This window comes from Pseudomonas sp. S35 (genome assembly GCF_009866765.1).
GTDB lineage: Bacteria > Pseudomonadota > Gammaproteobacteria > Pseudomonadales > Pseudomonadaceae > Aquipseudomonas.
The window spans coordinates 56,775-113,165 of record NZ_CP019431.1 but is presented as its reverse complement, the minus strand read 5'-3'; the positions used below and the strand labels follow the sequence as shown (position 1 = coordinate 113,165).

55 protein-coding genes and 1 pseudogene (2 of these 56 running past the window's edge) are annotated in these 56,391 nt (G+C 60.9%); 30 read left to right on the top strand and 26 right to left on the bottom strand.

The genetic code is table 11. The features are described from left to right. The 16 genes from PspS35_RS00540 to lptE all read left to right on the top strand — a co-directional run. Positions 1-346, top strand: the 3' end of a protein-coding gene (locus PspS35_RS00540) for an NAD(P)(+) transhydrogenase (Re/Si-specific) subunit beta (protein WP_017736001.1). 1,091 nt of this gene lie to the left of the window's left edge; the window shows 346 of its 1,437 coding nt (coding positions 1,092-1,437); the start codon falls outside the window, past its left edge; the stop codon is at positions 344-346. A gap of 179 nt (positions 347-525) precedes the next feature. Continuing rightward, entirely contained in the window at positions 526-2,019 is a 1,494-nt protein-coding gene (locus PspS35_RS00535) for an acetyl-CoA hydrolase/transferase family protein (protein WP_159932321.1), read from the top strand. 318 nt (positions 2,020-2,337) lie between these two features. After that, positions 2,338-2,553, top strand: coding sequence for a DUF1127 domain-containing protein (locus tag PspS35_RS00530; protein ID WP_159932320.1), 216 nt, complete (start codon positions 2,338-2,340; stop codon positions 2,551-2,553). Between the two features lie 285 nt (positions 2,554-2,838). Further along, positions 2,839-3,159 carry a DUF2388 domain-containing protein gene (locus PspS35_RS00525; protein ID WP_159932319.1) on the top strand — a complete coding sequence of 107 codons (321 nt, stop codon included), beginning with the start codon at positions 2,839-2,841 and terminating at the stop codon, positions 3,157-3,159. Between the two features lie 102 nt (positions 3,160-3,261). Continuing rightward, positions 3,262-3,570: a DUF2388 domain-containing protein gene (locus tag PspS35_RS00520; protein WP_159932318.1), complete on the top strand. Its 309-nt coding sequence runs from the start codon at positions 3,262-3,264 to the stop codon at positions 3,568-3,570. Positions 3,571-3,609: 39 nt separating this feature from the next. Beyond that, a complete protein-coding gene (locus PspS35_RS00515; RefSeq protein ID WP_159932317.1) occupies positions 3,610-3,930 on the top strand; it encodes a DUF2388 domain-containing protein in 321 nt (106 codons plus the stop codon). Continuing rightward, positions 3,927-5,888 (top strand): DUF4105 domain-containing protein, encoded by a 1,962-nt coding sequence (locus PspS35_RS00510; protein ID WP_159932316.1) that lies wholly within the window; start codon positions 3,927-3,929, stop codon positions 5,886-5,888. The genes PspS35_RS00515 and PspS35_RS00510 overlap by 4 nt, the downstream gene beginning before the upstream one ends. 378 nt (positions 5,889-6,266) lie before the next feature. Beyond that, positions 6,267-7,574: a CitMHS family transporter gene (locus tag PspS35_RS00505; RefSeq protein WP_159932315.1), complete on the top strand. Its 1,308-nt coding sequence runs from the start codon at positions 6,267-6,269 to the stop codon at positions 7,572-7,574. A gap of 64 nt (positions 7,575-7,638) precedes the next feature. Continuing rightward, positions 7,639-8,406 (top strand): TerC family protein, encoded by a 768-nt coding sequence (locus tag PspS35_RS00500; RefSeq protein ID WP_159932314.1) that lies wholly within the window; start codon positions 7,639-7,641, stop codon positions 8,404-8,406. 212 nt (positions 8,407-8,618) lie between these two features. Continuing rightward, entirely contained in the window at positions 8,619-10,277 is a 1,659-nt protein-coding gene (locus PspS35_RS00495) for a Na/Pi cotransporter family protein (RefSeq protein ID WP_159932313.1), read from the top strand. Between the two features lie 57 nt (positions 10,278-10,334). Further along, positions 10,335-11,717: a pitrilysin family protein gene (locus PspS35_RS00490; RefSeq protein WP_159932312.1), complete on the top strand. Its 1,383-nt coding sequence runs from the start codon at positions 10,335-10,337 to the stop codon at positions 11,715-11,717. Between the two features lie 72 nt (positions 11,718-11,789). Then, positions 11,790-12,821: a DUF5924 family protein gene (locus tag PspS35_RS00485; RefSeq protein WP_159932311.1), complete on the top strand. Its 1,032-nt coding sequence runs from the start codon at positions 11,790-11,792 to the stop codon at positions 12,819-12,821. 55 nt (positions 12,822-12,876) lie between these two features. Then, the gene (locus PspS35_RS00480; protein ID WP_159932310.1) at positions 12,877-14,025 is read left to right on the top strand and encodes an ABC transporter permease; all 1,149 of its coding nucleotides are present in this window, start codon (positions 12,877-12,879) and stop codon (positions 14,023-14,025) included. Then, a complete protein-coding gene (locus PspS35_RS00475) occupies positions 14,022-14,825 on the top strand; it encodes an ATP-binding cassette domain-containing protein (protein WP_159932309.1) in 804 nt (267 codons plus the stop codon). Before PspS35_RS00480 ends, PspS35_RS00475 begins: the two co-directional genes overlap by 4 nt. 1 nt (position 14,826) lies before the next feature. Further along, positions 14,827-15,765, top strand: a complete 939-nt coding sequence (locus tag PspS35_RS00470; protein ID WP_159932308.1) for an MlaD family protein — start codon at positions 14,827-14,829, stop codon at positions 15,763-15,765. After that, positions 15,762-16,373, top strand: coding sequence for an LPS assembly lipoprotein LptE (gene lptE / locus PspS35_RS00465; RefSeq protein WP_159932307.1), 612 nt, complete (start codon positions 15,762-15,764; stop codon positions 16,371-16,373). Before PspS35_RS00470 ends, lptE begins: the two co-directional genes overlap by 4 nt. Before the next feature lie 39 nt (positions 16,374-16,412). Here lptE and PspS35_RS00460 read toward each other — a convergent pair whose 3' ends face one another. The 5 genes from PspS35_RS00460 to PspS35_RS00440 all read right to left on the bottom strand — a co-directional run bounded on the left by PspS35_RS00460 (position 16,413) and on the right by PspS35_RS00440 (position 20,814). Then, positions 16,413-17,642, bottom strand: a complete 1,230-nt coding sequence (locus tag PspS35_RS00460; RefSeq protein ID WP_159932306.1) for a spore maturation protein — start codon at positions 17,640-17,642, stop codon at positions 16,413-16,415. A gap of 97 nt (positions 17,643-17,739) precedes the next feature. Next, positions 17,740-19,071 carry a glutamate/aspartate:proton symporter GltP gene (gene gltP, locus PspS35_RS00455; RefSeq protein WP_159932305.1) on the bottom strand — a complete coding sequence of 444 codons (1,332 nt, stop codon included), beginning with the start codon at positions 19,069-19,071 and terminating at the stop codon, positions 17,740-17,742. Positions 19,072-19,799: 728 nt separating this feature from the next. Continuing rightward, a complete protein-coding gene (locus tag PspS35_RS00450) occupies positions 19,800-20,267 on the bottom strand; it encodes an inhibitor of vertebrate lysozyme family protein (RefSeq protein ID WP_159932304.1) in 468 nt (155 codons plus the stop codon). A gap of 2 nt (positions 20,268-20,269) precedes the next feature. Then, the gene (locus PspS35_RS00445) at positions 20,270-20,434 is read right to left on the bottom strand and encodes a DUF1328 domain-containing protein (protein WP_003170804.1); all 165 of its coding nucleotides are present in this window, start codon (positions 20,432-20,434) and stop codon (positions 20,270-20,272) included. Between the two features lie 80 nt (positions 20,435-20,514). Continuing rightward, positions 20,515-20,814 carry a hypothetical protein gene (locus PspS35_RS00440; protein ID WP_159932303.1) on the bottom strand — a complete coding sequence of 100 codons (300 nt, stop codon included), beginning with the start codon at positions 20,812-20,814 and terminating at the stop codon, positions 20,515-20,517. Between the two features lie 377 nt (positions 20,815-21,191). On the opposite strand from PspS35_RS00440, the gene algB reads away from it, so the two are divergent. Continuing rightward, positions 21,192-22,538, top strand: a complete 1,347-nt coding sequence (gene algB, locus PspS35_RS00435) for a sigma-54-dependent response regulator transcription factor AlgB (protein ID WP_017528756.1) — start codon at positions 21,192-21,194, stop codon at positions 22,536-22,538. A 10-nt stretch (positions 22,539-22,548) separates the two neighbouring features. Continuing rightward, positions 22,549-24,336, top strand: a complete 1,788-nt coding sequence (locus PspS35_RS00430) for a KinB sensor domain-containing domain (protein ID WP_159932302.1) — start codon at positions 22,549-22,551, stop codon at positions 24,334-24,336. A 3-nt stretch (positions 24,337-24,339) separates the two neighbouring features. Here the strand turns inward: PspS35_RS00430 and PspS35_RS00425 are convergent, their stop codons facing one another. From PspS35_RS00425 to PspS35_RS30165, 6 genes and pseudogenes are all read right to left on the bottom strand, one after another. After that, positions 24,340-25,116, bottom strand: a complete 777-nt coding sequence (locus tag PspS35_RS00425) for an N-acetylmuramoyl-L-alanine amidase (RefSeq protein ID WP_159932301.1) — start codon at positions 25,114-25,116, stop codon at positions 24,340-24,342. 88 nt (positions 25,117-25,204) lie between these two features. After that, positions 25,205-27,244, bottom strand: coding sequence for a GGDEF domain-containing protein (locus PspS35_RS00420; protein WP_159932300.1), 2,040 nt, complete (start codon positions 27,242-27,244; stop codon positions 25,205-25,207). After that, positions 27,241-28,119: an endonuclease/exonuclease/phosphatase family protein gene (locus PspS35_RS00415; RefSeq protein ID WP_159932299.1), complete on the bottom strand. Its 879-nt coding sequence runs from the start codon at positions 28,117-28,119 to the stop codon at positions 27,241-27,243. Before PspS35_RS00415 ends, PspS35_RS00420 begins: the two co-directional genes overlap by 4 nt. A 10-nt stretch (positions 28,120-28,129) precedes the next feature. Continuing rightward, the gene (dsbA, locus tag PspS35_RS00410; RefSeq protein ID WP_159932298.1) at positions 28,130-28,765 is read right to left on the bottom strand and encodes a thiol:disulfide interchange protein DsbA; all 636 of its coding nucleotides are present in this window, start codon (positions 28,763-28,765) and stop codon (positions 28,130-28,132) included. A 168-nt stretch (positions 28,766-28,933) separates the two neighbouring features. Continuing rightward, on the bottom strand, positions 28,934-29,560 hold the full coding sequence (locus tag PspS35_RS00405) for a cytochrome c4 (RefSeq protein ID WP_159932297.1): 627 nt from the start codon (positions 29,558-29,560) through the stop codon (positions 28,934-28,936). A gap of 33 nt (positions 29,561-29,593) precedes the next feature. Then, positions 29,594-29,802, bottom strand: a pseudogene (locus PspS35_RS30165) (cytochrome). A 204-nt stretch (positions 29,803-30,006) separates the two neighbouring features. On the opposite strand from PspS35_RS30165, the gene yihA reads away from it, so the two are divergent. Then, on the top strand, positions 30,007-30,648 hold the full coding sequence (yihA, locus tag PspS35_RS00400) for a ribosome biogenesis GTP-binding protein YihA/YsxC (RefSeq protein ID WP_065891259.1): 642 nt from the start codon (positions 30,007-30,009) through the stop codon (positions 30,646-30,648). 269 nt (positions 30,649-30,917) lie between these two features. Here the strand turns inward: yihA and polA are convergent, their stop codons facing one another. Continuing rightward, on the bottom strand, positions 30,918-33,695 hold the full coding sequence (gene polA, locus PspS35_RS00395) for a DNA polymerase I (RefSeq protein WP_159932296.1): 2,778 nt from the start codon (positions 33,693-33,695) through the stop codon (positions 30,918-30,920). Between the two features lie 74 nt (positions 33,696-33,769). Between polA and PspS35_RS00390 the strand changes: the two genes are divergently transcribed. Both PspS35_RS00390 and PspS35_RS00385 read left to right on the top strand, forming a co-directional pair. Next, on the top strand, positions 33,770-34,060 hold the full coding sequence (locus PspS35_RS00390) for a DUF2782 domain-containing protein (RefSeq protein ID WP_159932295.1): 291 nt from the start codon (positions 33,770-33,772) through the stop codon (positions 34,058-34,060). A gap of 56 nt (positions 34,061-34,116) precedes the next feature. After that, positions 34,117-35,070 (top strand): homoserine kinase, encoded by a 954-nt coding sequence (locus tag PspS35_RS00385; RefSeq protein ID WP_159932294.1) that lies wholly within the window; start codon positions 34,117-34,119, stop codon positions 35,068-35,070. Positions 35,071-35,136: 66 nt separating this feature from the next. Here the strand turns inward: PspS35_RS00385 and PspS35_RS00380 are convergent, their stop codons facing one another. Beyond that, positions 35,137-36,066: a zinc ABC transporter substrate-binding protein gene (locus tag PspS35_RS00380; protein ID WP_159932293.1), complete on the bottom strand. Its 930-nt coding sequence runs from the start codon at positions 36,064-36,066 to the stop codon at positions 35,137-35,139. Positions 36,067-36,112: 46 nt separating this feature from the next. On the opposite strand from PspS35_RS00380, the gene PspS35_RS00375 reads away from it, so the two are divergent. The 4 genes from PspS35_RS00375 to PspS35_RS00360 are packed head-to-tail and all read left to right on the top strand — an operon-like array spanning position 36,113 to position 38,930. Beyond that, on the top strand, positions 36,113-36,607 hold the full coding sequence (locus tag PspS35_RS00375; RefSeq protein ID WP_174244849.1) for a Fur family transcriptional regulator: 495 nt from the start codon (positions 36,113-36,115) through the stop codon (positions 36,605-36,607). Then, on the top strand, positions 36,607-37,392 hold the full coding sequence (znuC, locus tag PspS35_RS00370) for a zinc ABC transporter ATP-binding protein ZnuC (RefSeq protein ID WP_159932292.1): 786 nt from the start codon (positions 36,607-36,609) through the stop codon (positions 37,390-37,392). Before PspS35_RS00375 ends, znuC begins: the two co-directional genes overlap by 1 nt. Beyond that, positions 37,385-38,173, top strand: a complete 789-nt coding sequence (znuB, locus tag PspS35_RS00365; RefSeq protein WP_159932290.1) for a zinc ABC transporter permease subunit ZnuB — start codon at positions 37,385-37,387, stop codon at positions 38,171-38,173. Before znuC ends, znuB begins: the two co-directional genes overlap by 8 nt. A 37-nt stretch (positions 38,174-38,210) precedes the next feature. Further along, positions 38,211-38,930 (top strand): PA5502 family lipoprotein, encoded by a 720-nt coding sequence (locus PspS35_RS00360; RefSeq protein ID WP_159932288.1) that lies wholly within the window; start codon positions 38,211-38,213, stop codon positions 38,928-38,930. Between the two features lie 57 nt (positions 38,931-38,987). Here PspS35_RS00360 and katE read toward each other — a convergent pair whose 3' ends face one another. Further along, a complete protein-coding gene (gene katE / locus PspS35_RS00355) occupies positions 38,988-41,129 on the bottom strand; it encodes a catalase HPII (RefSeq protein ID WP_159932286.1) in 2,142 nt (713 codons plus the stop codon). Between the two features lie 265 nt (positions 41,130-41,394). On the opposite strand from katE, the gene PspS35_RS00350 reads away from it, so the two are divergent. The 3 genes from PspS35_RS00350 to PspS35_RS00340 are packed head-to-tail and all read left to right on the top strand — an operon-like array spanning position 41,395 to position 43,898. Then, complete coding sequence (locus PspS35_RS00350; protein WP_099586197.1) at positions 41,395-42,402, top strand: methionine ABC transporter ATP-binding protein; 1,008 nt, start codon at positions 41,395-41,397, stop codon at positions 42,400-42,402. After that, positions 42,402-43,076 (top strand): methionine ABC transporter permease, encoded by a 675-nt coding sequence (locus PspS35_RS00345; protein WP_159932284.1) that lies wholly within the window; start codon positions 42,402-42,404, stop codon positions 43,074-43,076. The genes PspS35_RS00350 and PspS35_RS00345 overlap by 1 nt, the downstream gene beginning before the upstream one ends. 51 nt (positions 43,077-43,127) lie before the next feature. Beyond that, entirely contained in the window at positions 43,128-43,898 is a 771-nt protein-coding gene (locus PspS35_RS00340; protein WP_159932282.1) for a MetQ/NlpA family ABC transporter substrate-binding protein, read from the top strand. A 95-nt stretch (positions 43,899-43,993) separates the two neighbouring features. On the opposite strand, the gene PspS35_RS00335 is transcribed toward PspS35_RS00340, so the two are convergent. From PspS35_RS00335 to PspS35_RS00315, 5 genes are read right to left on the bottom strand one after another with little or no spacing between them, the layout of a single operon-like run. Continuing rightward, entirely contained in the window at positions 43,994-44,629 is a 636-nt protein-coding gene (locus PspS35_RS00335; protein WP_159932280.1) for an SCO family protein, read from the bottom strand. Then, entirely contained in the window at positions 44,626-45,525 is a 900-nt protein-coding gene (cyoE, locus tag PspS35_RS00330) for a heme o synthase (protein ID WP_159932278.1), read from the bottom strand. The genes PspS35_RS00335 and cyoE overlap by 4 nt, the downstream gene beginning before the upstream one ends. Then, positions 45,513-46,592, bottom strand: a complete 1,080-nt coding sequence (locus PspS35_RS00325; protein WP_159932276.1) for a COX15/CtaA family protein — start codon at positions 46,590-46,592, stop codon at positions 45,513-45,515. Before PspS35_RS00325 ends, cyoE begins: the two co-directional genes overlap by 13 nt. 10 nt (positions 46,593-46,602) lie before the next feature. Continuing rightward, a complete protein-coding gene (locus PspS35_RS00320; RefSeq protein ID WP_159932274.1) occupies positions 46,603-47,187 on the bottom strand; it encodes a hypothetical protein in 585 nt (194 codons plus the stop codon). Then, a complete protein-coding gene (locus tag PspS35_RS00315) occupies positions 47,153-47,917 on the bottom strand; it encodes an SURF1 family protein (protein ID WP_159932272.1) in 765 nt (254 codons plus the stop codon). Before PspS35_RS00315 ends, PspS35_RS00320 begins: the two co-directional genes overlap by 35 nt. A gap of 37 nt (positions 47,918-47,954) precedes the next feature. Here PspS35_RS00315 and PspS35_RS00310 point away from each other — a divergent pair, with 37 nt between their 5' ends. Continuing rightward, a complete protein-coding gene (locus tag PspS35_RS00310; protein ID WP_017528731.1) occupies positions 47,955-48,158 on the top strand; it encodes a twin transmembrane helix small protein in 204 nt (67 codons plus the stop codon). Between the two features lie 6 nt (positions 48,159-48,164). Here PspS35_RS00310 and PspS35_RS00305 read toward each other — a convergent pair whose 3' ends face one another. The 4 genes from PspS35_RS00305 to coxB all read right to left on the bottom strand — a co-directional run bounded on the left by PspS35_RS00305 (position 48,165) and on the right by coxB (position 52,562). Continuing rightward, complete coding sequence (locus tag PspS35_RS00305) at positions 48,165-49,052, bottom strand: cytochrome c oxidase subunit 3 (RefSeq protein ID WP_159932270.1); 888 nt, start codon at positions 49,050-49,052, stop codon at positions 48,165-48,167. Between the two features lie 35 nt (positions 49,053-49,087). After that, positions 49,088-49,639, bottom strand: a complete 552-nt coding sequence (locus PspS35_RS00300; protein WP_159932268.1) for a cytochrome c oxidase assembly protein — start codon at positions 49,637-49,639, stop codon at positions 49,088-49,090. Positions 49,640-49,786: 147 nt separating this feature from the next. Next, the gene (gene ctaD / locus PspS35_RS00295) at positions 49,787-51,376 is read right to left on the bottom strand and encodes a cytochrome c oxidase subunit I (RefSeq protein WP_159932266.1); all 1,590 of its coding nucleotides are present in this window, start codon (positions 51,374-51,376) and stop codon (positions 49,787-49,789) included. A gap of 58 nt (positions 51,377-51,434) precedes the next feature. Next, complete coding sequence (coxB, locus tag PspS35_RS00290) at positions 51,435-52,562, bottom strand: cytochrome c oxidase subunit II (protein ID WP_032885077.1); 1,128 nt, start codon at positions 52,560-52,562, stop codon at positions 51,435-51,437. A 367-nt stretch (positions 52,563-52,929) separates the two neighbouring features. On the opposite strand from coxB, the gene PspS35_RS00285 reads away from it, so the two are divergent. After that, positions 52,930-53,577, top strand: a complete 648-nt coding sequence (locus PspS35_RS00285; protein WP_159932264.1) for a hypothetical protein — start codon at positions 52,930-52,932, stop codon at positions 53,575-53,577. 68 nt (positions 53,578-53,645) lie between these two features. Here the strand turns inward: PspS35_RS00285 and PspS35_RS00280 are convergent, their stop codons facing one another. The 3 genes from PspS35_RS00280 to PspS35_RS00270 form a co-directional block, all read right to left on the bottom strand. Next, positions 53,646-55,193, bottom strand: coding sequence for a SulP family inorganic anion transporter (locus PspS35_RS00280; RefSeq protein ID WP_159932262.1), 1,548 nt, complete (start codon positions 55,191-55,193; stop codon positions 53,646-53,648). A gap of 85 nt (positions 55,194-55,278) precedes the next feature. Next, on the bottom strand, positions 55,279-56,010 hold the full coding sequence (locus tag PspS35_RS00275; protein ID WP_159932260.1) for a carbonic anhydrase: 732 nt from the start codon (positions 56,008-56,010) through the stop codon (positions 55,279-55,281). A gap of 227 nt (positions 56,011-56,237) precedes the next feature. Then, positions 56,238-56,391, bottom strand: partial view of a PA0069 family radical SAM protein gene (locus PspS35_RS00270; protein ID WP_159932258.1) — the end only. It continues 905 nt past the right edge of the window; the window shows 154 of its 1,059 coding nt (coding positions 906-1,059); its start codon lies beyond the right edge, outside the window — the gene reads right to left on this strand; it ends in the stop codon at positions 56,238-56,240.

Sequence of the window (56,391 nt, the reverse complement as noted above, 5' to 3'; positions counted from 1 at the left end):
TCGCATGCCCGGCCATATGAACGTCCTCCTGGCCGAGGCAGAAGTGCCTTACGACCAGGTGTTCGAAATGGAAGACATCAACTCCGAATTCGGCCAGGCCGACGTAGTACTGGTGCTCGGCGCCAACGACGTGGTCAACCCGGCCGCCAAGAACGACCCGAACTCGCCGATTGCCGGCATGCCGATCCTCGAAGCGTTCAAGGCCAAGACCATCATCGTCAACAAGCGCTCGATGGCCAGTGGTTATGCCGGCCTGGATAACGAACTGTTCTACCTGGACAAGACCATGATGGTCTTTGGTGACGCCAAGAAGGTCATCGAAGACATGGTCAAAGCCGTCGAGTAACACTGCTTCAACGCAATACTCGAAACCCCGGCCTTTAGTAGGCTGGGGTTTTTTATTACCGCATGAAACCCGACCAAAGGCTCTAAATCGCTACTCGGCATTCGACCATGGTAGCGGGCCGAAACTTTTTGAAATCACTACACTGCCCACCTTGCTTCCGTAGCCTGAGATAACAATTCATGTACCGTGATCGTATCCGCTTGCCTTCGTTGTTGAACAAGGTCATGAGCGCGGCAGATGCCGCCGCACTGATCGAGGACGGCATGACCGTCGGCATGAGCGGCTTCACCCGAGCCGGTGAAGCCAAGGCCGTCCCCCACGCCCTGGCCGAACGCGCCAAGACGTCACCACTGAAAATCACCCTGATGACCGGCGCCAGCCTGGGCAACGACCTGGACAAGCAACTGACCGAAGCCGGCGTACTGTCGCGCCGCATGCCGTTCCAGGTCGACAGCACCCTGCGCAAGGCCATCAATGCCGGCGAGGTGATGTTTATCGACCAGCATCTGTCGGAAACCGTCGAGCAACTGCGCAACAACCAGCTCAAGCTGCCGGACATTGCCGTGATCGAAGCCGTCGCGATCACAGAGCTTGGGCATATCGTGCCCACCACCTCCGTAGGCAACTCGGCCAGTTTCGCAATTTTCGCCAAGCAAGTGATCATCGAGATCAACCTGGCGCACAATCCGAACCTGGAAGGGTTGCACGACATCTATATCCCGACCTACCGGCCAACGCGCACGCCAATTCCGCTGGTGAAGGTCGACGACCGCATCGGCAGCACCGCGATTCCCATTCCGCCGGAAAAAATCGTCGCCATTGTCATCACCAACCAGGCGGACTCGGCATCGACTGTCACGCCGCCCGACAGTGACACCCAAGGGATCGCCAACCACCTGATCCAGTTCCTCAAGCAGGAAGTTGATGCGGGTCGCATGACCAACAAGCTCGGCCCGCTGCAAGCGGGTATCGGCAACATCGCCAACGCGGTGATGTGCGGCTTGATCGACTCGCCGTTCGAAGACCTGACCATGTACTCGGAAGTGCTGCAGGACTCGACCTTCGACCTGATTGATGCCGGCAAGCTGAGCTTCGCTTCGGGTAGTTCGATCACCCTGTCGGAGCGGCGCAATGCCGACGTGTTCGGCAACCTGGAGCATTACAAAGACAAGCTGGTGCTGCGCCCGCAGGAAATTTCCAACCACCCTGAAGTGGTGCGACGCCTGGGCATTATCGGCATCAACACCGCGCTGGAGTTCGATATCTACGGCAACGTCAACTCCACCCACGTCTGCGGCACGCGAATGATGAACGGCATCGGCGGCTCCGGGGATTTCGCGCGTAATGCGCACCTGGCGATCTTTGTCACCAAGTCGATTGCCAAGGCCGGCGCGATTTCCAGCGTGGTGCCGATGGTCAGCCATGTGGACCATACCGAGCATGACGTCGACATCCTTGTCACTGAAGTCGGCCTCGCTGACCTGCGCGGCCTGGCGCCACGGGAACGTGCACGGGTGATCATCGACAACTGTGTGCACCCGGCGTACCGCGATGCGCTGAACAGTTACTTCAACGCGGCCTGTGCCATCGGCGGACACACCCCGCATATCCTGCGCGAAGCACTGAGTTGGCACATTAACCTGGAAGAAACCGGGCACATGCTCAAGGCTTGATTGGTACAGATCCGAGCTGATGCAAACACAGTTTCATCAGCTCGGCGGTACGACCCTCATATCTGGAAAAAACTGTACTGCTGTACCGGTCTTTTCCTACAGAAATAAGCTACTCGCCTGACCAAAAACCGCCAAATCGCACCATTTAAGTGCGCACAGGTACAGTTGCCCCATTTCCGTACAGTACAGCACCTATAAACAGTTAACTGGCCCCTCACAATACAGGTGAACTGTATCTAGAGAGTCTTGCGCCGGAGGAGGATCATTGGCATCAGTTAAACCACTACCTAATCCCGCCATAAGCGGAAGGATGTCATCATGGAACGTACACTCAGTTCCGAACTGTTCTTCGAAGAAAAAGCTGTAAACACCCAGGCTTCCCTGCCTTTGCGCGTTCTCGCCAACCTGATGTTGTGGCAGCGCCGCATGTCCAGCCGCCACCAATTGGCTCGCCTGGATTCGCGTCTGCTGGCTGACGCCGGTATCAGCGAAGCTCAACGCTACGAAGAGCTGAGCAAGCCGTTCTGGCGCTAATTGGCGCCCGCTGGCCCTGACCCACCGGGTCCACTGCCAGCACTGATTTTTCAAGACAAAGCCCGCCCCGGGAGACTGGAGGCGGGCTTTGTTGCTTTCAGGTCTTGCCGCTCACACCGAGGGCCCGACGCAAAACAAGTACAGTTTTAACAATCTCTACAATGACTGGTACAGTTGCTGCCGCGTTACAAAAACTATCCGAACCGATAAGCCGCGGCCTACTATCCAACCGGTACGTGGCAAGCGTCTGCGCCACCTTCATTGTTCATTTACAGGAGTCACCCCATGTCCCGTCTTCGACTGCTCAGCGCTGCCACCTTGCTGGCCTTGGCTGCCAACGCCAACGCAACCAGCTTCATCGTGACCACCGATTCTATCGTCGGCGCCCTGAAGGCCACTTCCGACGCTACCTCCGATGCCACGTCCTCCCTGCGTGACAACAAGGTCGTGCGCGCCGCCCGGGACGACGCCGCCAGCTTTGTCGCCAGTGAAGGCGCCATTCGTGGCGTGAAGCTGGAAAGCGCCCTGGCACAGATCCGTCAACAAGCCCCCCAACTGGACACCGCGACTGACGCACAGCTCGCCCAGGCTATTCTGGCGATCTAAGCCCTGCCGCAAAGGGAGCGCGCGCGCTCCCTCATGCCTTCGCGCTGGCTCTCGCCCGGGCGTTGCGCTAGCCTTGGCGCTCGCTTTCAGTTGTTGAGTCCCATGGCTTTTTCATACCGCTTGTTTATTGTCCCTGTGTGTGTTTTCGCCGGATGGTCACCGCTGGCATCTGCCTTTGACCTGACCATCCAGAGCACCGTCGCGAGCGCCTACGCCACCAGTAAAGTGACCTCGGCACCGTTTGACCGCAAAGTAGTCGCGGCCGCCCAGGATGACGCCGCCGCGTTCATCGCCACTGACGGCCAATGGCGGGGCGCACGGCTGGAGTCGGCACTGGATTACCTGCGCCGTACCCAACCAAAACTTCATGCCAGCGACCTTGAACTGGCGCAGGCAATTCTCGTCCAATAATCATCCCTGTATTTCCATCTTTGTATTCGGAGTTATTCCATGCGTAGCCCGCTGATCGCCGCCACCCTTGGCCTGCTGTTGTTGGCCGACGTTGCCCAGGCGCAAACCCTGGTGGCCACCAGTAACATCATTGTGCGCGCCTCTGGCCGCACCATTGATTTCACTTCGGACACCACCACCTCCATCCGTGACTCCAAAGTCGTGCGCGAAGCCCACGATGATGCGGCCAGTTTCGTCGCCACCCACGGCGAAATTCGTGGTGCACAACTGGAAGCCGCCTTCGATACCCTGCGCACCCGCTTGCCGCAAGCCCGCGACGCCAGCGACCAGACCCTCGCCGAAGCTATTCTCGCTCTGTGAGGCGCCTCGCTGCCTGGCTCCTGGCCGGGACTGTGCTGCTGTGTGCCAGCGCCGCCCAGGCCAGCCTGCAACTGCGGCTCAAGACAGAAGGCCTGAGCCCGGCCGAACAGCAGGCCAGCCAGGCATTGCTCGATGAAGCGATGCGCTCACTGCCGCCGCGCTTTATCGAGCAGCTGGACCGGCGCATCGATGTCGGCTGGACCGACAAGATGCCCGAGAATGCTTACGGCCAGGCGTCGTTGGTGTCCGAGCTGGACCTCAATCGCAACCTGCTCGCGAGCCTCACCGACGGCAGCGCCGCCACCCAGAAAACCAATCGCCCCCACGGCACCGTGCGCCGGGAAATGCTCGCCACCGTGCTGCATGAACTGACCCACATCTATGACCGTGCTCGCCTGTGGTCCAACGACGAGCGCACGCTGATCCAGCGCTGCAGCCGCCAGAACAGCATCACCGGTTTGATCGGCCTGCCTGATCAATGCCGTGGCCAGAATGAACGCCGGTTCACCCTCAGCGATGACCCGCGCCTGCTGGACTTGGCCGGCTGGCCGCAATATGTCGGCCGGCGCGGCGAACGCGAGCAGCACAACCGCCAGGTCGTGCGCAGCCCGGACCTCTACGAAACCAGCAGCCCGCTGGAGTTCGTCGCGGTCAACATGGAATACTTCCTCCTCGACCCAAGCTACGCCTGCCGGCGCCCCGCGCTGTTCCGCTATTACCAGCAACACTTCGGCTGGGCGCCACCTGAACAGGACGCCTGCGCCAAGGCCTACCCGTTCCTCAATGCCGGCAACGACTTCGCCAAAACACCACTGGGCCATGTGGACCCAGAACGCGTGTATGAAATCGACTACCTGCTGGCCGAAGCCAACCAGAACCTAGTCAGCCGCTGGGGCCACAGCATGCTGCGCCTGGTGATCTGCGCACCGGGCCGCCCCCGTGGGCCAGATTGCCGTTTGGACCTGGACCAGCACCTGGTGTTGTCCTATCGCGCCTTTGTCGGCGACGTACAACTGTCGAGCTGGGACGGCCTGGTGGGCAAGTACCCGTCACGCCTGTTCGTGTTGCCGCTGGCCCAGGTGATCGATGAATACACCAAGACCGAGCTGCGCGGCCTGGCCTCGGTGCCGTTGAAGCTGTCACGCCAGGAAATCAACGACACCGTCGAGCACGCCGCAGAAATGCATTGGAGCTACGACGGCAACTACTTCTTCATATCCAATAACTGTGCAGTCGAAAGCCTGAAGCTGTTACGCAGCGGCAGCGCCAACCCGCAACTGACCGGCCTGGACAACATCACCCCCAACGGCCTGCTTGAAGTGCTGCAAGCCCGTGGCCTGGCCGATACCAGCGTGCTGAATGACAAACGTGAGGCCCTGCGCATGGGCTATCACTTCGACTCGTTCCGCGAACGCTACCAAGCGATGTTCGACGTGTTGCGCAAACACCTGCCGATCAAACAGACCCAAGTTGAAGACTGGCTATCGTTGAGTGCCGCCGAACGCCGCCCTTGGTTCGACCGGGCCGACCTGCGTACCAGCGCCGCCCTGTTGTTGCTGGAACAAGCCAGCTTTCGCAAACAGTTGATGCTGGCTCAGGACGAGGTCAAACAACGCTACCTCGGTGCCCGCGAGCTGAAAAACGGCGGTATGGAGAAAGCCAACGCCACGCTGCAACAGATCCTCGCCAACAGCGGCTTCCTCAGCCGGCCAGCGGAATTGCTTGGCAGCGGCGGCTACGGTCTGCCACAACCGTCGGAAGCCAAGCGCCTGGAATCGGAAAGCGCCGAACGCCAAAAACAGCTGCAATCGCTGACCGGCGAACTGGATAAAGAGGTGAGGGCGCTGCTGGACCCTTCCCGCGCCGCCGAGATCGCCGCGTGCGAAGCCAACCTCAAGCAGGTCGGCGAGCACCTGCGCAAACTGCACAAGGCCGCCGGCGGCCTTGAGCTGCCCTGACGTAGCCCAGATCAACACAGCTCAACGGTGGGAGGGGGCTCACCCCCGATAGCAGTGCATCAGTCAGGACATTTGATACTGATACGCCGCCATCGGGGGGCAAGCCCCCTTCCACCGTTGACCGATGTATTCCTGTAGACCGTGCATCCGCCCACCGTCACCTGTTTTGCCAGCGAAAGCTGGCTGAAAGCTTTCACGTCTAGGATCGCCCCCACTGCCGGCAAAAGACCGGCTGTTTACAACAACAATGGTGATTCCCGATGTCCGCCCGTACCCGCCTGTTCGCCCCAACTCCCCCCGTACGCCTCGTGCCTTTCGTTCTGCGCTGACCCCACTCGGTTCGCCATTCCCTAGCCGCGCTACGCCTGGAGTATTCCTATGCTGACTTTCCTTGGCTTTGCCATGGTCATCACGTTCATGTTCCTGATCATGACCAAGCGCCTGTCCGCGCTGATCGCCCTGATCATCGTGCCAATCCTGTTCGCGCTGTTCGGCGGTTTTGCGCCGAAGATCGGCCCGATGATGCTCGAAGGCATCACCAAGCTTGCGCCGACCGGCGTGATGCTGATGTTCGCCATCCTCTACTTTGCCTTGATGATCGACTCCGGCCTGTTCGACCCGGCCGTGCGCAAGATCCTCAAGATGGTCAAGGGCGACCCGCTGAAGGTGTCGGTCGGTACCGCCGTGCTGGCGCTGGTGGTGTCCCTCGACGGTGACGGCGCCACCACCTACATGATCTGCGTGGCCGCCATGCTGCCGCTGTACCAGCGCATCGGCATGAGCCCGCGGATCATGGCCGGCCTGATCATCCTCGCCGGTGGCGTGATGAACATGACCCCTTGGGGTGGCCCCACCGCCCGCGCCGCCAGTGCGCTGCACGTGGACCCTTCGGACATTTTCGTACCGATGATCCCGGCGATGGCCGCCGGTGTGGTGGCGATCCTGGTGATTGCCTACATGTACGGCAAACGTGAACGTGCACGCCTGGGTGAACTGCACCTGCAAGGCGACGAGATCGACCACAGCGAAATCAGCGTGTCGCAATTCCCGGACGCCCGCCGTCCGAAGCTGATCTGGTTCAACGGCGCCCTGACCCTGGCCCTGATGTGCACCCTGATCGCCGGCCTGTTGCCGCTGCCGGTGCTGTTCATGGTGGCGTTCAGTATCGCAATGATCGTCAACTACCCGTGCCTGCAACAGCAGAAAGACCGCGTCGCCGCCCATGCTGGCAGCGTACTGGCGGTGGTGGGGCTGATCTTCGCCGCCGGTATCTTCACCGGGATCCTGTCCGGCACCGGCATGGTCGACGCCATGTCCAAGAGCCTGCTGGCGGTCATTCCTGAAGCGATGGGCCCGTACCTGGCGGTGATCACCGCGCTGGTGAGCATGCCGTTCACCTTCTTCATGTCCAACGACGCGTTCTACTACGGCGTGCTGCCGGTGCTGGCCGAAGCCGCCAGCCACTACGGCATCAGCGCAGTGGAAATGGCCCGCGCCTCCATCGTTGGCCAACCCGTGCACTTGCTCAGCCCGCTGGTACCGTCGACTTACCTGCTGGTAGCCCTGGCCGGTATCGAATTCGGCGATCACCAGCGCTTCACCCTGAAGTGGGCAGTGCTGGTGTGTCTGTGCATAATGTTCGCCGCATTGCTGATGGGGATTTTTCCGCTGTTCAGCACTCTATAATCGTACAACCCAACTGCGCCGGCCCTACGCCGGCGCGGTCTAACACACGCTCAAAGGAATACACATGGAATGGCTGACCAATCCGGAAATCTGGATTGCCTTCTTCACCCTGACGGCTCTTGAGATCGTCCTGGGCATCGATAACATCATCATGATTTCGATCCTGGTCAGCCGCATGCCCAAGCATATGCAGGCGCGCACCCGGATCTTCGGCCTGGCGCTGGCGATGGTCACGCGCATCCTGTTGCTGTTGTCGATCACCTGGGTCATGCAACTCACCGCCGACCTGTTCGTGGTGTTTGGCCAAGGCATTTCCGGTCGCGACCTGATCCTGTTCTTCGGTGGCCTGTTCCTGCTGTGGAAAAGCTCCCAAGAGATGTACCACGCCCTGGAAGGTGAAGACGAAACCCAAGACGAGCCGAAAGGCGCCGGTGGCAAGTTCATCTACACCATCATCCAGATCGCGATCATCGACATCGTGTTCTCCCTGGACTCGGTGATCACTGCTGTCGGCATGGTCTCTCATGTGCCGGTCATGGTGGCCGCGATCGTGGTGGCCGTACTGGTGATGATGCTGGCTGCTGGCACCATCAGCGAGTTCATCGACAAGCATCCGTCGCTGAAAATGCTGGCGCTGTCGTTCCTGTTGGTGGTGGGTACCGTGCTGATCGCCGAATCCTTCGACGTGCATGTGCCAAAAGGCTACGTCTACTTCGCAATGGCGTTCTCGCTGGCGGTGGAAGCGGTGAACATCAAGATGCGCACCGCTATCGCGAAAAAGAGGAAACAGCAGGATCCGGTGAAATTGCGCAAGGACATCCCGGGTCAATAACCCGAGCCAGTCGAAAAAACGGGGCGCTTGCGTCCCGTTTTTTTCATCCGCACACAGCTGACTTCATGACAGTTTTGTTTCAATCCCCACTTTAGCTATGCGATGCTGGCGCGGAGCCCATTCGCCAACTACAGCTTAAGTACAAGACGTAGAGCGGCACGCGGTAACTTTCCTTCGCTCCTGTTGGAGCGCACCTACACGGGGGGCCGAGCATGCTGACCTTGCTCAATCTGCTTTCCGCCGTGACCCTGCTTATCTGGGGCACGCACATCGTCCGTACCGGGATCCTGCGGGTCTACGGTTCCAATTTGCGTCAGGTCATTGGGCATAACATGTCCAAACGCTGGCTGGCGTTTGTTGCGGGCATCCTGGTCACGGCAATGGTGCAGAGCAGCAACGCCACGGCCATGCTGGTGACCTCGTTTGTCGGCCAGGGCCTGATGGGCCTGATGCCCGCCCTGGCGACCATGCTCGGCGCCGACGTCGGCACCGCACTGATGGCCCGCGTGCTGACCTTTGATTTGTCCTGGCTGTCGCCGCTGCTGATCTTTCTCGGCGTTATTTTCTTTCTGTCGCGCAAACAGACGCGGGCGGGGCAGTTGGGGCGGGTGGGCATCGGCCTCGGGCTGATCATCCTTGCACTGCAACTGATCGTCGAAGCCGCCGGGCCGATTACCCACGCCCAGGGCGTCAAGGTCATCTTCGCCTCGCTGACCGGCGACATCTTGCTCGATGCCCTGGTCGGCGCCTTGTTCGCGATGATTTCCTACTCCAGCCTGGCTGCCGTCCTACTGACCGCAACGCTGGCCGGTGCCGGCGTGATCGGCTTGCACGTGGCTATCGGCCTGGTGATCGGCGCCAACATCGGCAGCGGCGTGCTGGCCTTCCTCAGCACCAACATGCAAAACGCCGCCGGGCGCCAGGTGGCCCTGGGCAGCCTGTTGTACAAACTGATCGGCCTGCTGCTGATCATCCCGGTACTCGACCCGCTCGTACGCTGGATGGATGGTTTGGACTACAGCACCCAAGGCATGGTCATCACCTTCCACCTGCTCTACAACGTCAGCCGCTGCCTGATCCTGCTGCCCACCATCGGCCCGATGGCCCGTCTGTGCGCGTGGTTGCTGCCCGAGCGTGAAGAGCTCAATGGCAAGGCCAAACCACGCCATCTGGACCCCACGGCGCTCACCACCCCCAGCCTGGCCCTGGCCAACGCCGCTCGCGAGACCCTGCGCCTGGGCGACCTGATCGACAACATGCTGATGGCGATGCAGGAAGTGCTGCGCGGCAAGCAAACTGCCATCACCCAGGAAATGCGCAGCCTCAGCGACGACGTCGAAGCGCTCTACAGCGCAATCAAACTCTACCTGGCGCAAATGCCCCGCGAAGACCTCAGTGAGCAGGACAGCCGCCGCTGGGCCGAGATCATCGAGTTGTCGATCAACCTCAAGCTCGCCGGCGACCTGATCGAGCGCATGCTGCGCAAAGTCCAGCAGCAGAAAACCTCCCAGCGCCGCCAGTTTTCTGAAGTCGGCCTGGAAGAACTCACCGGGCTCCACGGTCAGTTGATTGCCAACCTGCGCCTCGGGCTGTCGGTCTTCCTCAGCGCCGACCCGGAAAGTGCCCGCCAATTGCTGCGCGAGAAGCGCCGCTTTCGCGCCCAGGAACGCCGCCTGGCACACGCTCATGTGAGCCGGCTGCAACGCAAAGTCGTACAGAGCCTGGAGACCAGTTCCCTGCACCTGGAGCTGATTGCTGACATGAAACGCCTCAATTCGTTGTTTTGCAGCAGTGCGTATGTCGTGTTGGAAACCTCCGACACCGGCGCGCTCTCGGCCGAAGATATTGTCGACATCACGCATTCGCCCTGAACGTACGATGGCCCGTGAAGTCAGTTAAAGCTGACCTCACTCGCCAGGAAGCCAGTTATGCGTCGCCTGTTATTCGCCTGCCTGCTCATGGGTGCTGCCCACGCCTTTGCCTTTGACCGCCTGCAAGTCGAGGGCTACACCTTGCCCAACGGCCTGCAATTGCTGCTCAAGCCGGGCACCGAACGCGGGCACGTGGCGATCCGCCTGGTGGTCGGCGTAGGCCTGGATGACTTCGGTTGCGAGGACAAGGAACTGCCGCACTTGCTCGAACACTTGCTGTTCAGTGGTATCGACGGCGGCGGCGAAGGCGACCTCGAAGAGCGCATGCAAGCCCTGGGCGGCGAGTGGAACGCCTACACCAGCAACGCCGACACCACCTTCGTGATCGAGGCGCCGGCGCACAACCAGCGCAAAGTGCTGGACCTTCTGCTGGCAATCATCACCCGCACCGAACTGACCGACGCCAATATCGACGCAGCCAAAAAAGTCGTCGAGCGCGAAGACGGCGGCCACTATTCGCACCTGCAACGCCTGTTGGACCGTCAGGACCTGGGCCACACCGCCAGCAATCAACTGGCCGTCGAGTTGGGCCTCAAATGCGCCGAACGCGCCGAGGTCGATCACCTGAGCCGTGACCAATTGCAAACACTGCGCAAGAATTGGTACGCGCCCAACAACATGACCCTGATCGTCGTCGGCGACCTCGACAAACTGCTGCCGGCCTACCTGGAACGCACCTATGGCGCACTCGACCCGGTCGACCCCTCCGAGCACAGGCCCCTGCCGGACATCCAGCACACCGCCCTCCATCAACGTGAGCTGATCCACGGTTGGGTCGGCAACAGCGCCAAGCTGCACTGGCTGTTCCCCGAACCGGTGCTGGATGACCAATACGATGAAACCTACGACCTGCTCAAGGACTACCTCGACTGGGCGCTGTACCGCCAACTGCGCCTCAAACACGGTTTGTCCTACGGCCCCTGGAGCGAACGGGAAGTGCTCGGCGGCGTTGGTTTCCTCAGCCTGAATGCCGACCTTGAGCGGGAAAACCTCGCCGAAGCCGAACAGGTGCTGCATGACCTTACCGCGCAATTGCTCAAGGACGGCCTCGACCCAGCCACCTTCGCCCGCCTGCAACAGGCCGCCATCGCGCGGCAAGCCTGGGCCGTGCAGGGCAACAGCGCCCTGGCCGACTACTATTGGGCAGCCGCGGCCGACTACGACAAAGGCCACCTCAGCGACCCGGTCAAACGCATCAAGGCCGTCACCCTGACCCAGGCCAACCAGGCCATGCGCGAGGTGCTCAAGCAGCCAGGCTACTGGCGTATCGAAAAACCGCTGCTGAGCTACGACATGCTGAACTGGATCGGCGCCGGGGTGCTCGGCCTGATCGCCATTGTGTTGATCGGCATGCGGGTTTATCGCAAACGGATCACGTAATCGGGCACCGCACACCGGGCTAAGGCGTTATTCTGTCTCGGATTTTTTCCTACAAAGACTGCGAACCGCCGAATGCAAAACGTGACCCGTTTAATCACCCGCATCCTCGAACTGATGAAGCGCTACCCAGGGGTGATTGCACTCGGCGGCTTTATCTCAGGGGTGTGCAGCTTCATCCTGGTCGACCGCCAGCAGGGCATGGCCAGTTGGATCGCAGTGATCATGCTGGTGAGTTGGCTGTGGTTGATGCTGGAGAACAGCTTCACCCAGCTGTTTACCAAAGTGTTCAAGCGGGAAATCCCCGAACCGCTGCTGCGTTACGCGACCCAGATGATCCACCAGGAAAGTCTGTTCTTCGTGCTGCCGTTCTTTTTCATCACCACCGCCTGGAACAGCGGCCAATCGGTGTTCACCGGCCTGCTCGGCGCGGCGGCGCTGGTGTCGATCATCGACCCGCTGTATTACAAATGGCTGGCGCCCAAGCGCTCGCTGTTCCTGGCGCTGCACACCCTGACGCTGTTCGCCGCGCTGCTGACCGCGCTGCCGATCATCCTGCACCTGACCACCGCCGAGAGCTACAAACTCGCCCTCGGCGTGGCTATGGCGTTGTCGATCCCAAGCCTGGCGGTGAGCATGCCGCTGCGCAGCCTCAAGGGCTGGGCGATGCTGCTGGGCGTAACGGCCGCCATTGGCTGCGCGGGTTGGTTCCTGCGCAGTTGGGTACCGCCAGCCACGCTGTGGATGACCGAAGTGGCCATCAGCACGCAGCTGCAAGACCGCACGCCGGGCGATGACCTCAAGGAAGTCAGCGCCGCCCAACTGCGCAGCAGCGGGCTGTACGCCTATACCGCGATCAACGCGCCACGCGGGCTGAATGAGCGGATCTACCATGTGTGGAAATTCAACGGCAAAGAGGTCGACCGCATCGCCCTGGATATCCACGGCGGGCGCAAGGAAGGCTATCGCGCCTGGACCCACAAGCAGAACTTCCCGGCCGATGCGGTGGGCCGCTGGCAAGTGCGGGTGTTGACCGAAGACGGCCAGGTGATCGGCGTGCTGCGCTTTAAAGTGACTGACGCAGCACAAACGGACAACCCACAGTAGGCTGTATCGTGCTATTACGTAGCAATTGTGGATAGCCAATACAAGCTCGGAGCTTATGACCAGTAGCACCACAGCCGGCGCAGCCCAACTCGATACGTCCACCACCCCTGCGTTACTCAGGATTACCGGGGACTGGACGCTTGCCCACTACGCAAGCCTGAAAAAGCTGTCGGACAAGCTCGACGGCCAATACGACGCCGGCGCCCGCATTGACCTGAACGGCCTCGGCGCCCTGGATACAGCCGGCGCCTCGCTGCTGGTGGAATTGCTGGGGCCCACCCGTATCGAGCAATCCGCCGAGCAGACCGATTGCAGCCTGTCCGCAGCCGACCGCGCACTGCTAAAAACCGTCTACCGCTCACTCAACGACTTCTGCGTACCGGAAAAAGCCCCGGAAGAGGCCACTGGCATCCAGGTGCTTGCGCGCATCGGCCGCGCGGTGGATACGGTGTGGCAGGACAGCAAGCAATTGCTGGGCTTTATCGGCCTGATCCTCGAAACCTTCGCCCGTGGCATCTTGCGCCCCAAACGCTGGCGCATCACGCCGATGGTTGCGCACCTGGAACAGGTCGGCCTCGACGCGGCGCCCATAGTGGCCCTGCTGACATTTCTGGTCGGCGCGGTAGTGGCCTTCCTCGGCGCCACCGTGCTCAAAAGCTTCGGCGCGACGATTTTCACCGTGGACCTGGTGGCGTTCTCATTCCTGCGGGAATTCGGCGTGTTGCTCACCGCGATCCTGATCGCCGGCCGCACCGCCAGTGCGTTCACCGCACAGATCGGCTCGATGAAGGCCAATGAAGAAATCGACGCGATCCGCACCCTGGGCCTGGACCCGATGGAGCTGCTGGTGTTGCCCCGCGTGCTGGCGCTGCTGGTGGCGCTGCCGATGCTGACGTTTTTGGCGATGCTTTCGGGGATTGTCGGCGGCGGCGTGGTGTGCGCCGTGGCCTTGGATATTTCGCCGGCGATGTTTCTCTCGCTGCTGCAATCGGACATTGGCGTGCAACACTTTTTGGTGGGCATGGTGAAAGCGCCGATCTTCGCCTTCCTGATCGCCGCCATCGGCTGTCTGGAAGGTTTCAAGGTCAGCGGCAGTGCCGAATCGGTCGGCGCCCACACCACTTCCAGCGTGGTGCAGTCGATCTTTGTGGTGATCGTGCTGGATGCGGTCGCCGCGCTGTTCTTTATGGAGATGGGCTGGTGAGTCGCTTACACCGTGCGCCCGCTGAGGCGGTGATTGAGGTGCGTGGCCTGTGCAATCGCTTTGGCAGCCAGAGCGTGCACGAAAACCTCGACCTGGATTTGTACAAGGGTGAAATCCTCGCGGTCGTGGGCGGCTCCGGCAGCGGCAAGTCGGTGCTGCTGCGCAGTATCGTCGGCCTGCGTCGGCCCAGCGAAGGCGAGGTGCGGGTGTTCGGCAAAAACCTGCCGACCCTGCCGGAACACGAACGCTCGCTGGTGGAGCGGCGCTTCGGCGTGCTGTTCCAGAAGGGCGCGCTGTTTTCCTCGCTGACCGTGACCGAAAACGTCGCACTGCCGCTGATCGAACACGCCGGCCTCAGCCGCCGTGATGCCGAGCACCTGGCGGCGGTCAAACTGGCCCTGTCCGGGTTGCCGCTGTCGGCGGCCGACAAGTACCCCGCGTCGCTGTCCGGCGGCATGATCAAGCGCGCAGCACTGGCCCGTGCCCTGGCGTTGGACCCGGATATCCTGTTCCTCGACGAACCCACTGCCGGCCTCGACCCGATTGGCGCGGCGCAATTCGACCAACTGATCCTGACCCTGCGCGACGCGCTGGGCCTGAGCGTGTTTTTGGTCACCCATGACCTGGACACGCTGTACACCATCACCGACCGCGTGGCGGTGCTGGCGCAGAAAAAAGTGCTGGTGGCGGACGCCATCGATGTCGTCTCGCAAACCGACGACGCCTGGATTCACGAATATTTCCACGGCCCCCGGGGCCGCGCGGCATTGGATGCCGCTCAACCGCTCAACGAGGTATGACATGGAAACCCGAGCCCATCATGTGATGATCGGTCTGTTCAGCGTGATCGTGGTGGTCGGCGCGATGCTGTTTGGCCTGTGGCTGGCCAAATCCAGCGTCGACAGCGCCTTCCAGGATTACGAAGTGATCTTCAACGAGGCGGTCAGCGGCCTGTCCCAGGGCAGTTCGGTGCAGTACAGCGGGATCAAGGTGGGCGACGTGATCAGCCTGAGCCTGGACCCCAAGGACCCGCGCCGTGTACTCGCGCGCATCCGCCTGGCCGGGCAGACGCCCATCAAGGAAGACACCCAGGCCAAACTGGCGCTGACCGGCATCACCGGCACCTCGATCATCCAGCTCAGCGGCGGTACGCCCCAGAGCGCGGTGCTCAAGGGCAAGGACGGCAACTTGCCGCAGATCATTGCCTCGCCGTCGCCCATTGCCCGTCTGTTGAACAACAGCAACGACCTGATGACCAGCATCAACCTGCTGTTGCACAACGCCAACGGCATGTTCTCGGCAGAAAACGTCGACCGCATCAGTAAAACCCTGGACAACCTGCAGCAGACCACCGGGGCGATTGCCGACCAGCGCGGTGATATCAAGGTAGTGATGCAGCAACTGATGCAAGTGAGCAAACAGGCCAGCGCTGCCCTGGAGCAAACCACGGTGCTGATGCGTAACGCCAACGGCCTGCTCAACGATCAAGGTAAACAGGCCTTCGGCAGTGCCGAGCAGGCGATGAAATCCCTGGAGCAAAGTACCGCCACCATCAACACCTTGCTGAGCGACAACAAGGACTCGGTGAACAGTGGCATGCAGGGCCTCAACGAACTGGCGCCGGCCGTGCGCGAGCTGCGCGAGACCCTCGGTTCGCTTCGTGCCATCTCCCGGCGCCTGGAAGCCAACCCCAGCGGCTACCTGCTGGGCAGCGACAAGAACAAGGAGTTCACGCCATGAAGCGTGCTTATCAAATGATCGCCCCGGTCGCCTTGGCGCTGGTCAGCGCGTGCTCGATCCTGCCTAAGGCCGACCCTTCAAACGTGTACCGCCTGGCCGCCAGCCAGCCCGTCACACAAGGTACGTCGCTGGGCTGGTCGCTGCGCTTGACCAAGCCGCAAACCAGCGAGTTCCTCGACAGCCCGCGCATTGCCGTGGTGCCCAATGGCGACCTGATCAGCAGCTATGCGAATTCACGCTGGAGCGATCCGGCGCCGGTACTGTTGCGCAATCGCCTGCTGGACGGTTTCCAACGCGATGGGCGGGTGACGCTGTTGAGTACCGACGACACCAACCTGCAGGCCGATTACGAGTTGGGCGGGCAATTGCAGGCATTCCAGAGCGAATACCACGGCACGGCCGTGGAAGTGGTAATTCGCCTGGATGCGCGGCTGGTACGTGGGCGGGATCAACGGATTATTGCCAGCCGCCGGTTTGAAGTGCGCCAGCCGGTGAGCGATACCCAGGTGCCGGCGGTGGTGGCCGCGTTTGGGTCGGCGGGGGATCAGTTGAACAGGCAGGTGGTGGAGTGGGTGGTTCAACAGGGCAACGGTGCGGTGAAACGCTGAGGGCCTCATCGGGGCAAGCCCCCGATAGCCCTCTAAGCCTTAACCAAAGAACCAGTAGCACACCGAAATCGCCGCCACTACTCCGGCAAACTCCGCCAGCAACGCACACCCCACCGCATGCCGCGCCCGCTGGATGCCCACCGAACCGAAGTACACCGCCAACACATAAAAGGTGGTTTCCGTGCTGCCCTGGATCGTCGCCGCCACCAAGGCGGGGAAGCTGTCCACACCTTGTGTCTGCATGGTCTCGATCAGCATCGCCCGCGCGGCACTGCCGGAGAACGGCTTGACCATCGCGGTCGGCAACGCATCGACGAAGCGCGTGTCCATGCCGGTCCAGGCCACCACATGGCGAATGCCTTCCAGGCCAAACTCCAAGGCGCCGGAGGCGCGCAACACGCCAACGGCACAGAGCATCGCGACCAAGTAAGGCAGCAGGTTCTTGGCCACGTCGAAGCCTTCTTTGGCCCCTTCGACAAACGCCTCGTACACCTTCACCTTGCGCAACGCGCCGATCACCAGGAACAGCATGATCAGGCCGAATAACGTGAGGTTGCCGAGGATCGACGACAGGCCGGCCAGCGCTGTGGCAGAGAGCGTTGCCAGCAACGCCATAAAGCCGCCCAGTACCAGCGCACCCGGGATCAGGTACGCCAGCACCACCGGATCCCACAACCGCAAGCGCTGCATCACCGCCACCGAGAGCAGGCCCACCAGGGTCGACGCACTGGTGGCCAGCAGGATCGGCAGGAACACCAGCGTCGGGTCGGCGGCGCCTTGCTGGGCGCGGTACATGAAGATGGTCACCGGCAGCAGCGTCAGCGACGAGGCGTTGAGCACCAGGAACAGGATCTGCGCGTTACTGGCGGTATTGGGGATGGGGTTGAGTTCCTGCAACGCCTTCATGGCCTTGAGGCCGATGGGCGTGGCGGCATTGTCCAGGCCCAGGCCGTTGGCGGCGAAGTTGAGGGTGATCAAACCGATGGCGGGGTGGCCGGCCGGCACTTCCGGCATCAGGCGACGAAACAGCGGGCCCAGGGCCTTGGCCAGCCAATCGACAATCCCGGCTTTTTCAGCGATGCGCAAAAAGCCCAGCCATAAGGTCAGGGTACCGAACAACAGCACCATGACCTCCACTGACAACTTGGCCATGGCGAAAATGCTTTCGACCATTGCCGCAAAAATCCCGGCATTGCCGCCCACCAGCCATTGCGCCAGTGCTGACACCATTGCCACGACAAAGAAGCCAAGCCACAGGCCATTGAGCATCAGTTGAATCCCCCGAAAGATGGGGCGAATGATAGCGGGGCTGGCAGAAACGACAAACCCCGGATTTACCGGGGTTTGTGTTCAAGCTGTGCTGCGATCAGCCGCGAGTGGCTTGGGCGGTCGGCAGGGCTTGCTTGGTGCGCCAGTGCGGCAGGGAATTCCAGTAGCGCTCGCCCTTGGCGTCGTCGTACATGCCTTCCCAACGGGAGATGACCAATACCGCCAGGGCATTGCCGATCACGTTGAGGGCGGTACGCGCCATGTCCATGATGCGGTCCACACCGGCGATGAACGCCAGGCCTTCCAGCGGGATACCCACACTGCCCAAGGTCGCCAGCAGTACCACGAAGGACACGCCCGGCACACCGGCGATGCCTTTGGAGGTGACCATCAAGGTCAGCACCAGCATCAATTGCTGGCCGATCGACAGGTCGATGCCATACAGCTGGGCGATAAAGATCGCCGCGATGCTCTGGTACAGGGTCGAACCGTCGAGGTTGAACGAGTAGCCAGTCGGCACCACAAAGCTGCAGATCGCCTTCGGCGCGCCGTAGGCTTCCATCTTCTCGATCACACGCGGCAGCACGGTTTCGGAACTGGCGGTGGAGTAGGCCAGCACCAGCTCATCCTTGAAGATACGGATCAGCTTGAGGATCGAGAAGCCAAACAGGCGAGCGATCAGGCCCAATACTGCAAAAGCGAAGAACAAGATGGCGACATAAACCAGGATCACCAGCTTGGCCAGCGGCAGCAGGGAGGCGAAGCCGAAGTTGGCCACGGTCACCGCGATCAGTGCGAATACGCCGATCGGGGCGTACTTCATGATCATGTGGGTGACCTTGAACATGCTCTCGGACACGCCCTGGAACATGGTCACCAGCGGCTCGCGCAGCTCAGGCTTGAGGCTCGACAAGCCCAAGCCAAACAGCACCGAGAAGAAGATGATCGGCAGCATCTCGCCACGGGCAACAGCGGCGAAGATGTTCGACGGGATCAGGTTGAGGATGGTCTGGATGAACGCATGCTCATGCTGCACCTCGGCGGCGGTCGCCTGGTACTTGGAGATATCCACCGTACCCAGGGTGCTCATGTCGATGCCTGCGCCAGGGTGGAACAGGTTGGCCAACAACAGGCCGACCACGATGGCGATGGTGGTGACGATTTCGAAGTAAAGGATGGTTTTGACGCCGATGCGACCGAGCTTTTTCGCGTCACCGACACCGGCAATACCGACGATCAGCGAGGAAATCACAATCGGGATCACGATCATCTTGATCAGGCGGATAAAGATATCGCCCGCTGGCTGCAGTACGTTGCTGATCCACCAGGCCTTTTCAGCACTGAAATGGTTAAGCACTGCACCGATTGCAATCCCCAGCACCAAACCGATGAGGATCTGCCAGGCGAGGCTTAGCTTTGCCTTCTTCATGTCATTACCCTTACTTCAAGTGAACTTAAGGCAAATGCGCCAGCTGGACCGCTCGAAAGCGAAAAAGTGTGTGCATCTGCCTCCATGAAAGGTCACCGCAGCGTGGCCGAAATGGCTTACTGGCAGGCGAAAAAAGGCGCAACTATTCCGATGCAAGGGGACTACGTCTAATGCCGTAAACGCCTACCCTATGCCGAATCGGCATGACTTTTTTTCATAATAACTGTCCGAACGGTCAGTTCAAATGCGACATTTTGTCAGGTGAATATGCCGTGAACCGGCCAATTCAGGCTCGCGCAGAGATTCTGCACGTGTTTGGTGCATTGGCGGAAATACCTGGGGATTCGGCGGTAGCGCGTCAGAAATGTCCTATAGCCACGACAAAACTTTCTCGATAGATGGTCGTCCCGACATACCAAGTAATGGTTGGGAACAGGCAAAACAAAAATTTGCGACTACGGGCGGCATAGAAGCCGAGGATGAGAGTCACAAGCCCGCCGCAAGTTCAGCAAGTCATGGACTTGTGAACCTGCGTCGCAGCTTTTCACCTGACCCGGCCCTTGCGCAGGCACTCCCTGTACCCGTAGGTCACGCCGATCCCATTTGATCAGAGCAACCCGGCCCCTTGGTCATGCACCGCCCTTGGCGAGCGGTGCAGACAGAAAGAAGCGAGCAGGCTTCTTTCTATGGACGCCGGCCCCGCAGACGACAAACGCGTCAGACAGAACCTAGTACCAATTCGGATCTTTCTTCAGCTGCTCCATGAGCAGTTTCTGCATGCCTTCATCCGGCTTACCGATAAAGCGGTAATCGGCGTGCCGTGTGGGGGACTTGTCCGCCGGCAGGCCAGCCGGGACTTCGACCAGCATGGCGTAGGCATCTTCTTTGTCGAGGCTGAAGGCGACGATCAGGCGCTTGTTCAGGCACGTGTCTGCGGTTTCGCAGAGTGGCCCGACCAGGTACTTGTCACCATCCTCTTCAACGGCATTCATTTGCTCGGCCGTACCCGACAGGTTCATCACCCATTCCGGCAGGCGTTCTTCTTTCTTCACCACACCTTGCCAGGTCTCGCGGTACTGAGGGTCCGCACTGAGCAACTGGTTGGCCCGGGATTGGCCATCATTGGCAGCCATTGCCAGGCCGCTGCCACCCAGAATCAGGGCGGCAGCCATGGCTTTAAAGGACAGGGAGGTCATATTCAGCCTCGGCCGCGACGACCAAAGAAGAACGACGCAATGAACATCACCAGGAAGACCACAAACAGAATCTTGGCGATACCCGTGGCGGTGCCCGCGATACCACCGAAGCCCAGGACTGCAGCCACAATGGCGATGATCAGAAATGTGATTGCCCAACTCAACATGGTGATTCTCCTTACGCTTCTATAGAGGTAACTGCGGTAGTGCCGTACGGGCGCTCAACACAAGCGACCGTATGTCTTGCCTAAAACACCCAACGTTCTTGGGTAGGCAGCTCACCCAGGGCGGAATCCTGGTCAGCCACTCTCAATTGCGGGGCGGTCGCATCAGCAGGCGCGCTACCGACGGTACGGCTGCCAATGGAACTGAAATGGGTCTGGGTCATCGCCGGACGTTCGAACTGCGGGGTCTGCTGCTGACTCTGCTGCCAATGCTGCATCTGCTGGCCCGCAATCAGCGTGACCATCACAGCCAAGCTGGCAAACATGCCTTGCTGCAAGCGCAGTGGCGATACACGCAATTGGCTGAGGGTTTGGCGAGTCATGCTGATGTTCTCCCGCATTTTGATTATTCGTTGGGAGAGGTATTGCAGAGCGCATGCCAGCTTTTTTACAAAATAAAAACCAATAAAATCAGCATGTTATGAATTAAACGCTGGGCACCTACGCAGCATCCTGCACGATCGCCCCCTGCGGGCCGTGCGAAATGCACGATGGTCAGCGGTCGGATCAAAGGATCGAAAGCGACGGATGGGTTGCCGAAGTGGCAAGACGACATGAAAACGCCAGTAGACGGGGCTTTGTAGGAAGAGATGCAGATACCTGCACGGCAATGCCTTTTATCAATCAGAATAAACCATGCAACTTGCCCGATTATTCCGGGACTAAACACCATCATTCATAGTTAAGGAGCGCGGGACAGATGGAATCAGCCAAGGAACTTCAAGGCCGCATTCTTTTAGTGGATGACGAATCCGCGATCCTCCGCACCTTCCGTTATTGCCTGGAAGATGAAGGCTATACCGTCGCCACCGCCAACAGCGCGGCCCAGGCGGACGCCTTGATGCAACGCCAGGTGTTCGACCTGTGCTTCCTCGACCTGCGCCTGGGCGAAGACAACGGCCTGGACGTGCTGGCCCAGATGCGTATCCAGGCGCCGTGGATGCGGGTGGTGATCGTCACCGCCCACTCCGCCGTCGATACCGCCGTGGACGCGATCCAGGCCGGTGCCGCCGATTACCTGGTCAAACCTTGCAGCCCCGATCAATTGCGCCTGGCCACCGCCAAGCAGTTGGAAGTGCGCCAACTCTCCGCGCGCCTGGAGGCATTGGAAGGTGCCGTGCGCCAACCCAAGGACGGCCTCGACTCCCACAGCCCGTCGATGATGGTGGTGCTGGAAACCGCACGCCAGGTGGCCGGCACCGATGCCAACATCCTGATCCTCGGCGAATCCGGTACCGGTAAAGGTGAACTGGCCCGCGCCATTCACGGCTGGAGCAAGCGTGCGAAGAAATCCTGCGTGACCATCAACTGCCCGTCGCTGACGGCCGAGCTGATGGAAAGCGAACTGTTCGGCCATAGCCGCGGCGCCTTTACCGGCGCCAGCGAGAGCACCTTGGGCCGAGTCAACCAGGCGGACGGCGGCACGCTGTTTCTCGACGAAATCGGCGACTTTCCCCTCACGTTGCAACCCAAGTTACTGCGTTTTATCCAGGACAAGGAATACGAGCGCGTGGGCGACCCTGTCACCCGGCGCGCCGATGTGCGCATCCTCGCGGCCACCAACCTGAACCTGGAAGACATGGTGCGCGACGGGCGCTTCCGTGAGGACTTGCTGTACCGCCTCAACGTCATCACCCTGCATCTGCCGCCGCTGCGTGAACGCAGTGAAGACATCCTGACCCTGGCCGACCGCTTCCTGGCGCGCTTCGTCAAGGAATACGCACGCCCGGCGCGGGGCTTCAGCGATCAAGCCCGTGAGGCGCTGCTCAACTATCGCTGGCCGGGCAATATCCGTGAGCTGCGTAACGTGGTGGAGCGTGCGAGCATCATTTGCCCTCAGGAGAAGGTCGAAATCAGCCATCTGGGCATGGCCGAGCAACCGACCAACAATGCCCCGCGTATTGGCGCGGCACTGAGCCTGGATGAGCTGGAGAAAGCCCATATCGGTGCAGTGCTGGCCACCAGCGACACCCTGGACCAGGCTGCGCGCACCCTCGGCATCGACGCGTCGACCCTGTACCGCAAACGCAAACAGTACAACCTGTGAGCTGTACCCTATGAAGTTAGCGATGAAACTGCGCACTCGGCTATTCCTGAGCATCTCAGCGCTGATCACCGTCGCCCTGCTGGGATTGATCCTCGGGCTGGTCAGCGTCATGCAGATGGCCAAGACCCAGGAGTCGTTGATTCGCAGTAACTTCGTCACCCTGGATCTGGGCCTCAAGCTGCGCCAGAGCCTGGGCGACCAGTTGATCATGATGCTCGAGCAACGCCCCGACCCCGCGGCGCTGCAAGCCTCCAAAAAACGGTACTTCGACTTGCTCGACCAAGGTATCGCCCATGAACGGCGCGATAGCCATGGCAACGGTTTCAGCCAGGCGCGGGCCCAATACCAGGACCTGCTCGATGCATTCGACCAATCCCAACAAGCGTCACCGCCCCCCGCCAGCAAGGAAAAACTCACCGAGACCTTCAATGTGCTGCGCAACGGGCTGATTGCCGAGCATAAGCAGGCCCTGGAAAACATCAGCGCCAGCGAGCACAAGTCCCGCGAGCGCGCCTTGTTGATCGCCGGCCTGCTCGGGCTGGTGGGGCTTGCGGTGCTGATCATCGGCTTTGTCACCGCTCATGGCATCGCCCGGCGCTTTGGCGGGCCGATCGAGGCACTGGCCAACGCGGCGGACAAGATCGGCCAGGGTGATTTCGAGGTGACGCTGCCGATCTCCTCGGCAGCGGAAATGAACCTGTTGACCCGCCGCTTCGGCCTCATGGCCGAGGCGGTGCGCCAGCATCAGGCGACCAATGTCGACGAACTGCTGGCCGGCCAGCAGCGCCTGCAAGCCGTGCTCGACAGCATCGACGATGGCCTGCTGATGATCGACCGCCAAGGCCGCCTGGAGCATCTCAACCCCGTGGCACAGCGCCAGTTGGGCTGGGACGAGGAACGCCTCGGCCAAGGCCTTGGCGAAGCGCTGATGCGCCCTGAATTGGATGAACAGCTGCAACTGGTGCTGCGCGGCGGCAACCTGGAACGGGCGCCGGACGATCTGGAAGTGGAAGTCGAGGGCGAGTTGCGCCTGTTGACCTACAGCCTCACGCCTGTCAGCCATACCGAGGGGCATATTCTCGGCGCGGTGATGGTGCTGCACGATGTAACCGAACAGCGTGCCTTCGAACGGGTACGCAGCGAATTCGTCCTGCGTGCCTCCCATGAACTGCGCACACCGGTGACGGGCATGCACATGGCGTTCGGCCTGTTCCGCGAACGTGCGAAGTTCCCGGCCGAGTCCCGCGAAGCGGACCTGCTGGATACGGTCAATGAAGAAATGCAGCGCCTGATGCAGTTGATCAACGACCTGCTCAACTTCTCGCGCTACCAGAACGGCCTGCAGAAACTCACCTTGGGGCCGTGCGACGTGACCGATTTGCTTGAACATGCGCGTGCGCGCTTTGTTGAGCCCGCCCATGCGCAGCGCATCGAGCTGCTGGTAGAGGTCCAATCCGACCTGCCACGACTGTATGCCGACCAGGCGCAGTTGGAACGCGTGCTCGACAACCTGCTCGGCAACGCCCTGCGTCACACCGCCGACGGCGGGCAGATCCACCTGCAGGCGCGCCGTCATGGTGAGCGGGTGATCGTCAGTGTCGAGGACAACGGCGAAGGTATCGCCTATGGCCAACAAGGGCGTATTTTCGAACCCTTCGTCCAAGTGGGTCGCAAGAAAGGCGGCGCCGGCCTGGGGCTGGCGCTGTGCAAGGAGATCGTGCAATTGCACGGCGGCCGCATGGGCGTGTATTCGCGGCCGGGGCAGGGCACGCAGTTCTACATGGCGTTGCCGCTTTAAAGCTTAGTGCCGGTTGAGGACACGCAGGATGGCAGCACTTTCGGCATCCGGCTCGCCTACGAACAAGGCAGGCCGAAAGCGCATCTGGAACGCCGCGATCACATGGCGCGTGGCGACATCCAACTCGCCAGTCTGGGGCGTCGGGTAACCGAGCAACGCCAGCTCCTCCTGGAACCAGGCAATGCTCGGCAACTCAGCCGCATATTGCACCTGGAAACGCGCGACGGCCTGGGCATCCGGCCATATACCCAGGCCTTCGTCGGCCAGGCGCTTCCAAGGGAACAGCGGCCCCGGATCGAGCTTGCGCAGTGGCGCGATATCGCTGTGGCCGATGATGTTCTTGGGGTCGATGCCATTGCGCTTGCTGATGTCCTTGAGCAACACCACCAGCGATTTCACCTGGGCCTCGGAGTACGGGTACCACAGGCGGCCTGTGGGCGTGTCCTTATAGCCAGGGTTCACAATTTCGATGCCGATGGAGCTGGAGTTGAGCCAGGTACGCCCCATCCACTCGCTTTCCCCCGCATGCCAGGCGCGCTGGCTTTCATCCACCAGCTTGTAGATGGTGGCGCTGGCGTCGTCGCCAATCAGGTAATGCGCACTGACCTCGCCATGGGTCAACAGGGCCAGGGATCGCTCAAGGTTGGTGGAGGTGTAGTGGACGACCACGAACTGCACGCGGTTGTCGTGATTTACCGATGGGTGACGAGTGTCCAGGCGGGGACCACTGGCGCAGCCGGCGAGCAGAAGAAGCACAAAGGCGAAGTACAAGGATTTCATGGCGGAGGACGGTACGCTGAAGACGATAATGCAACAGTGTAACGTACCGTCTACAGCCCGGCGGTCAAATTACAAAATGGAACATCTTTTACGCCGCCTGCACCTGATTGCGCCCCGCCGCCTTGGCTCGATACAACGCCTCATCCGCTCGCTTGAGCGCCAAGTCACTGCGCTCACCCGGCTGGAATTGCGCCACGCCCATGGATACGGTGATCGTCACCGGCTCGCCCTTGAAGTGGAATGGGCAGGCCTCGATCGCAGCACGCAGCACTTCACCTACGCCGAGGGCGTCCGGCAGAGATGAGTTGGGCATCAGCAACACAAACTCTTCACCGCCAAACCGCGCGATAAAGTCGCTCGGGCGCAGGCGCTTGCGCAGCACGTTGGCGATGATCTTCAACACCTTGTCACCGGCCAGGTGGCCGTAGCCGTCGTTGATGCGCTTGAAGTGGTCCAGGTCCAGCATCGCCAGCGACAGGCTGTTGCCGTGCTGGTGCCAGGCGTTGACCTCATGATCGAGGCGCTCGCTCCAGGCAGCCCGGTTGGGCAAGCCGGTGAGTGGATCGATCAAGGCCTTCTGGCGCTGTACCTCCAAGTGCTCGCGATAGCCTTGGGCTTCCTGTTCCATATTGGCGACCCGCTCGGCCAGCCCCTTCAAGCGCGCCGCCACTTCCTGCTCGCGCTGGTCACGTTGCTGCTGGTGCTCGTCCATGGTGCCGAGCAAACCTTCTAGATGGCTTTCCAGCACGTGCTTGAGGCTGTCCAGGTCCGCCGCTTCCTGCACGCTGCTTTGCAGGCCGTCGACCTGTTCGCGAATCTGCGTGTCCAGCTCCCTGGCGGCGGAGCGGCTGTCGGCATGGCCGTCGCTGGCCACTTGCAGATGCCCCTGAAAAGCCTCCAGACGCTCGTTGAGTTGTTTCAGGTAAGCCTCGAACTCGTGCTGACCACTGTCGGTGATCGCCAGCATCAGCACCGCCAGGTCGTCGAGGATCGGCAGCAGTTCGTACCAGTTCAAACCATGGGCAAGGCGCACGCGCATGGCTTCGGCCTGGGGCCGATGGCGCTCGGGCAACGCCAGCCCTTCCAGCAGGCCGAGCAGGGTGTCTTCGATATGCTTGGCCACGGAGCTGTAGGACGGCTCTGGAGAGTCCGGCAAGGAATACGGGCCGTCCGCTTGCAGTTCGTCGGGATCGAGCTCTTCGACTTCCAGCACAGGTGGGAGCGAGAGGCTGCCGATCACCGTCTCATCCGGCGCCTCGAGTGCAACCGGCGGCGTTTCGATAAAGGCGGCGAGGGCGCTTTCGGCTGCAGGCTCATCCACCTGCGGTGCTGGCTCCTCGAGCGCTACAGCTTCGGCGACAGGCGCAGGCTCTGCGACTCTCTGCGCAGGCGCCTCATACACAAACGTTTCGCTGGCGGCCTTGGCGGGCTCAGGTTCCACGGCAGCCGGCTCTGGCGCCTGTGGCGCGAAGGCCTTCAACGCTTGCGCCAATTCATCGGATTGCTCGGGTTCCTGAGGCTCGACGGCGGGCTTGGGCACAGCGGGCTGGGGCGCCGGGTTGGCAAGCGGTTCGCTGGCGACGGCTTCGCTCGCGGCTTCCTTGGCACCAAACAGGCGCTGCAACAAACCCGTTCCAGGGCGTGCAGCCTCAGCGTCCGGCTCCAGGTTGTTCAGCGCCTGCCCTTGCAGGCCGCTCAATTCGCTGAGCAACAGGGGAATCTCACGGGCCTGGCTGATGCGGCCGTCCAACTGCTTGGCAAAGGTCTTCAATGGACGCGCCACTTCGCGGGGCAGCGGCAGCTTTTGCAATTGGGTGACCAGGGAGGTCAACGCGGTGCCGATCTGTTCGACCCGGGTTTCGCGACGCTGCTCCGAATCCAGCACGGCCTTTTCCAGGCGCGGCAGCAAGGCGGCGAGGGCGGCGTCCATGTCGTCGGTGCGCACCACATCGCGCATTTCCTTCATGCATTGGTCAACCGCGCGGTCGGTGCCTTCCGCCGCCAGCGTACTGCGCACCAGCCCACGGCGCAGCAGGTCGAGGCGGGCAGCCCAACGGCGTTCGAGCTTTTCTTGTTGCTCGATGCTTAGCAGGTATTTTTCTTTCCAGCGCTGGGCGTCGTCGCTCATGCAAGGGGTCCGCTGGTGCCTGGGCTCAATGCGGGTAATGCATCAGCCGTGAGCGAACCCGGCAGACGAATCTCGACCGCGACCGGCAGGTGATCGGAAATGGGCTGCGCCAGCACCTGCACACGTTCCAGTGTGAGGCTTGGGCTGAGCAGGATATGGTCAAGACAGCGTTGCGGGCGCCAGCTGGGAAACGTGGCTTCGACTTGCGGCGCCAGTAGCCCGAGGTCGCGCAACGGGGAGTTCAGCAGCAGGTCATTGGCGTGGGTGTTCATGTCCCCCATCAGTACCTGATGCTTGTATTTGCCAATCAACTCGCGCACGTAGGCCAGTTGCAGGTTGCGCGTACGCCCACCGAGCGCCAGGTGCATCATCACCACCACCAAGGCTTCCGGCCCTTCGCCAAAACGCACCAGGATCGCCCCACGACCCTTGGGGCCAGGCAATGGGTGATCTTCGATGGCGGTCGGCTTAAGACGGCTGAGCACGCCATTGCTGTGCTGCGCCAGGCGCCCGAGGTTGCGATTGAGCTGCTGATACCAGTAGGGGAAAGCCCCAAGATGGGCCAGATGCTCCACCTGATTGATGTAGCCGGAGCGCAGGCTGCCGCCGTCGGCTTCCTGCAGGGCGACGAGGTCGAAATCGCTCAACAGGTCGCCGATCTTCTGCAGGTTACCGGCCCGCCCGTTGTGGGGCAGCAAGTGCTGCCAGCCACGGGTGAGGTAGTGCCGGTACTTCTCGGTACTGTTGCCCACCTGGATATTGAAGCTCAGCAGGCGCAGGCGGTTATCTGCCGGCAAACCTGTGGATTCCAGGTGATGTTCATTGACCTGCGGATCATGCAGACCAACGACGCGTTCGGTACCCCAGCGGCGCATGACGGGCCCCTTACTTGGCTGCGCGTTCTTTGGCGATCAACTGGTCAGCAACGTTGAGGGTCGCCTCAGGACCACCGGTAGTGCCCAGGTCGAAACGGTATTTGCCGTTGACGATCATGGTCGGTACGCCTTGTACGCCGTACTTCTGCGCGAGCTCCTTGGCCTGCTTGATCTGGCCCTGGATAGCGAAGGAGTTGAAGGTGGCCAGGAACTTGTCCTTGTCGACACCTTGGGTGGCAACGAAGTCAGCCATTTCGTCTGGCTTGGTCAGGCGCTTGCCTTCTTTCTGGATCGCATTGAACACGGCGTTGTGGACTTTGTGCTCCACGCCCATGGCTTCCAGGGTCAGGAACAGTTGGCCGTGGGCATCCCACGGGCCGCCGAACATGGCTGGGATGCGTTTGAAGTTGACGTCTTTAGGCAGCTTTTCGACCCAAGGGTTGATGACCGGCTCAAAGGCGTAGCAATGCGGGCAGCCGTACCAGAACAGCTCCACCACTTCGACCTTGCCTGGTACCGAAACAGGGACTGGGTTGGCCAGTTCCACGTAGGTTTTACCGGCTTCAAGCGGTACGTCGGCAGCGTGTGCGGTCACGCCGAAGAGGCTGGCAGTGACGAGAGCGGCGCTGAGGATCAGATTACGCATGCTTTACTCCTGGACAAATAAAGTCGCCTCGCGCGACCTTTAGGTGTGACAGGTCTGCGCGGGCATGAGTTCGTTAGTGTAACGGCACCGGCCACAAAAAAGGGCGGCCTGGGCCACCCTTTTTATGCTTGCATCGCGCGATTAATCGAGCGTTAACATTGCAGGCGCTTAGTGCAGGCCCTGGATGTAGCTGGAGAGGGCTGCAATGTCTTCGTCGCTCAGCTTGCGGGCGATGGTACGCATGATCATTGCGTCCCCATCGTTGGCCCGGCCACCTTCTTCCTTGCGAAAATCGGTCAACTGCTTGGCGATGTAGGGCGCGTGCTGGCCGCTCAAGTGAGGAAAGGCCGCGGCCTCGATACCTGCGCCATTCGGTGAATGGCAACCGGTGCAGGCCGGAATCCTTTTTTCCAGGTCTCCGCCACGAAACAGCTTCTCGCCGCGGGCCACCAACTTAGGATCGGCAGCTCCCACACTGCCTTTCTGCTTGGCAAAATACGCGGCGATATCCGCCATGTCCTGATCGCTGGTATTGGCCAACAAGCCGGTCATTTCCAGCACCGTGCGCTTGCCGCTCTTGATATCCTGCATCTGCTTGGTCAGGTAACGCTCACCCTGGCCGGCCAGTTTGGGGAAGTTCGGCGCCGGGCTGTTGCCATCCGGGCCGTGGCAAGCACCACATACGGCGGCTTTCGCTTGACCGGCAGTGGCATCACCCTTGAGGGGGCCCTCTGCAGCGACGGCGGCGCCAGTGATGCCCATGGTCAACAGCAGACTCACGATCAGTTTGTTCATCAGCTAATCCAACTACGGCTAAGGGTTTAAGAGTTATCTACCGGGTTTACTCACCATCAACTCAATGACGGCCTGGTAATCCTCAGTACTGCAGTCCATGCACAAACCACGCGGCGGCATTGCCTTGAAACCCTGGGCCACGTGTTGCACCAGCGTGGCCACGCAAACTCGGTTGTACAGCGCTTCCGATTCCTGTGTAGCCTGAGCGCCGTAAACCGGATCAGGGCACCAAAAGCGAGCAACCATCAGGTCATACATCGACCTTTTCAGGGTTTGAGAGCGTTTTGCGTTCTAATGCGCAATAAAGGTCTTTCGCTCCCGTGTACCTCATCCTTCGCTGGGACAAAGCACACACAAAATCTGCGGCATTATATACTGGCGCTACTGAAACGGAAACGACACCGCTTGCCGCACCCTTTCTCGGCACCGCCCACATCGGAAATCTCATGCAACTCAAGAATCCCATCCTCGGCCTGTGCCAACAGTCCACCTTCATGCTCAGCGCCGCCAAAGTGGACCAATGCCCCGATGACGAGGGCTTTGAAGTCGCCTTTGCCGGCCGTTCCAACGCCGGTAAGTCCAGCGCGCTGAACACCCTGACCCACGCCAGCCTCGCGCGCACCTCGAAAACTCCGGGCCGCACGCAACTGCTCAATTTCTTCAAGCTAGACGATGATCGGCGTCTGGTCGACCTGCCGGGCTACGGTTATGCAAAAGTACCCATCCCGCTGAAGCTGCACTGGCAGCGTCACCTGGAGGCATACCTGGGTGGCCGGGAGAGTTTGAAAGGGTTGATTCTGATGATGGACATCCGTCATCCAATGACCGACTTCGACCTGTTGATGCTCGACTGGGCCGTCGCCAGCGGCATGCCGATGCATATCCTGCTGACCAAAGCCGACAAGCTCACCTACGGCGCGGCCAAGAACACGTTACTCAAAGTGCAGGCCGAAATCCGCAAGGGTTGGGGCGATGCGATCACTATCCAGCTGTTCTCAGCGCCTAAGCGCCTGGGCCTGGAAGACGCCTACACGGTACTGGCGGGCTGGATGGAATTGGCGGACAAGGGCGCGGAAATCGCCGAGTAACTTTTCTGCAGGCAAAAAAAACCCCGGACTTCGTATGGGGAGGGGAAGTTCGGGGTTCAAGTTCCGGACCGCTAGGGCGGGGTCCAGATATCTGCCAACACTTAACACAACATAGGAGCATTGAAGGGCTTCACCACCCATTCAGTAACTCTGAGTAGCGATTCACGGGTTAAGTTCCGGCAGGATCGAAAATCTATTGGAAATAACCGACGGCGGTTTCCGATATAAAGCGCTTTGCCACCCCGCGAAGAGGTGGCAAAGCAGCGAAATCAGTGGGCTTCGTCCCAGTTATCGCCCACGCCTACGTCAACCACCAAGGGCACATCCAACTGTGCCGCCGCGCTCATGTGTTCGCGAACCTTCTCGCTGACTTGCGCGACCAGGTCTTCACGCACCTCCAGCACCAATTCGTCGTGCACCTGCAGGATCACCTTGGCATCCAGGCCCGAGTCGGCCAGCCAGTTATCCACCAACACCATGGCTTTCTTGATGATGTCTGCGGCCGTGCCCTGCATTGGCGCATTGATCGCGGTGCGTTCTGCGGCCGCGCGCTCCTGCGGTTTATTGGAGTTGATATCCGGCAAATACAGCCGGCGACCAAAGAAGGTTTCTACGTAGCCCTGATCGGCAGCCTGGGCGCGAGTGCGCTCCATGTACTCGCGAACCCCTGGGTAGCGGGCGAAATACACATCGATATAGGCCTTGGCCGTCTTGGTATCGACGCCAATGTCCTTGCCGAGCTTCTGCGCACCCATGCCATAGATCAGGCCAAAGTTAATCGCCTTGGCACTGCGCCGCTGGTTGGACGTGACATCAGCCAATTCAACTTTAAACACCTCGGCCGCCGTGGCGGTGTGCACGTCCAGGTCGTCGCGAAAGGCCTTCATCAACCCCTCGTCCTTCGACAAGTGCGCCATGATCCGCAGTTCGATCTGCGAATAGTCCGCCGCCAACAGCTTGTAGCCCTTGGGCGCTACGAATGCCTGACGAATCCGCCGCCCTTCGGCCGTGCGCACGGGAATGTTCTGCAGGTTCGGGTCGCTGGAAGACAAGCGGCCAGTTGCCGCCACTGCCTGATGATAAGACGTGTGGACACGCCCGGTGCGCAGATTGATCTGCTCCGGCAGGCGGTCTGTGTAGGTACTTTTCAGCTTGCTCATGCTGCGGTACTGCATCAGCACCTTGGGCAGCGGATAGTCATCTTCGGCCAGTTTGGCCAGCACTTCTTCGGCGGTAGACGCCTGGCCCTTGCCCGTCTTCTTTAGCACCGGCATGCCCAGCTTTTCGTAGAGAATCGCCCCAAGTTGCTTGGGCGAGCCCAGGTTGAACTCCTCACCGGCGATCTCGAACGCCTGGCGCTCCAACTCAACCATCTTGTTGCCCAGCTCGATGCTCTGAACGCCGAGCAACTTCGCATCCACCAGTGCGCCTTGGCGCTCAATGCGCGCCAGCACCGGCACCAGCGGTATTTCGATGTTGGTCAGCACGCTGGCCAGGCTCGGGATAGCGGCCAGTTGCGCGTGCAGCGCCTGGTGCAAACGCAAGGTCACATCGGCATCTTCAGCTGCGTACGGGCCGGCTTGCTCAAGTGCGATCTGGTCAAACGTCAGCTGCTTGGCGCCTTTGCCGGCGATGTCCTGGAAGCCGACCGTGTCGTAGTCCAGGTACTTCTTGGCGAGGCTGTCCATGTCATGGCGCGTCGCGGTGGAGTTCAGCACGTAGGATTCAAGCATCGTATCGAACGCGATGCCACGCACGGTAATGCCGTTTGCCGGGTCGCCGCCGATGGCGCAGTTGGCCAGGATGTTCATGTCGAACTTGGCGTGCTGGCCGACCTTGAGTTTGCTCGGATCTTCCAGCAGTGGCTTCAAGGCCAGCAATACGGTGTCACGATCCAGTTGTTCCGGCGCGCCAATGTAGGAATGCGTCAGCGGGATGTAGGCCGCTTCATGAGGCTGCACGGCGAAGGATACCCCCACCAATTGCGCCTGTTGAGCGTCGATCCCGGTGGTTTCGGTGTCGAACGCGAACAACTTCGCGTCGTTGAGCTTCTTCAGCCAGAGGTCGAACGTGGCTTGGTCAAGGATCGTGGTGTAGGACGCTTCTACAGGCGCTGCGGGTTCAACGGCTGCCTCAGCAACAGGCGCGGCCTTCAGATCGACCCGCTTGGCATCGCGCTGGATCTCGTCAATCCAGCTCTTGAACTCCAGCACGGTGTAAAGCTCCAGCAGCTTCTCGCGGTCCGGTTCAATCAGGTGCAAATCGTCCAGACCCACATTCAGTGGCACATCAATCTTGATCGTCGCCAATTGGTAGGAAAGGAACGCCATCTCCTTGTGCTCTTCGAGCTTGGCCGGCAGCGTCTTGGCGCCTCGAATCGGCAGGGTCGGCACAATGTCCAACTGCTCATAAAGCTCTTTGAGGCCGCCATTCACGCCCACCAGCAAGCCGGAAGCGGTCTTGGGGCCAATACCCGGAACGCCCGGGATGTTGTCGGACGAATCGCCCATCAACGCCAGATAGTCGATGATCTGCTCCGGAGCGACGCCAAATTTCTCCTTTACGCCGTCCACGTCCATAGCGCTACCGGTCATGGTGTTGACCAAGGTAATGTGCCCGTCGACGAGCTGCGCCATGTCCTTGTCACCGGTGGAGATCACCACCGGGCGGTCAGCGGCCGCACTGCTGCGGGCCAGCGTGCCGATCACGTCATCGGCCTCGACGCCTTCGACACACAGCAGCGGGAAGCCCAGGGCGATCACACTCTGGTGCAGCGGCTCGATCTGCACGCGCATGTCATCGGGCATGCTCGGGCGGTTGGCCTTGTATTCGGCGTACATGTCATCGCGAAAAGTCCCACCCTTGGCGTCGAACACCACCGCGAAGGGGCTGTCCGGGTACTGCTTGCGCAGGCTTTTGAGCATGTTCAACACGCCCTTGACCGCACCGGTCGGCAGGCCTTTGGAAGTGGTCAGCGGTGGCAGCGCGTGGAAGGCGCGGTACAGGTAAGAAGAACCGTCCACCAGGACGAGGGGTGCTTGGCTCATGAGCAGGATCAACCTTTTCGGCGGGTCAGGCGCTAGAATAGCCGGACCAATGAAAACAAAGGGACAAGGTTATCATGCGTACATTCAATCGCCTGCTGTTCACTGGCTTGATTGCACTCGCTCCGATGGCTGCCTTGGCGGCAGACAGCGCCCCTTCGGGCGACCCGGAAGTGACCATTCGCACGGAAGGCGACAAGACCATCCAGGAATACCGCCAAAACGGCTTCCTGTACGCAATCAAGGTCACCCCGAAAGGCGCTCCACCGTATTTCCTGGTACGCGCGGACGGAACCGACGCGAACTTCATCCGCTCTGACCAGCCGGATATGCTGATCCCGTCATGGAAGATCTTCGAATGGAAATGATTTCTTAACTTCAATTGGCGCCGCACCCTGCGGCGCCCGTACTGGCAGTTTTAACCATGTCTGTGTTCACCCCCCTGGCTCGGCCCGAGCTGGAAACCTTTCTCGCCCCTTACGGGCTCGGCCGCCTGCTTGATTTCCAGGGGATTGCTGCCGGTAGCGAAAACACCAATTTCTTTATCAGCCTGGAACAGGGCGAGTTCGTCCTGACCCTGGTTGAGCGCGGCCCGGTCGCCGAGATGCCGTTCTTCATCGAGCTGCTCGACGTGCTCCACGACGCCGACCTGCCCGTACCTTACGCCTTGCGCACCACCGACGGCGTGGCGTTGCGCGAGTTGAAGGGCAAGCCGGCGCTGCTGCAACCGCGCCTGGCCGGCAAGCACATCAAGGAAGCCAACGCCCAGCATTGCGCCCAGGTGGGCGAGTTGCTTGGCCACCTGCACCTGGCCACCCAAGGCGAGAAGGTGCTGGAGCGCAAGACTGATCGCGGGCTGGAGTGGATGCTCAGCGAAGGCGCGCAGTTGATCTCGCACCTGAACCCAGCACAGCAGCGACTGCTGCAGGATGCGCTGGATGAAATCACCGCGCACAAGGCACACATCCTCGCGCTGCCGCGTGCCAACGTCCACGCCGATCTGTTCCGTGACAACGCGATGTTCGAAGGCACGCACCTGACAGGCTTGATCGACTTCTACAACGCCTGCTCGGGCCCGATGCTGTACGACGTGGCCATCGCGCTGAATGACTGGTGCTCGGATGACAATGGTGTGATCGACGGGCAACGCGCCCGTGCATTGTTGGGCGCCTACGCCGGGCTGCGACCGTTTACCGCGAAGGAAGCCGAGCTATGGCCGACCATGTTGCGCGTGGCGTGCGTGCGGTTCTGGCTGTCACGCCTGATCGCCGCTGAGTCGTTTGCCGGCCAGGATGTGTTGATTCACGATCCCGCCGAGTTCGAGCATCGGCTGGTACAACGCCAGCAGATCACAATCCAACTGCCGTTCGCGCTCTGAAGACCTGCCAGGGCAAAAAATGTGGGAGGGGGCTTGGCCCCTCCCACATTTGGCCCCCAGAGCGGCTTAGAGCGACTCCAGGCACCCGGCCAGGTCGTTGCCTAATTTCTCCAGCACCTGCTCATAGCCCTGTGCCGTGGCCGGGGTGTAGCCACCCAACGCATCCAGTTCCGCCAACTTCACCGGCAACCCGGCCACCAGCGTCTCGGCCAAACGCGGACGCAACGGCGGCTCGCTGAACACACAGGTCTTGCCCACTTCCTGCAAACGCGTACGCATGGCTGCCACATGCTGGGCGCCGGGCTGCACTTCGGCGGCCACGCTGAATACGCCGGTGTGCTTGAGCCCGTAGGCATCTTCGAAGTAGTCAAAGGCTTCGTGGAACACGAAGTAAGGTTTGTCGCCGATACTTGCCATGCGCTTTTTCAGGCGCGCATCCAACGCATCCAGGCGGCCGTCGAAGGCTTTCACATTGCTTTGATAACGTTCGGCGTTCTGCGGATCAGCGGCGCTGAGGTCGGCGGCCATGCGCGCGGCGATCACCCGCGCATTCACCGTGGACAGCCACAAGTGCGCATCCACGCTGCCTGGGCGGTGATCGTGATCATGTTCGTCGGCATCATCGGCATGAGAGTGGCTATCTTCGCCGAAACGGCGCAATTTCATGCCTGGCAAATCCTGCACGGCTACCGTCGTCGCTGTACGACCTTTGAGTACGCGAGGCAGGAAAGTCTCCATGTCCGGCCCGATCCAGTACAGCAGGTCCACCGACTGCACGCGCCGTACGTCGGATGGACGCAACGCAAAGTTATGCGGCGACGCACCGGGGGGCAGCAACACCTGCGGAACCGCCACGCCGTCCTGTACCGCGGCGGCAATCAACTGCAGTGGCTTGATGCTGGTCAGCACCTTGACCTCGGCCTGAGCGGCGCCAGCCATGAACAAACTGGCGACAAATACGACAAAAACGGGAAAAAGTCGGGACACGATGACCACTCAATGGCGTAGGAACGGGTAACATAATAACGTCTCTATCAAATATCTGTCGCCGCTCATGCCTAAAACACCGCTTGCCAGCCGTCCCCACGACCACTCTCACTGCGTGCATACCGCGCTGTCGGAGGCCGACACCCTGTGTGCGCAGAAAGGCCTGCGACTGACCGCTTTGCGTCGGCGCGTGCTGGAGCTGGTGTGGCAGAGCCACAAGCCGCTGGGTGCCTACGACATCCTCGGCGTACTCAGCGAGCAGGACGGCCGCCGCGCCGCGCCGCCGACTGTGTACCGCGCGCTGGATTTCCTGTTGGAAAACGGCCTGGTGCACCGTATCGCCTCGCTCAACGCCTTTGTTGGCTGCAACCACCCGGAGCATGCGCATCAGGGCCAGTTCCTGATCTGCCGCGAGTGCCACGCCGCCATCGAGCTTGAGCAAAAAAGCATCAGCGACGCGATCATCAAGAGCTCCGCCGACGTTGGCTTCAAGGTCGAAGGGCAAACGGTCGAAGTGGTCGGCCTGTGCTCGGGCTGCCAGGGGGCTTGATGAGCAACGCGTTAATCCGCCTGGAACAGGTTGGGGTCACGTTCGCCGGGCAACAGGTGCTGGACAACATCGCACTGAGCGTGGAGCCGGGGCAGATCGTTACCTTGATCGGCCCCAACGGCGCCGGCAAGACCACCCTGGTACGCGCCGTGCTCGGCCTGCTCAAGCCCGACAGCGGCAGCGTGTGGCGCAAGCCCAAGCTGCGCGTCGGCTATATGCCGCAAAAGCTGCATGTCGACCCGACCTTGCCGCTCTCCGTGCTGCGCTTCCTGCGCCTGGTGCCGGGGGTGGATCGCGCCCGTGCGCAAGCGGCACTCAAGGAAGTCGGGGCCGAACAGGTGATCGACAGCCCGGTGCAAAGCATCTCCGGCGGTGAAATGCAGCGCGTACTGCTGGCCCGCGCCCTGTTGCGCGAGCCGCAACTGCTGGTGCTCGATGAGCCCGTGCAAGGTGTCGACGTCGCTGGCCAGGCCGAGCTGTACAGCCTGATCACCCGCCTGCGCGACCGTCACGGTTGCGGCGTGCTGATGGTCTCCCACGACTTGCACCTGGTGATGAGCACCACCGACCAAGTGGTGTGCCTCAACCGTCACGTGTGCTGCTCTGGCCACCCGGAACAGGTCAGCGGCGACCCGGCGTTTGTCGAGTTGTTCGGCAAGAACGCCCAGAGCCTGGCGATCTACCACCACCATCACGACCACGCCCATGACCTGCATGGCGCCGTCGTTGACGACCCCGCGGCACCTCATACCCACGTTCATGGAGATAGCTGCAAGCATGGCTGATTTTCTGCTCTACGCCCTGCTGGCAGGCTTGGCTTTGGCGCTGGTAGCGGGCCCATTGGGCTCGTTCGTGGTCTGGCGGCGCATGGCGTACTTTGGTGACACCTTGTCCCATGCGGCGCTGTTGGGCGTGGCCATGGGCTTTTTGCTGGATGTGAGCCCGACCATTGCCGTAACCGTGGGCTGCCTGCTGCTGGCGGTGTTGCTGGTGACCCTGCAACAGCGCCAGCCGCTGGCCTCGGACACCCTGCTGGGCATCCTGGCACCGAGCACGCTGTCCCTGGGCCTGGTGGTGCTGAGCTTCATGCATGAAGTGCGCATCGACCTGATGGCCTATCTGTTCGGCGACCTGCTGGCGATCAGCCCCACCGATCTTGCCTGGATTCTCGGCGGCAGCGCCGCTGTGTTGGCACTGCTGGTAGTGCTGTGGCGCCCGTTGCTGGCAATCACGGTGCATGAAGAGTTGGCGAAGGTCGAAGGCTTGCCCGTATCAGCCCTGCGCATGGCCCTGATGCTGTTGATCGCCGTGGTGATCGCTGTCGCGATGAAGATTGTCGGCGTATTGTTGATCACGTCGCTGTTGATCATTCCCGCAGCCGCCGCCCAACGTCACGCCCGCTCACCGGAGCAGATGGCAATCGGCGCCAGCCTGCTGGGGATGTTCGCAGTCTGCGGGGGCCTGGCGTTGTCGTGGTTCAAGGACACGCCGGCCGGGCCATCGATTGTGGTCGCGGCCGCCGCCCTGTTTCTGCTGAGTTTTGTCCTGCCCCGTCGAGGGGTGTAGACTTGCTCGCTTTTTGCGCAAATAGAGAGTCGCAGGAATGAAGCTGTTCACCTCCCGTTATCTGCTCCTTGCCGCATTTTCCCTGCTGCTGGGCGCCTGCCAAAGTACACCGCCCGCCGCCCCTGAGGCCCCGGACCCGCGTGCTGCGGCCATCGCGCAGCTGGAACAAAACCTGGCCAGCAGCGAGCTGGCCACCGCCGAAGACCAGCTTGCCGCGTTGCAGGCCCAGTCGCCCAACGATGCAACGCTGGAGCCTTACCAGCGCCAATTGGCCGAAGCCTACCTGCAGCGCAGCCAGATCGTGCTGCAAAAGGGTGACGTCAACGCCGCCGCCACCGCCCTGAGCCGCGCCCGTGCGCTGATGCCCAAGGCACCGGCGCTGACCGGCGGCGTCAACAGCGCGATTACCCATGCACGCAAAGCCGAGCTCGATAAAGCCGAAGAGGCCCTCAAAGCCGCCGAAGCCAAGCCTGCGGCCAAGGTCATCGACCCGGCAGCGCCCAGCACCACGGTGGCGCTGAACCTCACGGACATCGAAGAACTGCGCCATCAGTTGGATGCGATCGCCACCGACGTGGTGAACTACCAGTGTGATGTGAGCATCCAGGCGCCGCGCACCGAGGACTACCCGTGGCTGGCCACGCTCCTGACCAAACGGGTGAAACGCATTGATTCGGCGTACGAACTGACGATTCACCGGCAGATCCTGAAGAGGATTCCGGCGCAGGTGGTTTTAATTCCGCGCAAGGCGCAATAAGGCTATCGGGGGCGGTGCGACTTGCCCCCGATAGCAATCTAACAACCAACCAAAAACTTAAGCCGCAATCGCTTTAGCCTTCGGCTCACGATCCCAAACCCGATGCTGAGCAATCGCGGCAAAAAACGCCTTGAACGCTTTCGCATCCGAGCCAACGATCAGCCCCGCATCCGCTTCAAGTTTGAGCTGGTCCAGCAGCGGCTTCACATCACTGGCAACCGCAATCGCCTTGAGGTGCTTGTACGCCTCCAACACGTAATGCAATGCCACGCCGTCACCGCTGAGCGCCTTCACCGACTCTTTCCCGCCAGGGATAAACACCGCGTCAAACGCCACCGACGGCAAACCCTCCATCGACGCATCCACCGCCAAACTCTTGCCATCTGCCGTGGTCACCGGTGCCGACGTCGGCCCCAGCAATTTGGCCTGCGCGCCTACGGCTTCCAGCGCCTTCTTCAAGGCAGCAATCGCGGCACCATCCACACCGTTCGCAGCCAGAATCGCCACCTTGCGCGTCTTGATGTCGCCGGACAACAGGTTGGCCTGGCTCAATGCAGGCGAGCGTGACAACGACGCCTCACGCTGCGCCACTGTGCCTTTCTTCGGCACCGGCAAACCCAGGTTTTGCGCCACGCGCTTGGCCAACTCCAGGTCGATATTGGCCAGGATCTCATTAACCTGGCGCGCACGAATGAACTCACGCTCCACCTTGCCCAACTCGAAGCTGTAGGCCGCGATGATGTGCTCCTGCTCGTGCTTGCTCATGCTGTGGAAAAACAAGCGCGCCTGAGAGAAGTGATCGCCGAACGACTCGCTGCGCTCACGCACTTTATGCGCGTCGATACGCTCGTGATAAGACTCAAAGCCACCGTCCTCGGCCGCGGGCGGGGTTTCTTTCGGCCAACCGCCATCAATCGAGTTCGGCTCGTACGCAGCACGCCCTTTATCCACGGTGATGCGGTGCATGGCATCGCGCTGGCCATTGTGAAACGGCGCCACTGGCCGGTTGATCGGCAGCTCATGAAAGTTCGGGCCACCCAGCCGGCTGATCTGCGTATCGGTGTAGGAAAACAGCCGACCTTGCAGCAACGGGTCATTGGAAAAATCGATCCCCGGCACGATATGACCCGGGCAAAACGCAACCTGCTCGACCTCGGCAAAGAAGTTATCCGGGTTGCGGTTGAGCACCATCTTGCCCAGCGGCGTGATCGGTACCAACTCTTCGGGAATCAGCTTGGTGGGGTCGAGGATGTCGAAGTCGAAGGCATGCTCCTTGTCTTCCGGAATCACCTGCACACCCAGCTCCCACTCTGGATAATCGCCGCCTTCAATGGACTCCCACAGGTCGCGACGGTGGTAGTCAGTGTCTTTACCTGCAAGCTTTTGCGCTTCGTCCCACACCAGGGAGCAGGTACCCACCGTAGGGCGCCAGTGGAATTTGACGAAATTGGACTCACCCTTGGCGTTGATAAAGCGAAAGGTGTGCACCCCAAACCCCTGCATGCTGCGCAGGTTTTTTGGAATCGCACGGTCGGACATGGCCCAGATCACCATATGCGCCGACTCCGGCTGCAGCGAAACAAAATCCCAGAAGGTATCGTGGGCCGAGCCGCCGGTAGGAATCTCGTTGTGCGGCTCGGGTTTGACCGCGTGCACAAAGTCCGGAAACTTGATCGCGTCCTGGATGAAGAACACCGGCATGTTGTTGCCCACCAGGTCGAAGTTGCCTTCGTCGGTGAAGAACTTCACCGCAAAACCGCGCACGTCACGCACCGTATCGCCGGAACCACGCGGGCCCTGCACGGTGGAAAAACGCACGAATACCGGGGTTTTATGCCCTGGGTCGCGTAGGAAACCAGCCTTGGTCAGCGCCGAATGGTTTTCATAGGTTTGGAAGTAACCATGAGCGCCGGTACCGCGGGCGTGGACGATGCGCTCCGGGATGCGCTCATGGTCAAAGTGCGTGATCTTTTCACGCATGATGAAATCTTCCAGCAGCGAAGGCCCGCGCGCGCCGACCTTCAAGCTGTTCTGGTTGTCGGAAATCTTCACGCCCTGGTTGGTGCGCAGGGCTTGGCCCGTGGCGTCTGAGCGAAACTGTTCCAAGCTGTGTAATTTGGCGTTGGTGTTACCACGGTCCAGCGTGTCGGTACCCGCGAGTTCACTCTTCGGCGGGGCAACTGGCTTCTTGGTACTCATCAGTCAAAACTCCTTATTCAAAGTGGCCAGAGCGGTCCCCGGCTCGTTTGAGCAAAACCCCAGGCACGGCACCTGGGAAATCGAGTTGCTTAAGTAGTGACTGATGGTGTTTTGGGCCGTTCCTTTTTTATGACCTTTGATCGCGTTATTGCCAAATCGCAGGTCGGATGCGAAATAAATGCTAAGAAACACTAGACGGACAGGCTAAAATGCGCGCCCGGCTAACCGCTGATCCCTTTTCAATGCGCCCCACAAGGTTCGCTACGTGATCGAGTTTCAAAACGTCCATAAAACCTACCGCGTCGCCGGTAAGGATATCCCCGCCCTGCACCCCACCAGCCTGCGCGTCGAGAACGGCCAGGTGTTTGGCCTGATCGGCCACTCGGGTGCGGGTAAAAGTACCCTGCTGCGCCTGATCAACCGCCTGGAAGAACCCAGCGGCGGCCAGATCACGGTGGACGGCGAAGAAGTCACCGCCCTGGACGCCAATGGCCTGCGCCGTTTCCGTCAGCAGGTCGGGATGATCTTCCAGCACTTCAACCTGCTGGCGTCCAAGACCGTCGCCGATAATGTCGCGCTGCCACTGACCCTGGCCGGCGAGCTGTCGCGCAAGGACATCGACCTGCGCGTGGCTGAACTGCTGGCCCGCGTCGGCCTGTCGGACCACGCCAGGAAATACCCGGCGCAGTTGTCCGGCGGCCAGAAACAGCGCGTCGGTATTGCCCGCGCCCTGGCGACCAAGCCAAAGATCCTGCTGTGCGACGAAGCCACCAGCGCCCTCGACCCGCAGACCACCGCATCGGTGTTGCAATTGCTGGCCGAGATCAACCGCGAGTTGAAGCTGACCATCGTGCTGATCACCCATGAAATGGACGTGATCCGCCGCGTATGCGACCAAGTGGCGGTGATGGACGCCGGCGTGATCGTCGAGCAAGGCTCGGTGGCCGACGTATTCCTGCACCCCAAGCACCCGACCACTAAACGCTTTGTACAAGAAGCCGAGCAGGTCGATGAAGGTGAGCAGCGCGATGACTTCGCCCACGTACCGGGCCGCATCGTGCGCCTGACGTTCCAGGGCGACGCGACCTACGCGCCGCTGCTGGGCACCGTCGCCCGTGAAACGGGGGTGGACTACAGCATCCTTGCCGGTCGTATCGACCGCATCAAAGACATCCCTTATGGGCAACTGACCCTCGCCGTCACCGGCGGTGACATGGAAGCGGCCTTCGCCCGCTTCACCGCCGCAGACGTCCACATGGAGGTGCTGCGCTAATGGAAGTCCTGATGAGTTTCTTCGCCAATATCGACTGGTCGGAAATCTGGCTCGCCACCGGCGATACCATGATCATGCTGTTCGGCTCGCTGTTCTTCACTGTGCTGCTGGGCCTGCCGTTGGGCGTGCTGCTGTTCCTGACCAGTCCGCGCCAGCTGTTCGAGCAAAAAGGCCTGTACGCGCTGCTGTCGCTGATCGTGAACATCCTGCGTTCGCTGCCGTTCATCATCCTGCTCATCGTGATGATCCCGTTCACCGTACTGATCACCGGCACCTCACTGGGTGTGGCAGGCGCGATCCCGCCGCTGGTCGTAGGCGCTACGCCGTTCTTTGCACGATTGGTGGAAACCGCCCTGCGCGAAGTGGACCGCGGCATCATCGAAGCCACCCAGTCAATGGGCGCCACCACCCGGCAGATCATCACCAATGCGCTGCTGCCTGAAGCTCGCCCCGGCATCTTCGCGGCGATTACGGTGACGGCGATTACACTGGTGTCCTACACGGCAATGGCCGGTGTGGTCGGTGCTGGTGGCCTGGGTGACCTGGCGATTCGTTTTGGTTATCAGCGTTTCCAGACCGATGTGATGGTGGTCACCGTGGTGATGCTGTTGATCCTGGTGCAAATTCTGCAAACCGTCGGCGACCGGCTGGTGGTGCACTTTTCTCGAAAATAACGGCCATTGCCGGCCGAAAGCCGGCACATGCCCGAACAAGGAGCTTGTTGGATGAAAAAACTACTGGTTGCTTTCGCCGCCGTTGCTGCGTTTTCCGCTCACGCCGAGACCATTACGGTCGCTGCCTCGCCGGTGCCGCACGCGCAAATTCTGGAATTCGTGAAACCTGTCCTGGCCAAAGAAGGCGTGGACCTGCAGGTCAAAGTCTTCACCGACTACGTGCAGCCCAACGTACAAGTGGCTGAAAAGCGCCTGGACGCCAACTTCTTCCAGCACCAGCCGTACCTGGATGAATTCAACAAAGCCAAGGGCACTCACCTGGTGAGCGTTGGCGCGGTGCACCTCGAACCCCTGGGCGCTTACTCCAGCAAGTACAAGACCCTGGCCGAGCTGCCAAGCGGCGCCAACGTAGTGATCCCGAACGACGCCACCAACGGCGGCCGTGCGCTGTTGCTGCTGGCCAAGAGCGGCCTGATTGCCCTGAAGGACCCGACGAACATCCTGTCGACCATCAAGGACATCACCCAGAACGATAAAAAGCTGAAATTCCGCGAACTGGAAGCCGCCACGCTGCCACGCGTGCTGACCCAGGTCGACCTGGCACTGATCAACACCAACTACGCCCTGGAAGCCAAGCTGGACCCATCCAAGGACGCACTGGTCATCGAAGGCAACGACTCGCCTTACGTGAACATCCTGGTCACCCGCGAAGACAACAAGGATTCGGACGCGGTGAAGAAGCTGGTTGCCGCCCTGCACACGCCTGAAGTGAAGAAATTCATCGAAGAGAAGTACCAAGGCGCGATCAAGCCGGCGTTCTGATCTACCCGATCTCCAATTCACCGGAGATCAAAAAATGTGGGAGGGCGGTGCGACGATTCGACTTGCCCCCCTCCCACATTTGTTTTGCTGTGCATCTACTTGCGCTGCAACAACCCCGGCAACTGCGCCACCAGCTTCTGGTTGTTCAACGGCGCACGAATAAATCCACGCTGCGTCCCATCCGGGCCGATCAGCGCCAGGTTGCCGCTGTGATCAACGGTGTAGTTCGGCTTGCTGGTATCCGCCGGAATAAACGGAATGCTCACTGCATTCGACACCTTCTGCACCTCCTCCACATTCGCGCCAGTCAGGCCCACGAATTGCGGGTCGAAATAGCCCAGGTACTGCTTGAGCTGAGTCGGCGTGTCGCGATGCGGGTCGACGCTGACCAGGATCACTTGCAACTTATCCACAGCGTCCTTGGGCAGTTCACTCTTGATCTGGCGCAACTGGGCGAGAGTGGTCGGGCAGATGTCCGGGCAGAAGGTGTAGCCGAAGAACAGCAGGCTCCACTTGCCTTTCAACTCATTGACCAGCACCGGCTGGCCGTCCTGATTGGTCATGGTCACTGGCGGCAGTTGGCGGCTTTGCGGCAGCAGGATGATGCCCGCGTCGATCAGCGCGGTGGGGTCGCCCTGGCCTTTGCCGCTGAGCACTTTGTTGACGGTCAGGCCCATGATCAACGCGACAATGGCCACCAGGATGAAGACGGTTTTTTGAGTTCGAGTCATAGGTTCAACAATAAGTAGTGGTCTACGAGCAGGGCGATAAACAGCAGCAACAAGTACCAGATAGAGTACTTGAACGTGTTGATCGCCGCGTGCGGCCGACCGCCACGGTACAACACCCAGGCCCATTGCAGAAAGCGCCCGCCCAATCCCAGCGCACACGCCAGGTACAGCGGGCCGCTCATATGGATCACGTAGGGCATCAGGCTCACCGCCAGCAGGGCAAAGGTGTAGAGCAGGATATGCACCTTGGTGTAGTGCTCGCCGTGGGTCACCGGCAACATCGGGATGTCGGCCTTGGCGTATTCCTCTTTGCGGTGGATGGCCAGGGCCCAGAAGTGTGGCGGGGTCCAGGCGAAGATGATCAGCACCAGCAGCAGCGGTTCGGCGCTGATATGGCCAGTGACGGCAACCCAACCCAGCAATGGCGGCGCGGCGCCGGCCAGGCCGCCGATAACGATATTCTGCGGCGTCGCGCGCTTGAGAAACCCGGTGTAGATCACGGCGTAGCCGAGCAGCGAGGCCAAGGTCAGCCACGCCGCCAGGGCATTGGTGAACGCCAGCAACAGGCCCAAGCCTGCAACAGCCAGAAACAATGCAAAGGCCAGCGCCGCAATCGGCGACACGCGGCCCTGCGCCAGCGGCCGCTTGTGAGTGCGCGCCATCACCGCATCGATGCGCCGATCCACCACATGGTTGACCGCCGCCGCGCCGCCCGCGCACAGGGCAATGCCCAGGTTGCCAAATACCAGCACTGCCCACGGCACCCCGGCGCGGGTGGCGAGGAACATGCCCACCAGGGAGGTGATGAGCATCAACACCACCACTTTCGGCTTGGTCAGCTCCAGGTAGTCACGCCAGATTGCCTGATCGCGACGCGCGCCGATCAAGGTCGCCATGGCATCTCTCCTTTAAGGGTGATGAGGCCCGATACGTGTTTGCGCGGGATAAAGCGCCAGCCGAACGGGACCTGATTGCGCACCCGCACCAGGCTGGTACGGGCGTGGTAATTGACCAGCACCAGGGTGAGCAGCAAGCCTGCGCCGCCCGCGTTATGCCCGACCGCCACAGCCAGCGGCAGGCCGAGCGCTACATTGCTCAAGCCCAGGCAGATTTGCGCGGCGAGGGCGATCAGCAACAAGCCCGCCAGACGCGTCATGCCCACTGCACGCAACTGCCAGGCAAGCCCCAGCAGGACCAGGGTAACGATGATTGCGCCGATGCGGTGGGTCAGGTGGATCGCGGTGCGCGCTTCGCTGTCGAGTTGGCCGCCGAGGTAATTCGGGCCGATGTGCTGGGTCAGGTGAAAGCCATTGGCAAAGTCTGCCGCCGGCCACCATTCGCCATGACAAGTGGGTAAGTCGACACAGGCGACAGCCGCGTAGTTGGAGCTGACCCAACCGCCCAGCGCGATCTGCCCGATCACCAGCACCAGCCCAGCGGTGGCCCAATATTGCAGGCGCCTGGGCACGATCAACGCGGGCAGCACGCCAGACAGACGCAAGGTCAGCAAAAACAACAGGCTCACGGTGGCAAAGCCGCCCAGCAGATGGCCCGTCACCACTTGCGGCCACAGCTTGAGCGTCACCGTCCACATGCCAAACGCCGCCTGGGCAAACACCACGGCCAGCAGAAACAGCGGCAATTTGACCGGCTGGCCCGGGTCGCGCCGATGACTCCAAGAGCGCGCTGCCAGCAGCACGATCAGCACGCCCAAGGTGCCGGCGAAGTAGCGATGGGTCATCTCCGCCCACCCTTTGTCGGCCTCAACCGGCGTGTCGGGGAAATGCAATTGCGCATGGGCCAACTGGGCCTCGCTTTGCGGCACGCTGATAAAACCGTAGCAGCCGGGCCAGTCCGGGCAACCGAGGCCGGCGTGGGTCAGGCGGGTGTAGGCGCCGAGCAGCACGACGATCAGCGCCAGCAAGGTGGCAAACAACGCGAGGCGAAATCCAGGTTTGGCCATGACGATGCCCTTATCCGATATTCGACAGTTTCAGCAGGTGGCGCAGGTCGTTGAGCAGGTCCTTGCCCTTGACCTTGGCGTCGTAGCGCAGCACCAGGTTGCCGTGGGGGTCGACGATCCACAGTTGCGCCTCGCCCGGTGCGGCGGCGTTTTTGGTGAAGGTCGAAACATCCAGCGCATAACGCTGCAATTGCGGGTATTGGGCTTTCAGCTTGGCTTCGTAGTCGGCGCCCACCGGCTGCGCGCTCGCCAAGGCGTGGCTGGCGCGTGAAGCATCGCGGCCCAGGCCGATCTGCAATTGGCGCGAGAGGTACACCAGTTGCTGGCAATCGACTGCACACGCTGTGGGCGCGGTGACCAGCAGTTGCCAGCGCTGTTCATCGGCCTGCACGCCAATGTCCGCGCGGGTCTGGCCATTGCCGATCATCTCGCCGTGGTAACTGCGGCTGTCCGGCACCCAGAACTGCAATTTGTACATAAAGGTGGCCAGCACCATCGGGCCGATCACCATCAGCAGGATCAGCAGCAGTTGCCAGCGGCCTTTGCGCCGATCGGGCAGTTCAGACATGTTGAGTGGATTCGTGGCCGCTCCCATGGGGCTTCTCCTTTTTGTTGTGCGATCCGAGATAGAGGTAAAGAACCAACAGCGCCAGCGCCATGGCGAACCACTGCACGGCATAGGCCAAGTGTTTCTCCGGGCCCATGGCGACTACCGGCCACGTGGTTTCGTACGTACCGGGGCCGGCTTCAGCGCGCAGTTCGTAGGCAAAACCGCTGCGGCCCAGCTCTGCCCAGAGCGCAGCGGGATGCAACGCGGTGAGCAATCGCGGCCACGGCGCGCCAGCCGGGTCGGCATGCAACTGGAAGGTTTCGCCGGGGGCGACATACACCCAGGCATCGAGATTCAGCGGTTGCTGCGGCGTGGTGAAAGCGGGCGGGGTACGCCGGTCCGGCCACGGCAACCAGCCGCGATTGAGCAACAGCCACTGGCCGCTGGCCTGATCGTGGAAAGGTTGCAGCAACTCGACACCGGCCTTGCCATCACGCATGCGGTTGTCGAGCAGTACGCTGTGGTTGGCGTCGAATTGACCGCGCAAATGCACGCGGCGAAACGCCGGATCTGCGCTGTCATTGAGTTGCTCACTGCTCATGGGCGCGGCCGCACGGCGCTCGGCATAGCGGTCGAGCAGCAGCTGCTTTTCATGCCCGCGCGACAGTTGCCAGAACCCCAGGCCCACCATGAACGGCAGCAGCACCAACACCACCAATGTCGGCGCAATACCGGGGCGAAACTGTTTCATGGCGCTGGCTATACTTGTTTTCATTGCCCGCCGCTCTTCATCAATGTCCAGGAGCCAGACCATGCTCAAAGCCGCTATTGCCCTGATGCTGATCGCGACTGTTGTGAGCCTGTTCAGTGGTTTGTTCTTTCTGGTCAAGGACGAGGGCCACTCCAACCGCCTCGTCACCGCCTTGACCGTGCGTGTCGTACTGGCCGTGATCACGCTGGCGCTGATCACCTGGGGCTTTTTCAGCGGCCAACTGGTTTCTCACGCGCCGTGGTAAGACGCCTCACAGCACGTAGACAAAGAAAAACAGCCCGATCCACACCACATCCACAAAGTGCCAATACCAACTGGCCGCCTCAAAACCGAACTGGTGCTCGGCATTGAAGTGCCCACGCAGGATGCGCATCAGCATCACAAACAAGATGATGGTGCCGATGGTCACGTGGGCGCCGTGGAAACCGGTCAGCATAAAAAACGTCGCGCCGTACACGCCGGAGCCCAGGGTCAGGCCCAGCTCTTTATAGGCGTGGATGTATTCCTCAGCCTGAAACCCGAGAAATGCCAGGCCCAGCAACACCGTGATCGCCAACCAGATTTTCAGCGCGCCGCGATGACCTTTGCGCAACGCATGGTGGGCGATCGTGATGGTCACGCTTGAGCTCACCAGCAGGATGGTGTTGACCAGCGGCAAGCCCCACGGGCTGATAGTGCCCTCAGGCGCCGGGTAGAGTTTTGGGTCGGGGTTATTGAGCAACGGCCAGGCAAATTCGAAGTTCGGCCACAGCATGTGCGCGACACCCTTCGAGCCTTCACCGGCCAGCCAGGGCGCCGACATATGCCGCACGTAAAACAGCGCACCGAAGAAGGCGATGAAGAACATCACCTCGGAAAAGATGAACCAGCTCATGCCCCAGCGAAACGAGCGGTCCATCTGCGGGCTGTACAGGCCGGCGCGGCTTTCCTTGATCACCGCGCCGAACCAGCCGAACAACATATAGGCCAACAGCAACCCGCCGACGAAAAAGATCCACGGGCCGTGGGATTCCGGGCGCGCGGCCTTCAGGTCGTTGAACCACACGCCCAGGCCATACACGGTGATCAGCAGGCCAAACGTGGCAATTATCGGCCATTTGCTTTGCGCTGGTACGTAGTACGTATCATGAGTCGACATGTATTTACTCTCCCGAATAAGGGGGCAAACAGTAGCTAGCCGCCGCTGTGGGCAGCCACCGGCGGTTGGCGCGCAGTGATATCAAATAACGTGTACGCCAGGGTCAGGTGCTTCACATCCTTGGGCATGTCGCGGTCGACGATGAAGCGCACAGGCATCTCGATGCGCTCGCCGGGCTGCAACACTTGCTGGGTGAAGCAAAAACACTCGGTCTTGTGGAAGTACATCGCCGCTTCGGCCGGGGAAATGCTGGGCACCGCCTGGGCGGTCATCGGCTTATTGGTCGGGTTGTGGGCCACGAACAGCATCTCGGTCACGGCGCCTGGGTTGACCACCACCTCGTCCGCCTTGGCATAAAAGTCCCAGACCATGTCGATGGCGTTGGTGGACAGGAACTGCACCCGCACCTGGCGCGAGGGGTCCACCACCTGCGAACCCTCGTACTGCCCGGCAGTCTTGCCGTTGATGCCAAACGCCTTGCACATCACGTCGTAGATCGGCACCAGGGCGAAGCCGAAGGCGAACATCGCCACCACCAGGATCAACAGGCGCGTGACCAGCCGCTTGAGGGGCACGGATTCAGCCATGGCGATCACCCCATGTGAATGAGGCCAATGTGGGAAGGGGCTTGCCCTCGATAGCTGTCTCACAGCCAATGGCGATGGCGACTGGCAAGCCGCCATCGGGGGCAAGCCCCCTCCCACACTGACCGCGCTCGCGATACACAATGGTGTTCATTTGACCTCCGGCGGCGTGGTGAAGGTGTGGTACGGCGCCGGCGAAGGCACGCTCCACTCAAGCCCTTCAGCACCATCCCACGGCTTGGCCGGCGCCGGCTTGCCCCCACGAATGCACTTGATCACGATGAACAGGAAGAAGATCTGCGTGGCGCCAAACATAAACGCGCCAATCGACGAGACCATGTTGAAGTCGGCGAACTGCAGGTTGTAGTCCGGCACCCGGCGCGGCATGCCGGCCAGCCCGACGAAGTGCATCGGGAAGAACGCCATGTTCATCCCCACGAACGACAGCCAGAAATGCAGCTTGCCCAAGGTTTCGTCGTACATGTGGCCGGTCCATTTCGGCAGCCAGTAGTAAGCCGAGGCGAAGATCCCGAAGATCGCCCCCGGCACCAGTACGTAATGGAAGTGCGCCACCACGAAGTAGGTGTCGTGGTACTGGAAGTCCGCCGGGGCAATCGCCAGCATCAACCCGGAGAAGCCGCCGATGGTGAACAGGATCACAAAGGCCACCGCAAACAGCATCGGCGTCTCGAAGGTCAGCGAGCCTTGCCACATGGTGCTGACCCAGTTGAACACCTTCACCCCCGTCGGCACGGCGATCAGCAGGGTGGCGTACATGAAGAACAACTCGCCCACCAGCGGGATACCGACCACGAACATATGGTGCGCCCACACGATAAACGACAGGAACGCGATGCTTGCCGTGGCATAGACCATCGAGGTGTAGCCAAACAATGGCTTGCGCGAAAAGGTCGGGATGATCGAGCTGACGGCGCCGAAGGCCGGCAGGATCATGATGTACACCTCGGGGTGGCCGAAGAACCAGAACACATGCTGGAACAACACCGGGTCACCACCGCCGGCCGCACTGAAGAAGCTGGTGCCGAAGTGGATGTCCATCAACATCATGGTCACGCAGCCGGCCAGTACCGGCATCACCGCGATCAGCAGGAACGCGGTAATCAGCCAGGTCCACACGAACAGCGGCATCTTCATCAAGGTCATGCCCGGGGCGCGCAGGTTGAGGATGGTCGCAACCACATTGATCGCGCCCATGATCGAGCTGATGCCCATCAGGTGGATGGCGAAGATGAAGAACGTCACGCTTTCCGGCGCATAGGTGGTGGAGAGCGGGGCGTAGAAGGTCCAGCCGAAGTTCGGCCCGCCGCCAGGGGTGAACAACGTCGAGACCAGCAACAGGAACGCCGCCGGCAGCAGCCAGAAGCTGAAGTTGTTCATGCGCGGCAGGGCCATGTCGGGCGCGCCGATCATCAGCGGGATCATCCAGTTGGCCAGGCCGACAAACGCCGGCATCACCGCGCCGAACACCATGATCAGGCCGTGCATGGTGGTCATCTGGTTGAAGAATGCTGGCTCGACGATCTGCAGGCCGGGCTGGAACAGTTCGGCACGGATGACCATGGCGAACGAGCCGCCTAGCAGGAACATTGCAAACGCGAACCACAGGTACATCGTGCCGATGTCCTTGTGGTTGGTGGTCAGCACCCAGCGCATCAAGCCCTTGGCGGGGCCGTGGGCATGGTCACCGGCGTGGCCATGGTCATCGATCACAGCGCTCATGGCCGTTCTCCTGCAAACGAATGGGCGGGGCGGGTCGGGGCAAACGCAATGAAGGCTGTCATTTGCTTTCCGCCTGTTTGATGGCCAGCACGTCTTTTGGCGTGACCATGTCGCCTTTGTTGTTACCCCAGGCGTTGCGCTCGTAAGTCACCACGGCAGCGATGTCGACTTCCGAAAGCTGTTTGCCGAACGCCGCCATCGCAGTGCCAGGCTTGCCGTGATAGACGATGCTCAGGTGATCGGCGGCGGGCCCGGTGGCGATTTTCGAGCCCTTGAGCGCCGGAAACATCGGCGGCAGGCCCTGGCCTTCGGCCTGGTGACAGGCCACGCAGGTGGTGTGATAGACCTTGTCGCCACGGGCCACCAGCTCTTCAAGGGTCCACTCTTTGGAGGTCAGTTCCTTGAGCTTGGCCGCCTCGGCCTTGCGCTCACCCAGCCAGGTTTCGTAGTCGGCCTTGGACTTGACCTCGACCACGATAGGCATGAAGCCGTGGTCTTTGCCGCACAACTCGGCGCACTGGCCACGGTAGATGCCGGGCTTCTCGACACGGGTCCAGGCTTCGTTGACGAAGCCGGGGATGGCGTCGCGCTTGACCGCAAAGGCCGGCACCCACCAGGAGTGGATCACATCGGCGGCGGTGACCAGAAAGCGCACCTTGGCGCCCACCGGCAGCACCAGCGGCTGGTCGACTTCGAGCAGGTAATGCTCGCCCTTGGTGGCCTGGTTGTGGATCTGCTCGGCAGGCGTGGCCAGGTTGCTGAAGAACTCCACATCCTGGCCCAGGTATTTGTAATGCCACTTCCACTGGTAGCCGGTGACCTGGATATCGATATCCGACTCACTGCTGTCGTAGATGTTGATCAGGGTCTTGGTTGCCGGAATGGCCATCGCGATCAGGATCAGCAAGGGCACGACGGTCCAGAGGATTTCCACGGTGGTGCTCTCGTGGAACTTGGCCGCGACCTGGCCGGTGGAGCGCCGGTGGACCATCATCGACCAGAACATGGCGCCAAATACGATGATGCCGATCACCACACAGATCCAAAAAATGGTCATGTGCAGGTCGAACACAGCGTGACTGACTTCTGTTGCCCCTGGCGCCATATTCGTTGTCCAGGCGGCGTGCGCCTGGCCGAATACCGACCACAACAGGAGGCCCATCCAAACGTGTGGATGTCGCATCATTGCGGGTTCCCCTTATCGTTCTTGTTATCCCGCCGGTTTGCACCTGCGTCGAAGGGAGCGGCTTCCATACTGCTTACAACCGCTTAGCCTTGCCTGCTTATGCAGTCTGGCGTCATCAGCTAATCGCGTACAAACCCGAGTATAGACAGGCTCTGCAACCCCGCAATGTGTAGGGGCAAATGAGCAAAAAAGGTGGGAAAAAACTAATGAAATAGGCTGCGGAATCGTTTTTCCGACGAACGATGGCAATTCGATATAACGCCCGCGCATAACCATGAAACAATTATGACAAATACGTCTGATGGCCTCGTATAAACGAGCTAACTTATCCTCTCCCTTTTCCTATGCCTGCATCACTGGAGCGTCCATGAACACCGCCGCATTGCGCGAGCAGATTTCCCGTGCCCATCAACACGAAGCCACCTCGGGCCAGCTTGCCCAGCAACTGGAAAAACAATTGCCGCACCTGCATTCGGCCATTTCCCTGGCTGACGGTGATCGCAACATCGTCATGGCACGCTTTGTCACAGCCTACATTGACCTCGTCCCGGACTTGCTCGACGCCGCCAATGACGTGGCCCGCGAGGCCGGTATCGAAAGCCAGATCAAGCCGGTACTGAAGATTGCCGAGCATTTCTTCCTGCAACCACCAGCGATCCTGGCGGGTCACGAAGGCCTCGACGGACTGCTGGACGAGGCCTACCTGGCCCATCGGCTGGTGGAAGAAGTAAACGATCTGTATATCAAGCACTTCGGCCAGCCGTTGATTCCGGCGGATACCACCGTGGCGAACCTGATTGCCCATCAGTTGATCGGCGAGGAATTTGCCAACAAACTCGATGAAGCCGTGCACCTGGCGGTGGACGAGATGCTCAACGAAGAGAGCTTTGCTCTGGAGTCGGTCGAGACCTACCGCGAGCAACTGAAAAGCCCGAACACCGAGGCTGCGTGGAAGCGCTGGCCGTGCCTGTCGCGGCAGTTGGGGGTTGAGTTGGCGCTGGACCAACCCGCCTGAATCTTAAGATAGACGCAAAACACATGTGGGAGGGGGCAAGCCCCCTCCCACTTTTTGATCCGGCTTCATCAGCCGACTGATGGCGCCGAACCGATCCCCGTCGTCGTCCTGACCCGGCCTTCGAGCCGTCGCTTCAAACCTCGCGCCTCAATCACCAGCTTCGAACCCTTCGCCGCATTGGCCCGCCCCCATTCCTCCAGCAACTCGAGGCAGGAATGGTCGATATAGCTGAGGTTATTGAGCGGTACATGCACCGTGGTCCCCGCAGGCACCGTCGACAGCACCTGAGTCAACGCCGGCACTTTGAGAAAGGTCGCCGCACCGGTCAAACGCAGCTCCATCTCGCCATCCTGGGGCAGGTCGATCAGGCTGACTTTCAGCCGTGATGCCTTGAGCGCCAGTTTGACCAACGTGAGGCCAAAGCCCACCAGCACTCCCGTCAGCAGGTCAGTAAAGATGATCGCCAGCGCGGTGGCCGCATAGGTAAACATCGGCATCCGCCCGTAGCGCCCCAAGGCTTTGAACGCCTTTACGTCCACCAACTTGATCCCGGTGTACACCAACACGCCCGCCAGGCTCGCCACCGGGATGCTTTGCAGCACGCTCGACAGCAGCAATACGAAGCCCAGCAACCACACACCATGAAACATCGCCGACAGACGGGTGGTGGCACCGGCCTGGACGTTGGCTGAACTGCGCACAATCACGCCGGTCATCGGCAACGCACCGACCAGACCGCAGAGCATGTTGCCCACGCCTTGGGCGCAAAGCTCTTTGTCGAAATCTGAACGTTGCCCACTGTGCATGCGGTCGACGGCCGCGGCAGAAAGCAGGGTTTCGGCGCTGGCGATAAATGCCACAGCGAAGGCTGCAATCAGCAATTGAGGATCGGCCAGGTTCAGCAGGTCGCTGGGCCGCAGCCAGTCGATGGCATCGGCCAGGTTTTCCGGCACTTCCACGCGCTTGACCTGCAATGCCAGCACCAGGCTGGTGACCGTTGCCAGGCCCACACCAAGCAGGGCACCCGGCACAAACCGCAGCGGTTGCGGGCGAAATTTATCCCACAGGTACATCACCAGCATCGTCGACAACCCAAGCAAACCCGCTTGCCAGCCGAGCCCGCCACCAAGGGTCGGGATGGCTTCGGCCAAGGCGGCCGGGAAGCCCGCCAGGTTGTCCAGGCCGGAAGGCTTGGGGGCGCCATCCAGCATCACATGAATCTGCGACAGCACAATCAGCACGCCAATCCCCGCCAGCATGCCGTACACCACCGCTGGCGCCGTCACGCGGAACCAGCAGCCCAGGCGCAAGCGCCCGGCCACCAGTTGCAGGAAGCCCGCCAGCAACAGGATCGGGCCCAGCATCAACATGCCGTGCTGGCGCACCAACTCGAACACCAGCACCGCCAAACCCGCCGCCGGGCCGCTGACTTGCAGCGGCGAACCCGCCAACCAACCCACTACCAGGCCACCGATAATGCCGGTGATCAGGCCTTTGGCCGGCGGCATGCCGGACGCGATCGCGATCCCCATGCACAGCGGCAAGGCGACCAGAAACACAACCACCGAGGCGAGCAGCTCCCGTGGCAAAACAGCTTTCAATTGAGCAGCACGCATGATGACTCTCCCGAGGCATTCGCCGGGCGCGGTAAGGCCTGGCTGCATCCATGGCAGCCACCGCTTTACCCGGCAGGGAAGTGTTTTAGAAGCGCGCTTTAGGCGTCGCTGAAGGGATCGGCCCGTCGCCGCTCAACGAGCGGAACGCCGACTGGTCAGCATCGTAGGCGCGGATTTCGCTGGTCTCGATGTTGTAGATCCAACCGTGAATGAACAACTGGCCATTGGCCATGCGCGATGCCACGGAAGGGTGGGTACGCAAATGCTGCAGTTGGGCGATGACGTTTTCTTCGGTCAGCACTTTCATGCTCTCGCCTTCATTGGCGCAGTCGCAGTTGTCCTCGACCATAGACTTGGCGACCTCGGCGTGCCGCAGCCAGGCCCTTACCGTCGGCATCTTTTCCAGGCTGTCTGGGTTGAGTACAGCGCGCATGGCACCACAGTCGGAGTGCCCGCACACGATGATGTGCTGCACGCCCAGGGCCAGTACCGCGTACTCGATGGCCGTGGAAACACCACCGTTCATCTGGCCGTAGGGCGGCACCACATTGCCGACGTTACGGGTCACGAACAGGTCGCCCGGCGAACTTTGGGTGATCAGCTCGGGCACGATGCGCGAATCGGCGCAGGTAATGAACATCGCCCTTGGGCTCTGGGCCGTGGCGAGTTTCTTGAAGAGTTCTTCCTGCTGGGGGAAGACGTCGTGATGGAAATGCAAAAAACCGTCAACGATGTGCTTGAGCGCTGCATCGGCGGACTCCGCCACTTGAGGGGCTGAAGCCGACGCAGCCAACGGCTGTTTATCCTTATCACTCATGATTCATCCTCTTGATTAATGCAGGGGAGTGTTCAGGACAGTTCGACGCCCGGCCAGTGGAATAGTTGTAAAACTCCAAAAACCCAGGTGCCGACTCATCAGTCACTCGCTGATCAAAGTAACCGTCGAAACTTAACTCAAACTGAATGAACCGCTCTAGATCGCGGGTTTCAGTGATGTCAAAACGCGACTATTCCTACAAGGAAGGTGCATTCCTCCTGATCAGTCTACAACAACGCCATCTGTCTGCCCGGCGGACAGAACGCCGTGCAATCCAGATTAAACCCCTCACGACGATTGAGCCCCAGGCGCTTGATCGCCTTGCTGAAACGCTGTGCGAGTAAATCGGCAAACGGCCCTTCGCCACGCATGCGCACGCCG

What these genes read in the sequence shown, in the direction of transcription:
- PspS35_RS00430 (WP_159932302.1), top strand. Translation starts at nt 22,549, where the DNA reads ATGAAGTTAGCGATGAAACTGCGCACTCGGCTATTCCTGAGCATCTCA.
- PspS35_RS00535 (WP_159932321.1), top strand. Translation starts at nt 526, where the DNA reads ATGTACCGTGATCGTATCCGCTTGCCTTCGTTGTTGAACAAGGTCATG.
- PspS35_RS00300 (WP_159932268.1), bottom strand. Translation starts at nt 49,639, where the DNA reads ATGGCTGAATCCGTGCCCCTCAAGCGGCTGGTCACGCGCCTGTTGATC.
- PspS35_RS00470 (WP_159932308.1), top strand. Translation starts at nt 14,827, where the DNA reads ATGGAAACCCGAGCCCATCATGTGATGATCGGTCTGTTCAGCGTGATC.
- yihA (WP_065891259.1), top strand. Translation starts at nt 30,007, where the DNA reads ATGCAACTCAAGAATCCCATCCTCGGCCTGTGCCAACAGTCCACCTTC.
- PspS35_RS00280 (WP_159932262.1), bottom strand. Translation starts at nt 55,193, where the DNA reads ATGCGTGCTGCTCAATTGAAAGCTGTTTTGCCACGGGAGCTGCTCGCC.
- PspS35_RS00315 (WP_159932272.1), bottom strand. Translation starts at nt 47,917, where the DNA reads ATGAAAACAAGTATAGCCAGCGCCATGAAACAGTTTCGCCCCGGTATT.
- PspS35_RS00450 (WP_159932304.1), bottom strand. Translation starts at nt 20,267, where the DNA reads ATGACCTCCCTGTCCTTTAAAGCCATGGCTGCCGCCCTGATTCTGGGT.
- coxB (WP_032885077.1), bottom strand. Translation starts at nt 52,562, where the DNA reads ATGATGCGACATCCACACGTTTGGATGGGCCTCCTGTTGTGGTCGGTA.
- znuC (WP_159932292.1), top strand. Translation starts at nt 36,607, where the DNA reads ATGAGCAACGCGTTAATCCGCCTGGAACAGGTTGGGGTCACGTTCGCC.
- PspS35_RS00485 (WP_159932311.1), top strand. Translation starts at nt 11,790, where the DNA reads ATGCAAAACGTGACCCGTTTAATCACCCGCATCCTCGAACTGATGAAG.
- PspS35_RS00425 (WP_159932301.1), bottom strand. Translation starts at nt 25,116, where the DNA reads ATGAAATCCTTGTACTTCGCCTTTGTGCTTCTTCTGCTCGCCGGCTGC.
- PspS35_RS00490 (WP_159932312.1), top strand. Translation starts at nt 10,335, where the DNA reads ATGCGTCGCCTGTTATTCGCCTGCCTGCTCATGGGTGCTGCCCACGCC.
- lptE (WP_159932307.1), top strand. Translation starts at nt 15,762, where the DNA reads ATGAAGCGTGCTTATCAAATGATCGCCCCGGTCGCCTTGGCGCTGGTC.
- PspS35_RS00520 (WP_159932318.1), top strand. Translation starts at nt 3,262, where the DNA reads ATGGCTTTTTCATACCGCTTGTTTATTGTCCCTGTGTGTGTTTTCGCC.
- cyoE (WP_159932278.1), bottom strand. Translation starts at nt 45,525, where the DNA reads ATGGCGACCTTGATCGGCGCGCGTCGCGATCAGGCAATCTGGCGTGAC.
- PspS35_RS00525 (WP_159932319.1), top strand. Translation starts at nt 2,839, where the DNA reads ATGTCCCGTCTTCGACTGCTCAGCGCTGCCACCTTGCTGGCCTTGGCT.
- PspS35_RS00415 (WP_159932299.1), bottom strand. Translation starts at nt 28,119, where the DNA reads ATGCGCCGCTGGGGTACCGAACGCGTCGTTGGTCTGCATGATCCGCAG.
- PspS35_RS00505 (WP_159932315.1), top strand. Translation starts at nt 6,267, where the DNA reads ATGCTGACTTTCCTTGGCTTTGCCATGGTCATCACGTTCATGTTCCTG.
- PspS35_RS00500 (WP_159932314.1), top strand. Translation starts at nt 7,639, where the DNA reads ATGGAATGGCTGACCAATCCGGAAATCTGGATTGCCTTCTTCACCCTG.
- PspS35_RS00285 (WP_159932264.1), top strand. Translation starts at nt 52,930, where the DNA reads ATGAACACCGCCGCATTGCGCGAGCAGATTTCCCGTGCCCATCAACAC.
- PspS35_RS00310 (WP_017528731.1), top strand. Translation starts at nt 47,955, where the DNA reads ATGCTCAAAGCCGCTATTGCCCTGATGCTGATCGCGACTGTTGTGAGC.
- PspS35_RS00360 (WP_159932288.1), top strand. Translation starts at nt 38,211, where the DNA reads ATGAAGCTGTTCACCTCCCGTTATCTGCTCCTTGCCGCATTTTCCCTG.
- PspS35_RS00405 (WP_159932297.1), bottom strand. Translation starts at nt 29,560, where the DNA reads ATGAACAAACTGATCGTGAGTCTGCTGTTGACCATGGGCATCACTGGC.
- dsbA (WP_159932298.1), bottom strand. Translation starts at nt 28,765, where the DNA reads ATGCGTAATCTGATCCTCAGCGCCGCTCTCGTCACTGCCAGCCTCTTC.
- PspS35_RS00385 (WP_159932294.1), top strand. Translation starts at nt 34,117, where the DNA reads ATGTCTGTGTTCACCCCCCTGGCTCGGCCCGAGCTGGAAACCTTTCTC.
- katE (WP_159932286.1), bottom strand. Translation starts at nt 41,129, where the DNA reads ATGAGTACCAAGAAGCCAGTTGCCCCGCCGAAGAGTGAACTCGCGGGT.
- znuB (WP_159932290.1), top strand. Translation starts at nt 37,385, where the DNA reads ATGGCTGATTTTCTGCTCTACGCCCTGCTGGCAGGCTTGGCTTTGGCG.
- PspS35_RS00390 (WP_159932295.1), top strand. Translation starts at nt 33,770, where the DNA reads ATGCGTACATTCAATCGCCTGCTGTTCACTGGCTTGATTGCACTCGCT.
- PspS35_RS00325 (WP_159932276.1), bottom strand. Translation starts at nt 46,592, where the DNA reads ATGGCCAAACCTGGATTTCGCCTCGCGTTGTTTGCCACCTTGCTGGCG.
- PspS35_RS00345 (WP_159932284.1), top strand. Translation starts at nt 42,402, where the DNA reads ATGGAAGTCCTGATGAGTTTCTTCGCCAATATCGACTGGTCGGAAATC.
- PspS35_RS00460 (WP_159932306.1), bottom strand. Translation starts at nt 17,642, where the DNA reads ATGCTCAATGGCCTGTGGCTTGGCTTCTTTGTCGTGGCAATGGTGTCA.
- PspS35_RS00495 (WP_159932313.1), top strand. Translation starts at nt 8,619, where the DNA reads ATGCTGACCTTGCTCAATCTGCTTTCCGCCGTGACCCTGCTTATCTGG.
- PspS35_RS00305 (WP_159932270.1), bottom strand. Translation starts at nt 49,052, where the DNA reads ATGTCGACTCATGATACGTACTACGTACCAGCGCAAAGCAAATGGCCG.
- PspS35_RS00530 (WP_159932320.1), top strand. Translation starts at nt 2,338, where the DNA reads ATGGAACGTACACTCAGTTCCGAACTGTTCTTCGAAGAAAAAGCTGTA.
- gltP (WP_159932305.1), bottom strand. Translation starts at nt 19,071, where the DNA reads ATGAAGAAGGCAAAGCTAAGCCTCGCCTGGCAGATCCTCATCGGTTTG.
- PspS35_RS00445 (WP_003170804.1), bottom strand. Translation starts at nt 20,434, where the DNA reads ATGTTGAGTTGGGCAATCACATTTCTGATCATCGCCATTGTGGCTGCA.
- ctaD (WP_159932266.1), bottom strand. Translation starts at nt 51,376, where the DNA reads ATGAGCGCTGTGATCGATGACCATGGCCACGCCGGTGACCATGCCCAC.
- PspS35_RS00480 (WP_159932310.1), top strand. Translation starts at nt 12,877, where the DNA reads ATGACCAGTAGCACCACAGCCGGCGCAGCCCAACTCGATACGTCCACC.
- PspS35_RS00320 (WP_159932274.1), bottom strand. Translation starts at nt 47,187, where the DNA reads ATGGGAGCGGCCACGAATCCACTCAACATGTCTGAACTGCCCGATCGG.
- PspS35_RS00420 (WP_159932300.1), bottom strand. Translation starts at nt 27,244, where the DNA reads ATGAGCGACGACGCCCAGCGCTGGAAAGAAAAATACCTGCTAAGCATC.
- PspS35_RS00440 (WP_159932303.1), bottom strand. Translation starts at nt 20,814, where the DNA reads ATGACTCGCCAAACCCTCAGCCAATTGCGTGTATCGCCACTGCGCTTG.
- PspS35_RS00515 (WP_159932317.1), top strand. Translation starts at nt 3,610, where the DNA reads ATGCGTAGCCCGCTGATCGCCGCCACCCTTGGCCTGCTGTTGTTGGCC.
- PspS35_RS00275 (WP_159932260.1), bottom strand. Translation starts at nt 56,010, where the DNA reads ATGAGTGATAAGGATAAACAGCCGTTGGCTGCGTCGGCTTCAGCCCCT.
- algB (WP_017528756.1), top strand. Translation starts at nt 21,192, where the DNA reads ATGGAATCAGCCAAGGAACTTCAAGGCCGCATTCTTTTAGTGGATGAC.
- PspS35_RS00335 (WP_159932280.1), bottom strand. Translation starts at nt 44,629, where the DNA reads ATGACTCGAACTCAAAAAACCGTCTTCATCCTGGTGGCCATTGTCGCG.
- polA (WP_159932296.1), bottom strand. Translation starts at nt 33,695, where the DNA reads ATGAGCCAAGCACCCCTCGTCCTGGTGGACGGTTCTTCTTACCTGTAC.
- PspS35_RS00340 (WP_159932282.1), top strand. Translation starts at nt 43,128, where the DNA reads ATGAAAAAACTACTGGTTGCTTTCGCCGCCGTTGCTGCGTTTTCCGCT.